Source organism: Mucilaginibacter sp. McL0603 (genome assembly GCF_049992945.1).
Taxonomy (GTDB): domain Bacteria; phylum Bacteroidota; class Bacteroidia; order Sphingobacteriales; family Sphingobacteriaceae; genus Mucilaginibacter.
On the sequence record NZ_CP188251.1, the window covers coordinates 2,591,027 to 2,648,697 of the forward strand.

The following is a 57,671-nucleotide window of genomic DNA, read 5'->3' on the forward strand; positions in this document are numbered from 1 at the left end:
CGGTCGGGTCCGTGTCCGCAAGAGGTTTTGAATTTGTTTTTGATCTGTACACAAAAAGTGTAGCGTCTGTGATTTTAAAATGCTGGTGTTTCATGATCTTTTTTTTATGAAACTTATGGTGAAAACCGGTGTTACAAAATGATGTTATTCAGAACGGTAGCTTTTCTACTTGTAAGAGGTTTTTTTCATGAAACGGATAATTGAGAATTGGCTGAGAAAATACAGATTGCACCTGTTGATATGGGTACTGTTTATCCTGTATGAATCTGTCGTTATCGGCCTGGTTTCCGGCACATTTGGTCATCCGCTGACTTACGCCGTTCACTATACAACTATTTTCATCCTTTTTTACACACACGCCGGGCTCTTCCTGCCCTGGTCCTTAAAGGATAAACGGGCAGCGTTCTGGAGGCTGCCTCTGATTCTGGCGCTTGAGATCGCCGTATATATTGTGATTTCTTATTGGATAGACAAAGCATTAATGGCGGTCCATATTGTAGCCTATCAAAAAGGTTACAGGCTTTCTTATTTGTACAACTTGAAAATGCTTTACAGGGCCATCTATTTTTTAGGATTCGCAACCGGCTATTATTTCCTGATGACCTATATTAAAGAGAAAAAAAAGACGAATGAACTCGAAAAGCAGCGCTTAAAGGACATTATCTATCGTCAAAAATCTGAGCAGGAACTGACCAAGGCCCAGAATGCTTTTTTAAAGGCGCAGATCAACCCGCATCTTCTTTTTAATACCCTGGACTTTATATACCACAACATAGATGCGACATCACCTGTCGCCGCTGATGCCGTCATCAAACTATCCGAAATGATGCGCTTTGCGATAGATTCCGACAAAATGGGTGACTTTATCTGTTTTGGCGAGGAAATAGACCAGGTGGAAAACCTGCTGTATTTAAACCAGATGCGGAGAAATTATGAACTGGCATTCCGGCTGTACTATGAAGAAGAGGCGCGGCAACTTTATTTAATTCCGCTGGTACTTTTGACTCTGGTAGAAAATATCTTTAAGCATGGCAGTCTCGACCAGCCGGGAAATGAGGCGTCGGTGAGCATATACACGGAGAACGGTATCTTTCATATTGAAACCGATAACCTGACCGATAATCAATGGTCAAAGCCGGGAAGTCGTACAGGCCTGATCAATATAGAAAAAAGATTGCGGTATGCTTATGGCAATGAAGCTAAGCTTGATTATCATACGGATGAGGCCCGTCATTTCAAATTACATCTGGCAATTCCGCTGGAACTATTGAAAACGCACGACGGGCCAACAGTATCTTTAAAAGATAATGGTACAGAATCCCTTCCCGGCTACGCTGATCCGAGTTAAACAGGCGATTGATGTGCATATGGAGCAGATCGGCCAGTAATTTCTGACATTCATCCTGGCTGTTACATGTGCTAAAAACTTCGACAAATACCTTTTCCAATCCTATAGGCGGCTTAACGGCCGGGGAATTGATGTCAAGGTTTGCATTGCCTTTGAAGTACTGGAGATTCTGGTTAAGCTTTTTAAATGTTTCCTGTGTCATGGCTAGTTCCACGCTGAAGTGACCGGCCATATTTTTAACGAAACTGATCTGATCGCTGATATCCGGCAAGGCCAATGTGATCAGCCTTTGCATAATAACCAGGGTTGTTGCATAAAGCTGATCTTTAGCTATTTTCCTGGCGAGCATACCCAACACATACTTACTGTCTGCAAAAAATAGTTGTTCAACGAGTTCCATACGATTGGCCCCATAACGTTCGGTTTCTCGGTAATAGGTTTTAATTTGAATATCAGAGATCAGGCTATTTGTACAATCAGGCTCCAGCAATGATTTCAACCTTCCGATGATCTGGTAAGCTTCAGACGACTCTTTCAAATGCAGCCTTAGCCGGATATGTGACTTAGGGTCATCATAGCGGATAAAGAACCATTTCCGGATATGTTTTTTGATTTCCTTTAAAAAGAGGGAAACTGGGTTACAGAGGATCTGGTCTGTCCGGGCCGGGTGACAATAAATCTCAAAGTACAGCCAATCCCCACCTGGGAAAATGGCATGACCATTTGGTTGGTAATGTGCTTCACCTGGCTCTGTAAGTTTATAAGGTTTATAAACTAAGCTTTCATGACTGTAGCTGGCAATGAATTGTGCCGCATACTTTTTACCGTTATGATCCTGTACAACATCATCGTTTGATATTAAGGCTTCAGAGATGTAAATTTCCCTATGGGTATTTTGATTATAGTATAATAAAAACGCCTCTACATCTGCGTTAACACCCGGATCAAAGCATAACGTTTGGTCGGCATGCCCGGCTTTAAATGGAAAATTGATACTTTTCTCCTTTAGCCACCCAAGCAGCTTTGCCTTCCTTTCTCCCTCGTTACCGGATTTTCCGGCCACCAAAAGATCCTGCGGCAATCGCCACATCGCGGCTGAAATGATCACGTCCTTATAAACAACGCGGGGATAAAAATTCAGATCAGGGAAGAAATACGGCATTTTGAAGTTCAGGTCGGATTTAACCTGCTGATGTTGCAGGTCGCAAAGGAAACGATATACGGCCAGGTCGGAACGTACATAATTGTATGCCGAGGGAATCCGCGGCACCATTCGTTTTTGGTGCTTTTTTGACCATAAGATAATTTCTGCACCCCGGACTGAAACCAGTATGTCCTCAAAGGTTAGTGGAGACGGATCGCATGACCAGGTTAGAACAGGCAGTTCATATTTATAGAGTTGCTTTCTACGGTTCACATTATCAACCGATGCCTCAGCCTGGTAAGCAATATCGAAAAAAAGCACATCCGGGTTCGCTTGCTCCTCTACGGATACGATCTTCCGGCCAAATTCTTCCAGGTCGGGACTGGCTATAGTAAAACGGCCCTGCAAGGCATTTGCCGTGCAGCCGCCCGCGTTTTCAATTACAGGATGCCCATTCCAGAAATGAAACATGACGCTTAGGGTGTTAGGCAATGGCATAACAGATTTAGCGGTATGATCTTCAAATTCCTCCAGCCGGATGGCGTTGCCCCCCATTAATTTATCCAATAAAAACCGGTGCAACGCCGTATAGGGTATATGTAAATCGGACTGTTTTTTTTGACCTAACTCCCCTAAAATATCTGAGATTTCCTGATCGACAGGAGTTTGCGCCAGACTTCCATAACCCACACCGGTTTCCGGGTCCATAGCCACAGCAAGCGGTACAACTCTGTGTTCAAATTTTTTCAGGAATGCCTCGCGAAAAGTGGTTAACGTGCTGTTTGTTGTTTCCGGTAAGTACTTTGCCAGAAAAACGATCACGGGGGAAATATCCTTTAGATTCCCGTTGCTCACCCCGCCGGATATTAATTTTCGTTCTGCTATGGTATACCTGCTTGCTGAATTTAAGTCTTCAATGTGTAACCTCCTGAAATAATCTTCGCCGGTAATGTTCGGACATTGTTCAGTCTCCAGCAATTGAAGAGACAGCATTTGCTCAAGCAAGCCGTAGACCTGCCGCCTTTCCATCCCGAATCCGGCTGCCATTGAGCGTTGTATTTCGGCTTTTACAACCTTTCCACGGCAAAGTTTTAAGATGGCGCTGAGCTGCGGAAAGCTATTAACCGAAGCGATCTCAAAACACCCGTTTTTTACACGGATATAACGGTATTCCTGTCCAAAAGCATAAACGGAGGAATTGGTTTGAAACCAGGCTGATGCTTCCGCAAGCGAAGGCATGTCAGCCAAATAAGTGTCCTTTTGTTTCCAATCCGTAAATTGATGGCATATCATGTCGCGGTTTAACACGATTGGCGAGCCGTTTTCTTTTAAAAATGGTACCGGTGTAAAGGCTGCAAAGCCACCGTATGGTGTAGCCCTGTATTTACCCCTGTTAAAATACTTCCAGATGGAAAAGCATATTTTTTTATCGGCAGCTTTTAATTCTTCTGCCGTTAAATCTGCAATGACCTGGTAAAAAGAAGGAGAAGCGTCCCTGATCTGTAACTTTAAGTCATGCCACCTTTCGCCCAAATCGTCTTCGAGGCTAAATGCAGGTGTCCGGCAAAGAATAATGTCCAATATGTTCAGCTTCATGTTTAATCATTGATCAGGTCCTGCCTGGTTTTCCTTTGTTTTCTGATCAAATGAATAGCTTCCCCGTTGTTTTTCTGTTCGTTTTTTATACAATGGTGGATTTTCGGGACAGAGCGGTCAAAATTCGGGATACAATCCGGATGCCTTTAACGGAAGCTGTTTTATTTTTATCTTTCGAAGTCAGGGCATTGCGCTATCTCAGATTTCAAGGTTTTATACACTATAAACTGGGTATATCAGGGAGAGCAATTATTGGGCTGCGGTTATTTTATACATCTACTTATTTTATGATCAAAGCAGAATCAGCCGATAAGGAACTAGCACTGGATGTGCTAAGCCGGTCCTTTGCGGACAATCAAAGTGTGAACTTTATCGTCCGGCAGGATAAGAAAAAAGCACAGCGTATCCGGGCCTTAATGGATTATTCCTTTGAACTATGCCATGAGTTTGGGGAAGCCTGGTTATCTGATGACAGGAAGGCATGTGCATTGGTGCTGTACCCGCAGAAAAAACGTATGTCCCTGTTTGCGATATGGCTTGACGTCAAACTGATCTTCAGTGCTATCGGATTAAGCAGTATCCGGAAAACACTGAACCGAGAAACGCAGGTCAAAAAACTACGGCCCCAGGAAGAAATGGCCTACCTCTGGTTTATTGGTGTCGACCCCGAACACCAGCACCGGGGTACCGGAAGCAAATTAATGAAAGATGTTATCGCAAATGCAAACAGGAATGACCTCCCCATATACCTGGAAACATCCACGCTAAAAAACCTGCCCTGGTATGAGGGACTTGAGTTCCAGATCTATGGGCAGTTGGATCTCGGATATATCATATATTTCCTGAAACGGGAACCAGATAAACAATGATATTATGCTGGTCTTCGGAACCCAAATCCATATTGTCACCTTTATTTTCATTGCGCTTGAATTTTGCATGCTGATCTTCCAGGCAGCAAGGTACTTCTACCTGCCGCAGGATAAGTACAGCGGATGGTTCATGACCCTGATGATCCTCTACCTCCTGTATAACATCACGGGCGGCCTGTTCCCTGATCCCAAAATTCAAATATCGGTGCCAATACAGGAAATGATCGCCTATGGCACGGGTTTCCTGCTCGCTTCCTATTTCCCTTTCTATTTTTATAAGGCCTTTGATCTGAGATCGCTACGCTGGCACGCCCTGTTCGGCGTACCGCTTTTCCTCATGTCACCCTACCTGATATTTTTTGTAATTGTATATGCGGTAAATGGCAATTTAGATGTGGACATTAAATATGGCATGATCGTGCCATTTATCTATGCCATAATCTTGTTATGGGTTATTTTCCGGGCCATATACCGGAAATACCAGGAAAGCCGCGACAGGAACAAATATCTCGAAGAGATCGCCATGTATTGCACCGTCACGCCCTGGCTGGCAATGACCCTCTTTGGCCTGGTTGAAGAAAGCCAGCTGGTTGAGGTGCTTTGTACGAATACCGGGTTCATCATTATTACGGTCATCTATTTCTGGAAATCAGCGCACCAGGCAAGGCTGGATTATGAGCGGCAGCGCCGTGCAAATATGGCAAGGACGCACACTGAATTATTTCAGGCCAATTGCCTGCATTTCGGGTTGACCAGGACTGAAATCCTGATCGTCAGGATGCTGTACACAGGTTTACGCAATAAAGAGGCCGCTGAGAAAATGTTTGTTTCCGAAGAAACCATCAAAAAACATATCCAAAATATCTTCCGGAAAACAAACGTAAATAACCGCTCCGCTTTGATCCACAAACTACAGAACCCACAACATTGAGTGGCTAAAAGTGGCTTTTGTCATTAAATATACCACTATTTAGTAATGTCAAATCCCCTTTCGGGGTATTTACGCCTCCCGGTTAGCCTGGTAGTTTTGCCTTTATTTTTAAGTTTATGGTACCACACAGTTTATACGATGTGCTTTGGGGGCTGGGCCCCCTGCCATTGGAATTGAGATTGGCGGAAAACCGCCGTTCGCTTACTCAATTTATGGAATCGCGGGTTGGCTACAGCTACCATGCTCACCGCCAGCTCTTATTAAGCGCTGGCCAGGCAGCTGATTATATCTATTACGTGGAAAATGGTTTGGTCAGGGGATATTACTATGATAAGGAGAAAAACACGCAGTATACGGTAAGTCTATGGGATGAACATTCCTTTATCACGGAGCCCAATAGTTTTTTCAATAAACAGCCATCCGAATTGAGCATCGAGGTTATGCCGGAAAGCACATTATTGTTTCTTTCCGGCCAGCATTTGTCTGAAATATTTAAGGCGTTTCCCTACACCGAAGTATTTAGCCGGTGCCTGATGCTTCAATATATAGCCTACCATTCCCAAAAGACACGCGACCTGATCAGTCTTTCGGCCTGGGAAAGATACCTTGCCTTGCTTCGGAAGCAACCCCAAATAGAACAAAAAATATCCAAAGAGATCATCGCCTCTTATCTCAGCATTACACCGCAGACCCTTAGCCGCCTGATCAAATTGAACGGGCACCCTTAATGGCACCCTGATGGCGGGATAAATCTTATCATTTGGTAACTCATTTCTGAATATAGGGTAAGTAACTTCTGAACTTAAGCCTTCCGCTTTTAAAAATGTTCGCCTGTACCTTTAGGTTACATTTTTACCGATGAAAAACTTATCATCTATAATGCATGAGATCACCCTGGAACCGGCAATGTTTGTTGTTATCGCGACACTCATCATTCGCGTCATGGTTAACTGCATAAGTTCCTGTTTGCAATATTTCGCATTTAGCGCAGTATTATTACCGGCTCACACACCCATATCCTATAGAACTAAAAACCAAATTATTCATGACCGAAAATTTGCGTTGTTTCCGGGTGGCTCCAGGCAGTTATTACAAAAAGAGCAAAAGGATCTGTAGCAGGTAATTTTGCCTGGGACGCTCACCAAAGAAGCAGGCTCAAATAGCCCTGTAATCAGGCTATTGAGCGATCAAAACCGATGGACCAAATGATACATCATGGAAAGTATGATCTTAAGAATGGAAGCATTTCAGTTTTCAGAACCTGCAAGGGAAAGGTTAATTACAGGCATTCGCTTGGGTTGCATGTTCTTATTCCTATATACGGCTTACGCCAAAATAGTTGATCACGACCGCTTTTTAAGGGGCCTGACAAGAGTGCATTTCGTACATGGCGCGGCTATGTATATTTCCTGGCTGGTGCCTTTCGCTGAAATCCTGGCGTCTGTTTTCATACTCATTCCGCAGACTGCCAAATGGGGCCTTTATGCTTTTATAAGCCTGATGACCTTGTTTACCGGATATATCATCAGCGCATTAATCTGGGAGGAAAAACTTCCCTGTCACTGCGGCGGCGCCATCGAAAAATTAAGCTGGACACAGCATTTATGGTTCAATCTCGCATTTATATTACTGGCCATTTTTGCCCTCCGGCTCATCAATTCAAAATATATCTTCAAAAAACATAAAAAATGAAAAACTTAAAACAAATAGCCTTTGGCCTTATGGTAGGCGCTTTGGCGATTGGAACCAGTGCATTTACAAATGCAAAAAACACAAAGAGCGGATTTGCATCTTATACCTTCGTTCATCCGGCTCTTTCCGCCTCTAATTTAAGGACGGATTATATATTCAGGGCCGATCCGGACGACTGTACACAATCTGTAAATAACTGTAAAGCGGTCTGGACACAATCTGTGGCTCCCGCAGAAGGTGCTAACCCTGCTTCAAATGCCGTAGAAGGCACTATTACGCCTGGCAACTATCAGGGCCAATAATGTTTACCCGGGGCAATTTACTGTTGTGAATTGCCCCGGTAATTTACTTATCTGTTATTACCAGAACGTCCGCTTTTCTTTCGCCGTCAACAAATTTCAGGTTGTACTTAGCCAGTTCCTTGTTTACCGCATCAATATCGGCCATCTTGCAATTAATTTGAATATCGACATTGCCTTTAAAATTCGTTTCGTCGATAATTGGACGCTCGGAAAATTGCCAGAAATAGCTTTCCAACTGCGTGATGAAGCGACTTAGGGGCATATTCTGCATCTGAAATGAATAAGCATCATGCCTTTCGAAAGGGGTCCCGCCGTTTGTTTTCACTTTATCCACTTTATCCATCACTAAAATATCCGCGGGAACAAGCCTTTTTTCCAGGTGTACGTCAATTTTTAAAGGCTTGCCAAAGTAGCGATCCAAATCCTGGTTTAACAGATCATATTTGTCCTTCCATTTCTTCGCACTTTTCCAGATCAGTTCATAATTATAGCCGTTTGTTTTTAACCATTCGCCGAAAGCATCTCCGACCAGATCGGAGGTAATTTTATTATATAGGACGGTATCCTTTATTTCGACCTTACACCTGCTTTTACTCCAGAAAAATGTCGGCAATTTCCCGGACGAGAGAGCGAAACACAACCGGTATAGGTTGATTATCGGGGCATTGACGGTATAAAAATGCGTGGAGTCAAAACGCAAGACAGCCCGTAAATGGGGGTTATATCTGCTGACTATCGATTGATACAAGATATCGGTGTCATTAACCGGATTTAGCCTGGTCAAACTATCTTTTGCATTTTCTATTATAGGAAAACCGGCCACAAAAAGTGGCATTTTAGGGTCTAACTCGCTTAATTTTGTTCCTGTTACCTTTTTGATTTTACCAGCATCTCCGTTTAAAGCATTCCGGATGTTTTTTTCATTTACTTCCTTTGCTTCAGTGGTGGCGATAATCTTTCCATTTGGATCGATCCAAACATAATAGGGTAAATAATGGTGAACGAATAAGGAATTTAAAAGCGTGTCATTGCAGGCCGATGCTATTGTTATATGCTTCTCTTTATTCATTTTTGCCAGAAATCCTTCTACAAGATTTTTGCCTTCCTTGCTGACGGGCAGGAATTGCACGCGCCCGTTGAATTGTTTTTGCAGGGAATCGGTTTTAGGCATCATGGCCACGCATGGGCTGCACCATGTCGCCCAGAAATCTATTATTAAAAGTTTCCCTTTGAAATCCGATAACTTAAGCGAAGACGTTTTGTAATTCAGTACCTGGGCAATCGTAACATCGGAAACCTGGTCTCCAATGTTTAAAGGTTTGGTTTGCGCATGGGTTTGGAAACCGGTTAAAATGATAAGAAGCAGAACGGGGAATATTTTTTTCATGATATAATTATTTCAATTGGATTTGATTGGATACTATCGCGGGTTTTGAGGTAAGCCGCTTAACTGGACCTCCGCAGGAGGAATCGGAAATACATATAAATTGCTGTTGGGCGCTAAGCTGTAACTTTTGCTGTTCAGGGTACGGGTAAGCGTGACTGCCGTTTGGGTGTCTTTGTTCAGCCGCTTCAGGTCAGACCATCTAAGCCCTCGGTATACAAGTTCCTTTCGGCGCTCGGCCAGGATCTGTAACAGTGCCTCGGTACTGTTTGCGGCTGTGTATGGGACAAAGGTGCCGGTCAGCCATCTGGTAAAAAGCAAGGTATTTAAATCCTTCATCGCTGAGGCCATATCGTTTTTACGGGCGTAACATTCAGCCCGGATCAGGTAGATTTCATCTGTGGCGATGCCGCCGAAAGGGATGCTGGCACCGCCGTAGGATGCCTTGCGCGTTTTGAACCCGGACACATCCTTAAAAAAGATCCTTTTCCGCAGGTCGTTTGCAGAATAGGAATTATACAATACGGAGTCAACAATCAGGTTGGGCGAAGCATTGGTGAATGCGGAGTAATATTCAAGGGTATGGTGATAAATCACTTCTTTGTTAAATCGTGCAATGGGTTTAGAGGAAGTCGTCGACAATGAATTATAATTCAATAATTGGCTGGACAATTGCAGGCAGGAATCCGCATATAAAAATGCTTTGTCATAGCTACTCATTGACATATAAGCCCGGCTTAACATACCGTAAACGGCTGCCTTACCGGGCCGTGTAGGGAATAAGGCTGCATCGGGCAAAAGTGTTTTCGCCAGCAATAGGTCATTAACGATCAGGTCATAGGTTTGCTGCACTGTTGCCCTAACGGATTTAACGGTAATGTCAGGATTGGTGCGTATGGGTATTCCTAAATCCGAGGAAGCGGTATTCGGGTCATAAGCCTTCGCAAATTCCTGGGCCAGGCTCCAGAAATCGTATGCCCGGTAAAATAATGCGGTTCCTTTTACATTGTTCCAGCCGGCGATACTGGTCTGATCGGAAGGAACTTTGGCAATGCCATCCAGTACGATGTTTTCATTGAGTATTCTGTTATAGGTATCATTCCAGTCATAAGCTGTCTCCCCGGCATAGATATCCGGATTCCATAAATAGGCATTTCGTTCCTGGGTATTATCCAATGCCTGCCATGTCGGATAAAGTAAATAAAGATCACCTGCGCCAACTTCGCTTAAAGCGGGCTGGTTATTATTGAACAGTGTAGTGCCGGTGTTATTATCCAGAATAGCCTGGTAGTCTTTGACGGTTGATGGAACGACCAATGCTAAATTCGGTTTGGCATCAAGCCATTCCTTTTTACAGGAAGATACCAGCAAGGTCATGAACAACAATGTGACTATGTATATATTTTTTGAAAGGTTATATCGCGTTTTCATGATTGATTATCCGTTAAAAATTCGTTTTTAAACCAATGGAGATCGTCTTTGGCGAAGGCGTGCCTGTGGGGTAATCCGGGTCAAGTTTCAGTTTATTGGCCCGCCATATTATCCCTAAATTGTTGGCATAGGCATAGACTTGCAGGCTATTGAAGGGCAAGCCTTTAAACCGGAGCTTATCAAAGCTGTAACTCAGGCTGATATCCTGTAGGCGGATATGGTCACCTTTCTCAACTGTTGCCTGGGAATATTGATAAAAGCCATCTCGGGTTTGATCTGCCGGGTAAACCATGGACGGCACGTTGGTGTGTTTTTCGTCACCCGGCACTTGCCACCTCGCGGCAAATTCCCGGTTGCCGCCAAGCCAGTTATTATACAAACTTGAATAATTAAGGGCGCTTCGTCTGAAGTAATATCCCAGCTTATAACTGATATTGGCCGACAGTTCGAAGCCCTTATAAGTAAAGCGGTTGTTTAATCCGCCAAACCAGGTCGGCCTGGCAGGGCCGCTGTACACCATATCGTTAGCCGATGCGGGGTTGATCAATGATGCATAATCCTTACTGACCGTTCCGTTCAGATATCCCTGCGGGTCACCGGTTGCGGGATCTAATCCCGCCCAGCGATAGCTCCAGATGCCATAAACCGGTTTATCTACCACAGGATAAATATTTCCACTGGCTCCGTCAGCGGTGGTTAACGCCGAAGGTATAACCGGGGCGGTATACCTGGTCACTTTATCAATCGCATGACTCAATAAAAAAACGCTGAACCATTTGAATTGCTGATCTATATTTTTGCTGGCCAACTGAACATCCAGGCCATTGCCTTTGATATGGGCGAAGTTCCCGGTAAACGTTGTTGCGCCAACGCTCGGGGCTACCGACTCATTACCGATAATGTCAACGCCATTCTTGATATAAAACTCAAGGCTTCCGGTGATCACATTATTTTTCAATCCGAAATCGGCACCGAAATTGGCAATCGCTGTTTTCTCCCATCTTAATTCCGGGTTACCGATATTGGATATGGATGCCTGCGGAAGATTGGTATAGGTGCTCACACTTGAATTATAAAGGAAGGTTGTAATGCCAGTAATGTTCCGGTTCAAATTGCCATTGTAACCATAAGTAGCCCGTAACTTCAGTTCCGGCAGCCATCCTAAATGGTAAAAACTTTCCCTGCTGATGTCCCATTTACCGCCGACAGACCATAAGGGCACCGATTTTAGATTGGTCGCTACGCCGAAATAATTAGAACCATCGGTACGCCCGCTTGCCGACAGCGTATATTTATTATTGTAGGTATAGGAGGCATTGGCAAAATAGGAACGGACACGATCCAGCAAGCCGGTAATATTTGCACTATTGGGGATGGTAGCATAAGCCGATTGCGGATTCAGGAGGTAGTAATCTACGTAATTGACATTGGCGTAGGTGCCGGTATTGTTATCGTAGCCATACAACGTTGAATTGACGGTGCCATCCGTTTTCGTTTGATTTTGTTCAATGCCTGCTATGGCATTAACGGCGCTTTTGGCCCATGCCTTTGAATAGCTGATCTGGCCACGGATATTGTAAGCCTTTACGGTGGTCAGGGATTCATTGAGAATGCCGCCCAAAGGAATGTTGTAGCCGGTGACCACACCTGTATTATCAATTACCGAATACTGGTTAATGACATTCCTGGTATAAAAGGTTTGCTGGCTTTGATAATTCCGGTAATTGGTGCTGTACTGCTCATATTGATATTTGGCTTCAATGCTCAGGCCGTCGATAATGCTGTATTTAATGTTAGGGGATATTCGGATGTCATTGCCTTTGGTGCTTATCCCGGCTAAGCCCAGTTCCTTTAGGGGGGCGTAAGTCCAGTCCAGGTAGCCGAGAGACGGGGCCGACTGCACAAAGCCAGCCCCGTACAGGTGGGTAATGTTAAAGGGGGCACCATGGCTGTCGGCTAATTGGGCATAGGGGTAAATAGTACCTGAAAGTGTATTGGAAGCCGTATTGTCTGAATTCGTGACGGATTGAATATAATTCAGTGTCGTTCCAATCTCCAGGTCTTTGAGGGGTCGGAAGGTAAGATTGGAATTGAGTGTCATCCGGCTAAAGTCATTGTCCTTTTGACTCTGGAGATTTTTGTCGTACCCGGCAGAAAGGTAGTAGGATGTTTTATCATCGCCTCCGTTCAGGCTTAGGGCGTATTGCTGCTTTACGGAATTTTGATAGAGGTATTTCGATACGTCAGTTAACACGCTCTTATTTCGCAGTGCATTGATCCGGGTTTGCGCATCGGCCGTTGAAAGGGCGGCGGATCTTTCCTGGTTCAGAATCTCGACTACAGGGGAAATGAAAGGATAGGTAGCGGTATTGTTCAGATCATTATCGTACCTGCCGTTTTTAAACAGGTATTGTTCCACATCGATGTAGTCAGATGTGCCCATGTAATTGGGGTTGTATTTCAGGTCAGGCTTTTGGCCGACCGTAATATTGGAGTTCAGGGAAACTTGCAAGGGCCTGTTTAATCTCCCCTTTTTGGTGGTGATGACAATGACCCCGTTACCGGCCCGTACGCCCCAGATGGAAGCCGCCGCCGCATCCTTTAAAACGGTGATACTTTGCACGTCATTCGGGTTAATGTTATTGATGTCGCCGCTGTAGGGAAAATTGTCGATGACGATCAAAGGCTGGTCGTTCCCAAAAATGGTGCTCCGGCCACGGATATTGATATCAAGCTGCCCGTTTTGTGTTGCGGTTGTATTGCCGTTAAAAAGCAAGCCGCTGGTAATACCGTTTAACCGGGTGATCACATCGGTCGATACCCTGGCATCATACATTTCCTTGACCGGTTGTGCAAAAGAGCCGGTTGCTCTTTCTTTGGGCAGGGTCTGATAGCCGGTTGAAACAATACTCACTGTATTTAAACTGGATTTATCTTCTTCTAAAACAATGGTTAGATAATCCTGATTGGCTGCTATTTTGAGTTCCCGGGTTTTATAGCCGATAAAGGAAACCTGTAAAACGGAATTAAGGGGAACGTCATCAAATGCAAATTCGCCTTTTTCATTGGTAATGGTTAGTGCCTTTTCGTCTTTGATCCTGACAGTAGCGCCCTGAAGTGCTGAACCGTTATGATCGGTTACCTTTCCTTTTACCGGGTGTGGAGATGCTTTGACCTTTTCAGGGGCCGGGCGGTTTAGTTTTGAACCGTCATAAACGATCACAATTTTATCGTCGATCAGTTTGTAGGCTAAGGGATAGGGCGCCAGTAATTTGTCCAGCACCTGTTTTAGGGGTTCGTTTTTAACGTGCAGGCTGACCGTGCTGTTGATCAGTTCCTTTGAATTGCTGTAAATGATCGCCACGGAAGCTTTGGCGGCGATCTGGTCAAGGGCTTCCTTCAGCGTTTTTTTCTCAATGCTGATACTGATCTTTTTTTCCAGGCCCTGGGATTCGGCCTGCGCAACGGTAAAAGAAAGAATACCGCAGAGTACAGGAAAGAGCATTATGAGCAGCCTGGTCTTTCTTAGGTTTCGTAAACGTTTTGGCATAGTGTTATTTGATTGGGGGTTAAAGAATAAATTAGATTAAGTAGCGCATTAGGGCTTGGCTAGTCAAAACTGTTCGGAATGGGCAATAGCATGGCCGTAAAGCAATTTTTTGTCTTCATTGCAGTGTTTTTTTGTTAAAAAATTCAAGGTAGTTCCGCCCGCTTTTCGGGCTGATCCGCTTATCGGTTAATTCCTAAGCTGTCATCGTTCATCACATCCTCCTTTCAATATGTATCTGTCCTTTTCGAAGATCACTTTCCCATTTATTGCCGCAGCCAGTTGTTCGAGCACGATATTTACCGGTCTGTTGGTATTGAATTCGCCGTAACATAGACAACTGGTTGAACTGTTTTGTATTTCAATAGAGAGGTTATAAAACAGGCGAAAGTCCGCTACTACTTTTTGTATCGGTGTTCCGTTATAGCTTAAAATGCCATCCTTCCGTTTCAGCATTTGCTGTGCATCAGGGTAGTTCTCTCCGGTTAACGATCCTGTCCGTGGATTAAATAAGGCCCGTTGATTGGGTTTGAGCATTACTTGCGCTGCAGGTGATCCGGACGCACTGGCGGTGACTTTGACAATGCCGGTAACAACGGTCACCGATAATTTATCCTGCTTTTTGTAAGCTTGGATATTAAACGAGGTGCCGACAACCTGTGTTTGCATCCTACCGCTATGAATAATAAAAGGGTGTACCTTATCTTTTGCTACTTCAAAAAAAGCTTCGCCTTCCAGTTTTACCTCGCGATAATTACCTGTTAACTGATCCGGATATTGTAGCGAACTGGAGGGACAAAGCCATATTTTTGTGCCGTCAAATAGTTGAAGTAGTTTGCGCTTCCCAGGTTGGGTAACTGCTTGTTTTAGCTGTTGCTTTTGATATGCTTTTTGACCAATATGCCAGTACACAAGGGCTGAACATCCAAATATCAGCAAGGCCGCACAAGCTTTTAACCAGGTATTCATAGTGAATGATTTAGCTGGCTTAGTATACTGCGGCTCTTGTTCCTGATTGTCCTTTATTTCCTGAAGTATAATTGATCTTACCTTTGCGATGGCGGCTTCGGTTCTTTTTGTGGTTTCTTTGCTTTGGTCTGTAAATCCTAATTCGGCCTGTATAAGCGCCCTGAGTACTTCTTCGTTTTCGCCGCTGTCAAAGTACTTCAACAACTGCCTGACCTCATCGGCAGTACAATTGTTTTCGAGATACCTTACAAAAAGGTCTGCTATGGGTAATTGGTTGTTCAAGTCGTTCTTTTTACCCTATCATGGAGTAAAATGAATAATGGTCTATTGATTAGGATTTTTTTATTAAAGGCATAGTAAATTATTTCAAGTGTCTAAGAATTTGTGAGGCCAGAAGGACTATAACCATGTCCTGGTTTAGGGTGAAATATTGCTTGATAGATTTATTGGCTTTGACGATCTGATTTCTGACAGTAGATGTCGAAATCCCTAATTCGTTACTCACTTCCTCGTAACTCTTACCTTCCAATTTACATAAGGTGTAGATCTGTTTTCTTTGGGGAGAAAGGTTTTCAATAGCTTTTTTTAAGAGATCATGATTTTCTCTGGATATAATAGTTTCCTCTACGTTAGTTTCAAAATCATCATAGGATATAATTAATTTAGCAATAAGGCGATTGTCCTTAGCGATTTTGCGGAAATGGGCATAAACAAGATTTTCAGCTACCTTATATAGGAATGATTTGAATGAGCCTTCAATTTTAATGTATTGTCTGCTTTCCCAAATTTTCAAGAACAGATCCTGCAACAACTCCTGCGCGATGTCATCATCTTTAACTAAGCGGAGGATATTTCTATAAAGTTGCGTACTATACTTATCGTACAATGCAGTGAACGCTTTTTCACTTCCAGTTTGAAGTTGTTGAATTAGAAGTTTAAGGTTTTCGTTATCTGAAGCCATCCCATTGCCTCCTTTTATTGAAAATTCAATAACGGGCCTTAGAAAACAGGAAACGGTTTATCATAAAATACAATAGGGCCGGTAACCCGCAAAGTCTAATGTCACAAGGCTCTGGTAAGCCTACTATTCCTTTCGGAGTAGCTCCACACATTAAACATAAGCGAGCACCAGCCCTATAGTAATATAGGGAATGGATGCTTCACTTACGCTCGCGTGGATAAATTTACCAGATTTAGTGGCGAGGCTCGTAGCAGTCCTACTGATAGATCGTAAGTACTGCGAAATTAAAAATTTTCTGTTCTACTTTTTATTGGCTATTAAGACAAAAAGAGAATGCTGTTATAATCAACAGTGTTACCTCATTCTCTTTAACAAATATAACTTTTTCAAAATAACTATCAAAATATAGTAGTATTTACTTCCTTAATATAGTAGTCTTATTACATGAGCCTATAAATCACTTTTGTGAGATTTGTATATGGGGGTTATTATAGGTGAAATCATTCATGAACTCATTAAAAAAAGTGGACTGAAAGCCAAGATTGTTGCTGAATATGTTAACGTTAGTGAATCAACACTCTTCGGTATCTATAAAAGAGAAACAGTAGACATTGATAAGCTGATTTTATTTTCTCGGCTACTAAATAAGAATTTGTTTCTATATTATTTGAATGAGGAACCATTGAAAAGCATGTTCAGTAAAGACATGGTGGCACTTCAGAATCGCATTCTTGACCTTGAAAGCGAATTGAGTTTGAAGGGCGAAAAATTAAAAGATTTAACAGATATTATCGAAACCCAGAAAAAGGTCATCTCCCTGCATGAAGCCAATGTTTCTAATAAAACAGTGAAGGCTAAAAGAACAAAGTAACTTAAACATTATCCTTAATGTTTTGACCCTTATTTAATTATCAAATCTGTAAGCCGGATCAGTCGTATATCTTGCTCTTTCGGCGATATAGCTTGATTTAGGCTCCTTTGTCATGAAAATTACCACTTTTTAGGGATACCAATTCCCTGATTTGAGTATTTACCACCGCTTACCCTTCCTGTAATTTAGCTCTGTTTTTAATCCATTTAAACAGATCATTATGGCAAAATCTCTACGCATCTCCTGTATGGTTGGGGTAGCCGGATAACCGGTAGACAGCAGGAATCATTTAACCTATTTTTTATGTTAGTGAAATTTAGCGAAAAGCTGTTAATACAGCTTAGGGGTGAGATCGAAAAAATCAGCGTAGAGGAAACGGGTCCCTTCAAGATACTGGCTGCGATCTTAAGAGCCATCCGTTCAGCCCTGAAAGAACTAAAGGATCATCTCAAACAAAATCCTTTTAAGGATAAGGCCGAACAGATCCATTTTTTCAAGCATATTAAACCGCTCTTCTACTCCCTGCGGATCTATTACTTGGAAAAGTATAACATTGAAACGAGCATCCCTGCGGGGGATTCTCAAACACTGAAGAACTTTTACACGGACGAACTGAAATCGGTGCAGCGCTTTTTTCAGCACATCTATTTCCATTACCAGTATTACCGCTTAGGCGCGACCGAACTTGACGAACTCTATTTTGTCCGGGGTGTGGAGGTGCAAAGTGTGCTGATACCGGAAGTACCGGAACCTGATCCTGAATTTTCAACCAGTTGCGATTACCTGTTTTCTAAAATCATAGCCTATGAACTTCTACAGGACTATTTACTTAAAGCGCTTGCAAAGCTAGACCCATCGCTAAGCAACATGCCTTCTGAGGAAAAAGTAACGCCGGAACTGAAATGGACCGGTGACAAGATCAACCTCGTCGAGGTGATTTACGGGCTGTATTTTACAGGGCAGCTCAATAATGGCAATGCCGATATTTCGGCGATCATCCGCTTTATGGAAAGGCATTTGCAGATCGACCTGTCCAGGACATACCGTGATTTTCTGGACATCAGGAATAGGAAATCAACCAGCCCTACCCGTTACATCGAACAGATGCGGGAATCTATTCACAAGCGTGTTGACGATGACCTGGCATTGAAAAAGCCCCGGAAAACAAACTATAAATCAGGCATTTAAAATAAATCGTTCGCATGTACCGAAAGCCTTGCGAGCCAAAAATTGCGGACATGACAAACTTTGCCTTTGTAAATCCTGCCGTAATGGAGCGGCAGGGCTAAAGCGAAATATTATGTTACAGCATTTCACCTGGCAGCAGTTTTTAGTGGCTGCGCTGATCCTCAGCCTGATTTGGTACGGGGCCATTATCCTGCTTTTTTACAGGAAGCAGGTAAAGGAATTTCTAAGCGGCAAGCCTAAGCCGGAAAGACCAGCGGAACCTTTGGCGCATGCCTGGGACGAAGATTGGGATGAGGAGTTTTCAACGGAAGAAGAAGACCTGATGGGCAAACCTGCATTGCCCGAAGGTATGTCAAGGTTAAGCATGGCGCAGTTTGGTTTCGCTCCACCGGCAGGTGATGAAGAAGAGCGCCAGCAGAGCGACGGGAAAAACCGGAACGAGCATTTTGAAAACGAGAACACTGACGAAGGGCGACAGCGACAGCAAAGCGTAGTACCTGATGTGCTGGAGGAATTGAAAAGTATCTTTCATATTCTGGAAACAGAGCAAGGCAACAAACAGGATTTTATTTCCCTATTTGGCCTGGTTAGCTCGAAATATCCGGATATCAAAGGCACATCCAGCCAGCAGGCACTAAACGACTTCATCCGGGACAATCTGCTTTTCCCGATATCAGATGAAGAACTCGACAATTTGTGGAACTAATTATTAATCGCAAAAACGCTTTCAATCATGTTAAAATCTCTGAAATCTAAACTCAAATCAGTGAAATCCCTTTTCATAAGCCATATTCCCTATACGCCAAAACAACAGGCCCTGCTCAAAACCTTAATGTTCGCGGCCTTATTGGTGACGATCAATTATTGCTTCGGTCAGGACGGCAACTCTGGTATCAATTCAGCCACTACCCAGGTTAAAGGATATTTCGATTCCGGCTGTAACCTGATGTATGCCATTGGTGCGGTTGTCGGGATCATAGGCGCCATTAAAGTTTTCAATAAGTGGAACGCCGGGGAACCGGACACCAACAAGGTAGCTGCCGCCTGGTTCGGTTCCTGCGTGTTCTTAGTCGTTGTCGCCACAGTACTCAAATCATTTTTCGGACTGTAAATCGATTAGGTTATGAGCGTATATCACATCAATAAAGGCGTATCGAAACCGATAGTTTTCAAGGGGTTAAAAGCGCAATACATCGCTTACCTGGCCGTAGGGTTAGTGGTTTTGCTGATCGGTTTCGCGGTATTATATATCTGCGGACTAAGCCTGTGGATCATACTGCCCACCATATTCGGAACAGGAACCGCTTTATTTATAGGCGTATTCCGCTTAAGCCACCGCTTTGGTGAGCACGGGCTGGCTAAATACCTGGCCAAAAAACAATTGCCGGTATACCTCAAATTCCGGTCGAGGAAATTATTCATCAATCTGAAGCAAGCATAACATGGGAATAGACATCGAAAAAATATTGCCCTTAACCAAAGTCGAAAACGGCACGATCCTGTCCGCGTATGGTGACATTAGCTTCGCCTACCAAGTGACCCTGCCGGAAATCTTTACGCTGTCTGACCGGGATTACGAGGCTTACCACCAGGCCTGGGTGAAGGCGATCCGCTTATTGCCGCAAGGCACCATTTTTCATAAACAGGATTGGTTTACAGAAGGCAGCTTTAAAGCCGATTTTGAAAAGGCTGGTAAAAGTTTCCTCTCCCGTTCCAGCGAACAGTTCTTTAATGAACGGGAATACCTGGAGCATCATTGCTATATCTTCCTATCCCAAAAACCGAAAGACAGAAAATTGGGTAGTTCAGCTTACAGCAATATCCTGCGTAAGAGTATTGTACCACAGCAAACCATTAACCCGGTTTTGGTTAAGGATTTTATGGACAGCGCTGGACAATTCGCGAGGATATTGAAGGACAGCGGCTTCGTGACGTTAAACCGTCTGAACGATGATGAACTGGCCGGAACCGCGGAACAGGCCGGTATTATTGAGCGCTACTGCTTTTTAAGTACTCCCGGGCAAAGGCCTGTGCTACAGGATATCCACATTAAAGACCAGATCAGGGTTGGTAAAAATCATTGTGAACTGTATACGTTAGCCGATGCGGAAGATCTGCCCGCCCTTTGCGGCAGCCGTATCAATTATGACAGGTACAGTACCGACCGCAGCAAATTCAGTATTGGCTTCGCCTCGCCTTTGGGCCAATTGTTACCCTGCAATCATATTCTAAACCAGTATATCTTTATTGAAGACGGGCAACAAACCATCAAGCGCCTGGAAGCTAAAAAGCTAAGGTTGCAGTCGCTATCCGGCTATTCGAGGGAAAACGCGATCAGCCGTGACGCTGTCAACGATTTTTTAAACGAGGCTATCGGGCAGCAGCGCTTACCCGTTAAGGCACATGTAAACGTACTGGCCTGGTCGGATGATGAAAACAAGATTAAAGACCTGAAAAACCTGGTGTCCTCTGCGATGGCGCAAATGGATGCCACTGCCAGGCAGGAAACAGACGGCGCAGCGCAGATCTGGTTCGCCGGAATGCCTGGCAATGAAGCCGATTTTCCCATGAATGATACGTTTGATACCTTCATTGAACAGGCCGCCTGCTTTTTTAATCTCGAAGCCAATTACCGCAGCAGTATCAGTCCTTTCGGAATGCGGATGGGCGACCGGCTGACCGGCAAGCCGGTTCATGTGGATATATCCGATGAACCGATGAAGTTAGGTTACACCACCAACCGTAACAAATTCATCTTAGGGCCGAGCGGCTCGGGTAAATCCTTTTTCACCAACCATATGATCCGTAGCTACTACGAACAAGGCGCACATGTGGTATTGGTGGATGTGGGCCATAGCTATAAAGGCCTATGCGACCTGGTGGGCGGCTATTATTTTACCTATTCGGAAAGCGACCCGATCAAATTCAATCCTTTCTATTTATCCGACGGCGATGCACTGGATACCGAAAAGAAGGAAAGTATCAAAACGCTGCTTTTAGCCCTTTGGAAAAAAGATGATGAAAGCTTTAAGCGCAGCGAGTACGTGGCTCTATCCAATGCATTAACCGGGTATTTTGATCAATTGGCCAAACGGCCCGATCTGTTTCCCTGCTTTAATACTTTTTACGAGTACCTGATGGAAGAATATATGCAGGTGCTGGAAGACGGAAAAGTTAAGGAGAAAGATTTTGACATCGGGAATTTTCTGTATGTACTCAATCCTTATTACCGCGGCGGCGAATTTGACTACCTGCTGAATGCCAGCGAGAACCTTGACCTGCTGAACCAGCCCTTTATTGTCATAGAGTTAGACAACATCAAGGACCATCCTATTTTATTCCCGGTCGTTACGCTGGTTTTAATGGAAATGTTCATCAGCAAGATGCGCAAGCTAAAAGGCATTAGAAAAGTTTTGCTTATTGAAGAATGCTGGAAAGCTATTGCCAAAGATGGTATGGCCGAGTACATCAAATACCTGTTTAAGACGGTCAGGAAATTCTTCGGCGAGGCTATTGTTGTTACCCAGGAGGTCGAGGACATTATCAGCAGCCCGGTAGTAAAACAGGCGATCATCAATAACAGCGATTGCAAGATACTGCTTGACCAAAGCAAGTACCAAAACAAGTTCGACGCAATTCAGGAATTGTTGGGCTTGACTGAAAAGGAAAAGGCATTGATACTTTCCATGAACCGGGCCAATGATCCCAGGCGCAAATACAAGGAAGTATTCATTTCCCTGGGGCAACTCTCCAAAGTCTACCGCACAGAGGTCAGCCTGGAAGAATACCTGGCCTATACGACCGAAGAAAGCGAAAAAGTAAAAGTACAACAATACGCTAAGAAATATGGCAGCATCCGGAAAGGCATCGCGATACTGGCGACGGAACTGCGCAACAAATCATGAGGGCTTTAACCATAAAAACTACCGAATAAAAATGAAATAACAATTAAAACTATGAAAGCAACATTTAAACTGATGGTTGGTGCCATTTTACTGGTGGCAGCCTGCAAGAGTAACAGCGGCAGTGATTTCATACCCGGCACCTATGTGAACCAGTCGCAAAGCGAGTTCAGTGTGGCGAATGACACGTTGGTCATCACCAAAGCCGTGAACACGGATTATATCTATCTGATCACACGCAAAACCGGTTACCGCAGGATCGGGGACGGCAAGCTATACCCGGCGAAACACAACATTAAACATTTAACAGGTAACTGGGACCCGGTTAAACAGGTCATGCAGCTCATGCAAAATGAGACGACGCTCATCTTCCAGCCCGATCAGAACAAGCTTTTTATCGGCAGCAATACCTACTGGAAGCTGTAGGCGGATCAATTAACAAAACCATTCACCAATAAGCATTAAACATTGTCGATGATAGTGTAAAGGATGCTATTGTGTCAAAAACCAGGCATTAACGAACTCATGAGCACCAATAAAACAATGATAACACGAATAATCAAAGACATTATGAAAAAGTATATGGTCATTTTACCAATGTCTGCGGTTACGATCTTTGTATCCTTACCCAAAGATGCGGACGCGCAGATCGTGGTCAACCAGGTATTGCAGGAAACGGTTGGCCGGGTGATCCGGGCCATCGACCTGGAAGTACAGCGGATGCAGAATAAAACGATCTGGCTGCAGAATGCGCAAAAGGCGCTGGAAAACCAGCTATCCAAGCTAAAGCTTAACGAAATTTCAGACTGGTCGCAAAAGCAAAAGGATCTGTACAGCGGCTATTACAATGAGTTGTGGCAGGTCAAATCCGTGATCGCCTACTACGAGCGCATTAAGGACATGACCGAAAAGCAGGCTGCTTTGGTCAGCCAATACAACCACGCCTGGGGCCTGTTAAAATCGGACAAGCACTTCTCCGCCGATGAGCTGAAGTATATGGCTTCGGTCTATTCGGGCATTTTACAGGAGAGCGTCAAAAATCTGGATGAAATTTTAGTCGTCATCAATTCCTTTAAAACCCAGATGAGCGATGCCAAACGGCTGGAACTGGTTAATCAGGCTGCCGACCGGGTGGATACCAATTGCAGCGACCTGAAGCAATTCAATAACCAGAATTATGTGCTCAGTATCCAGCGGGCCAAAGATGCGAACGAGGTAGAAACTTTAAAACGCTATTATGGAATCGAATAAGTTAAAAGGTCAATCGCGAAAACTGAAAGGTCTTTTGATCTTTTGTCTTGGTTCCTGTCTTTTGCTTCTCGGCTCTGCGGAGCGCAGCGAAGCCCAGACACTTGGCGAGTGGTTTAACCAGAAGGAAACGCTGATGAAATACCTGTTACAGCAAATCGCGGCTGTAGCGCAATATAGCACCTACGTCAAACAGGGTTATCAAATCTCGCGGAATGGCCTGGGCAATATTGGCGCATACATCAAAAACGAACACGGCCTGCATTCGGCTTATTACAGTTCATTAAGAACCGTCAACCCGGAGATCAAGAACAATCCCAAAGCAGATACCATCATCAGCTATGCGGCGCAGATTCCTGGGCAATTTGACCACCTGAACAGCCTGACCGACCTGGATGAGGGTAACCGGAAATATTTCGCACAGGTCGAAGCTAAAGTACTGGCTGAATGCGATAAGGACTTAACCGAACTGCAGTTAGTCCTCACCAGCGGCGAGGCCCAAATGAGCGATGATGAGCGCATTAACCGGTTGGATCACATCTATATTAGGGTGAAAGACAAATATGCCTTTACACAATCTTTCTGTAATAACGTCAGGATGCTATTGCTCCAGCGCAACCAGGAATTACAGGGCGTACAATCATTAGGGAGGTATTATGAGATCAATTAAAGGACTTTTAAAGTGCTACCTGCCGGGGAGGGTTTGGGTGGGGCTTATTTGCTTTATGCTTTGCGCCTTTAGCTTTCAGCCTTCAAAGGCACAGGACCAGGATATGATGCAACTGATCTTCGATATTGAAAAACTAACGCAATTCAAAGCCATCTTATCAGATATGCAGCAGGGATATTCCATCCTTACGCAAGGTTACCAGCAGGTCAAAAACCTGTCGCAGGGTAATTTCAACCTGCATTCCGTCTTTTTGGACGGCTTGTTACAGGTCAATCCCGAAGTCGCGAAATACGCACGGGTAGCGGATATTATTGCAGACGAGGCCAGCATCCTGTCTGAATACAAAAAAGCCCACCGCCAGTTTCAAAGCAGCGGAAGTTTTAATGCCGGAGAACTGGATTATTTGGCCAGGGTTTATGCACAGCTGACCAGCGCTGCTTTGAATGATGTGAACGACCTGGCCAATATCCTGACCGCTTCCAAATTGCGAATGTCGGATGATGAACGCCTGTCGGCTATCGACCGCATTTATGCCTCCAGCAATGACAAGCTAAGTTTTCTGCGGGATTTTAACAGGCACGCCCATGTCCTGCTTTTACAGCGGCAACAGGAACAGAACGAGGTCAATAACTTAAAAAGCTTATACCCATGAAAAAATTAAAAACACGATTCAAAAGCTTCCCCTTCAGGGGGCTGAGGGGCTTAATGGTTTTGCTGCTTTTGCCCTATTTAAGCCAGGCACAGGATATTACCAGCAGCTTAAAAGGAATGCAGCCGGTACTGGATAATGTGTATAACCAAATGATCCCGATGTGCAGTAATCTCATAGATGCCGCGCGGGGCATAGCGGGGTTTGCGGCCTTGTGGTATATCGCCTCGCGGGTATGGCGGCAGATCGCGCAGGCGGAGCCGCTCGATTTCTATCCGCTGTTGCGCCCATTCGCCCTGGGCATGGCGATCATGCTGTTTCCAATGGTCATCTCGCTGATGAACGGGGTGATGCAGCCCATCGTATCGGCAACCGGCGCGATGGTCACCAATTCGGATAACTCGATAGCGCTTTTACTCAACCAAAAGCAGGACGCGATCAAAAATAGTTCGAGCTACCAGATGTATGTGGGCGATGATGGCAACGGCGACCGGGACAAGTGGTATAAATATACGCACCCCGACGATCCCAACGACCAGAACGAGGGCACATTTTCCGGTTTAGGGAACGATGTAAAATTCTGGATGGATAAAATGCAGTACAATTTCAAGAACAACATTAAGCAATGGATGTCTGAAATTTTGCAGGTGGTTTATGCGGCGGCTATTCTTTGCATCAATACTTTACGTACTTTTTACCTGATCGTTTTGGCCATATTGGGACCGCTGGTATTCGGCTTTGCTGTCTTCGACGGCTTACAGCATTCCCTGCAGCAATGGATAGCGAGGTACATTAATATCTTTTTATGGCTGCCTATCGCCAATATATTCGGCAGTATCATCGGGCAGGTACAGCAGCAAATGATCAAACTGGATATTAGCCAGATACAGAGCGCAGGCGATACTTTCTTCAGCCCGACCGATACCTGTTACCTGATCTTTCTCTGTATTGGCATCGTAGGTTATTTCTCGGTGCCGAGCGTAGCCAATTATGTGATCCATGCGCATGGCGGTAATGGCCTGCTAAATAAAGTAACAAGCGTGGCCGCCAGTACGGTCAGCATGGCACCAGGTGCGGCGGCGGCAATAGGCGACCGTGCGGAACAGGCCCGCAGCAATATCCTGAACATGCCGCGCGACTTTATGGATGGCTGGAACAGTGCGGGAAACAATAGTCATCAAAAGGATCGTCTTTCTGGTAAATCATAATTAACTCAATTAATCACTATTAACATAAGTCTCCCCTACCGGGGAGATTTAGAGGGGGCCGCCTTATGTTTCAACAATTCAAAAATATAGACACCGCGTTTAAGCACATCAAGCTTTTCAGCATTTTTCTGTTGCTGGCAAATATGGTAACCCTATGCTTTTGTATCTATAAAAGCTATGATATCGTCAATAAAGCGCAGAACCGCGTACATATCCTGTACAATGGTAAAGTGCTGGAAGCTATCGCGTCCGACCGTAAAACGAACCTCCCGGTAGAATTGCGCGACCATATCAGGACTTTTCACGAGGACTTTTTTACCCTGGTGCCGGATGATAAACAGATCGACGCTACGGTTACCAAAGCTTTGTATTTGGCTGATGGGAGTGCCAAGAGCGCTTATGATAATTTAAAAGAGGCGGGGTATTTTAATAACCTGATCTCCGGCAATATCAACCAACAGGTAAACATAGATAGTATTCGCTTAGACCTGGACACATATCCCTACGGCTTTACCTGTTACGCTACTGAAAAATTGGTCAGGGCCAGCAGTACGGTAACCCGTAAACTCATCACAAAAGGAAAAGTCAGCGACCTGAAAACCGAAACTGATAATAACCCGCACGGCTTTCTGATACAGGGTTGGGAAATACTGCAAAACAATGATGAACAGGAAAAAAAGAACACGCCATGAGCTTATTCAGAAAAAGAAAAACAGGCAACCGCGTGGAAAGCGCCTTTAGCGTACAGCTCAGGTGGTCTGTCGAGCGGAAGCAAAGAAAAGCGGCAGCTTACCTGAGTAGGAAGACACAATACTGGAACCGCAGCTCGAAGATCATTGCTTTAGCCCTGTTCTGCCTGCTATTCGGCGGTTGCTGTTTGCTACTGCTCCTGAACGCTATTATTCACTTTTAACCAACAAGATATGACAACACAAGAAGAACGGAAACGAAAAATGCTGCTCTTTCTGCCGCTATTAGTCCTGCCATTTATGGCATTAGGCTTCTACGCGCTCGGCGGCGGCAAGGGCGAAACAAATGCCCAAGCGGAATTAATTAATAAAGGGATCAATACCCAGTTACCTGGCCCTCAATTGCAAAAAGACGATGCCAAAAACAAAATGACGGTGTATGACAAGGCGCAACGTGATTCCGCATCGGCAAAATCAAAATCCGCCGCGGGCGCATTTGCCGCTTTAGGATGGGATACGACCAAATATTCGCGCCATCCAACAACTCCCGCTAATAGTGCATTGGATAACGAAGTAAAGATCAAAGAACGCCTGGCTCAAATCAATAAACAGATCAGCCAACCTTCAACGGTACCCAGGCCGTCAGCTGTGGATGCCGATAGCAGATCAGCTGACCTGGAACGCCTTGAAAAATTGCTGAAGCAAAAACAGCAGGCAAATGAACCCGATCCGCAGATGCAGCAGCTCAGCACTATGCTCGATAAGATCATGGCCATTCAGAACCCGGCCATAGTAAAGGAACAACAGCCAATTAATAAGCCGATGGAAAAAGACAGCGCATTTAAAGCCTTGCCCGCCATAATTGATGGCAGCCAGAAAGTCGCGCCGGGCGGCGTGGTCAAATTGCGTTTACAGGATACGATCAGGATCAACGGCATTATTATTCCGAAGGGCCAAACGGTGTTCGGTTCGTGCACAATCACCAATCAGCGCTTGTTACTGGATATTAGGAATATCCGCTTAGGCACCGCGATTATCCCAGTCAATCTCACCATGTTTTCGCTGGACGGGATGGCGGGCATTGCGGCCCCGGAAGCGGAATTGGGCGAGGCGGCGGGCAGTGGGGCAAACGGGGCATTGGAAAGCATGCAGTTTTTGAGCATGGACAACAGTTTGAGCACACAGGCAGCGACAGCGGGCATTTCGGCAGCCAAAGGTTTACTCGGCAAAAAGGTCAGGAAAATACGGGTAAAGCTCAAAGGCGGTGAAATCGTGCTGCTTCGCATTAATAAGTCTTGATATGCAGCTGGAAACCAAACATGCACAGATCATTATCGGAATGCTCGAAGATGCCCAGGATGTCGGGCTAAATCACGTTGTGTTTGAACTGCGGCCCACAGATATGGATCTTCAACCGCATCAACTGGATTTATTTGACACCATCGGTGAAGCCCTCGACTATTTGGATGCAAAGTCAGGTTTAGGGTACCTGCCTGGTGGGGGCGATGAATATCCCGTTTACTACCGGCACGTCGACCAATTACTGGAAGAATTAAAACAAGCGAATTCATTAACTAATCATCAGGATATGAACAGAAACAATTTAGAAAACCTCAAAGAGGAATTGAAAAAGCTGGGCTTTAAGGATAAAGTGGCAGCCGAAATGGAAAAACAGATCGAGAAAGGCTTACCGGAATTTACGCTGAACGATAAGGTCAACGGCGCCAGGGGGCAGGTTGACCTCACACTTCATTTCCGGCAATCGGGCCAGTCCGAAAATTATTTTTTTAACAAGTACGAAGTGGCCCTGAATACAGGCAAGGGTTTGGAAGAGGGGCAAAAATACATGGTCATCACACCCAATGCGCAGGCACCGGGCAAGAACCTGGTCAAGTCCTTTGAAAATGTAACCGAGGCCATCAGCTTCTTTAAAGAACAAAAAGGCAACAGTGAGTTGGCTGTAGGCAAGGATGCAGCCAATAAAGTGGAACTGGCCAAAATGGAAAAAGGCAAGGTTAATTATGTAGCCAAGGATTTCCAGCGCACATTCCGTACACCCGCCCAAACACAAACATTTTTTGTTGAGCGAGGCAGGGGCTTTACCGCAGAGCAGGCCGCTAACCTGATACAGGGCCGGTCTGTTTTTCGCAATGACCTGCTGAACCTGGGAGGACAGGGTTATGCTGCCTGGATCAAGCTGGATATGGACAGTCCGAAAGACCGGTATCAGAATTACCAGACCAACCAATACCATGTACCGACTTATGGTTTTGAACTGGAAAAAGTATTGGATAAATACCAGATCAAAGAACTAAACGACCCGCAAAAGAAGGAAGCTTTAATTCAAACCCTGGAGAATGGTAACCGTCCATTAGTAACAACTGTTAAAGAGGGACAGGATACTAAGCTGTTTATGGAAGCCGTGCCGCGTTACAGCCAGTTAAATTTCTTCAAAGAAGATGGCAAGCCCGAAAAGCGGGAACAGTTCTTAAAGGAGCCGAAATTGGATCAAACCTTACAGATAGGAAAAGGCAAAGAAAAAGAACAGGAACACGGTTTGAGTGTATAGACCGGAAACTTATCTTTGCGGCTTTTTAAAAACGAACAAATATTTATTATTCACTTTTTAAATCATTATTTTATTATGGAGCAGATCGCAAAATTAAAGGAACTAATCGCCTCCGCAGAAGCTGACGCGGAAAAATTTTACAACAACGGTAATAACGCCGCCGGAACCAGGCTGCGTAACGCGATGCAGCAATTGAAGGTAACTGCGCAGGAAATACGCACAGCGGTAACCGACAAGAAAAAGTCTTAACACTCCAATTTATTTTCATAAGGCCCGGTCATTGATCGGGCTTTTTTTATTCCATGTCACCTCTGGCGATGTTCACTCTGCCGGCAAATATTACAAACTCAGCAAAATTATCTAAAATCAAATGCTGTAACTCGGCATTTTGTTCATCATTAGCTTGATGGATTGTATTGTGCTCCAAACTGCGAAGTTGATTTCCTTTATCACCAGACCCAGGATAATGTAAATAGGCTAAATACGTCGGTGATAGTGGAAAGTATATCTCACTATCTTTTCCAAAAAATTCAAATTTAGCCGTTCGGTTGTGCACTACCACTGGATTCGTACTGGTCCACCACGGTTTGACATCTTGGGACTGAATTATGACAATTTCAAAATGCCACAGCCTTTCCATTAAATGATCTAAAAAAAATAATAATGCCTTATTTATTATATCATTGACCGGTGAATGTAGCATGACTTGAAAAAAATCCTGCTTTTTAAATTCCATCAGTTCGTCATACCTTTTGGTATGATGAGCTATAATCACCGTAAGAAAAGTCTCTCGTGCATCTGTATTCAACAAATCCGAAATTGTTTCGCGCCAATAGTCTGACCGGACGATAAGGTTCCCTATCAATTGAAGTAAGTAGGCATATGAATTATCGCTTAACGTTCCCGCGTTTTGCAATTCGGCTATAATTGTATTATATTCATTTTCAAGCTCCCCGTTCAGCTTTTCAAACATTCTTATGATACGAGGGTCATCGCTGTCAATATCAAAAACATTCGCCGCGATGGTAAAGCTTCCTATACTTTTTTCCCGGCTGAAATTCTCGGTTCGACTTAATACAGACACTTTCCACTGGTTGTTATCATTCAAATAACCAAACTTTTTTAAATACACTTGGGGTATTTTATGTTGGTCTTGATTATGTGGCTCCATAAATCAAAGATTAGAAATTGTATTTGTCATTATTTTCATAATTAAATATTAAAAGGATGGTAACCAACGAGGTGTTGACTTAATTCGTCAATGTGGTTATAATACCAGCTAAGTGCAGTTGTGAAATTTGCGCCCCGCCTCGTAATTTTAGCTAATGGTATTTCAATTATTTGATGCGATTTATGAGTAATGCCCACAATTGAAAAGAATTCGGCTCGTGGCCAGAAATTATAGTCTCGGATTGAACTGATTAAAATATCATAGCTGCCATTATTATCGTAAAACTTTTTAAAGTTAATGATGATATCAGGAGTATCTGTCGCAGTATTAATGATCACTCTTACTGCTTTACCATTTTTATCAAATCCCTCAAGTACAGCAGAAAAATCTTTAAAGATCGGGGGCACTTTCCCTAAAATATCGACAAAGCCTTTGCCCAAGAGATATCTTGTTAGCCTATAAATGCCTTCACTTTTACCAACGTTTTGTGCGCCTCCAAATAATAAACAATCCATAATATAATTAATAAGGTTTTTGATAAAGCTAAGGGTTTATTTTATACAATTAATTAAAGCCTTATCAAGCCAGCAGTTCCAGCCGCTTCGTTCCTCAGCCGCTTCACTGCGTTTTAAAACACCTGGTGATTTGGGCTTCGCTAGCGCATCGCCCAAATCACCAGGATTTTTTTGCGGCTATTTCTCACCTTTCTTTAACTCCTTCCATTTTCTCCACTGGCTTTTTCGCAAGCAAATTTCTGAACGCCGGGCCTGCATGTCAAGACCGGGCCCTGCGGGTTTGCTGGAAAAAAATCTCCACCCTCTCCGCTGCGCTCCGGGGTCGTATTTTTTTCCGCAAAGTCTTGCCCTTCAGCCCGCCGTGTTCAGGTCAGGGTGCTTACAAAAAGCCACCGGAGGCTTCAGCCGACGGTGACCTTGAAAAGCATAACGGATATGGACACACAAAAAAGCAGGGCGCCCCCGGCACAGCGAAAACAGCATACCGGAGACCATCACAGCAAGGAGTAAAATTTAGTAACCATTTAATATTAAAAATCATGAAAACCACAGAAGTTAAAACAAACGGTATAATTAACAAAGCTGACAATAATGCCGCAACCAACAAGACAGATAATGCAGGTAACGGGCAAAAAATCAATACCCTGCCTGTAAGCACAGCTTTTAACGATAAAAAGGACGAGCCGAAAAAGGAAGAACCCAAAGCCGAAACACCTGCACCACAGGCAGAGGAAGCCAAACCACAGGCAGAGCCGACCAAAAAGGAAATTAAAGAACAGTTGAGGGAGCAACAGGAACGCAAGTTGGCCGATACCGTGAAAGTGGTGGAAGCATTGAGCAAGAAAATCGCTCAAAAAAACAAATTGCAAAACACCATCGGCAACCTTGACAGCTTTACAATCGCCCAAAACGATGATAAAGACGACATGGCAAGCGACAGCCGTTTTCAGCGTTGCGAACTGGTGATTTCCGATGATGACGGCAACGAATTCGTTACCAAGAACCCATATATTATTGCCTATGTCGCCCACGAGGTAAAACAGCTTTGTATCGACAAATTGGCCGAAGTTGAAGCCAGTATCATTATCCCTTTTTGAGTATGTATATGGAAATGCCCTATGTATTAGGAGTACATAGGGCATATTTCAAAATGGTTGAACCATTCCAAATTCTAAAGCAATGTTAGAAATTTTCATCGAATTAACCAATCAGATTTATTGGGTTGGTTATGCGCAGGAGTTGGCAAAAGACAATCCCACTTTATTTCAATTTGAGTTTAACGAATTTTTAAACGCTTATAAATATCAGGCATGAAAGAAAGCATTTTTTTATTGATAAAGGTTGGCATCAGAACAAAACATAAAAGCATCCACGATGCTATCGCAGAACTCCAAACCAAAACCAAGTTGAGCGTAAGCAGTACGCCAAACGTCGAAGTTTTGGAAACTAAAATCATTCCATTAAACACTAAAAAGTAAAGTCATGACAAATTACAGTAATAACATAGTAAAGCCTAAAGTATGGCACATTTTAGGAACGACAATTGCCAAAAACGCTACAAGCGCCGAAGCCATGATACAGGCGGGTTTAGATTTCGAGGTGATGAAACGCCCCAATCTGCACACCTTGCCAAGTGGCAACAACATCATATCCGATAACAGTTTTTACACGTTCCGAACTGATACCGAAGCCATATTAGGCGATAAGATAGGCAGGGATTACGAAGTGATTCAAAACACAGAAGCTTTTAGTTTTTTTGACAGCATTGTAGGCGGTAAAGGTGGCATTCGCTATGAAACCGCCGGTGCATTGGGCTACGGTGAAACCATCTTTATAACGGCCAAACTGCCCGATTATATTAAGGTGGGACGTAACGACCTGATTGACCAGTATCTTTTTTTAACATCAACCCATGACGGTTTAGGTAGCATAACCATTGCCTTTACACCAGTGAGAATTTGGTGTTCAAACACTTTAAATGCCGCACTGAACAATTGCAGTAACTGCATTAAAATACGACATACCGCCAGTGCCGCAGAAAAACTGAAAACAGCGCATAAAATGTTAGGTATATCCGACCAATTATCAATAGAATTAGAAGCCATCTTTAACCGATGGGCAAGGGTCAGAATAACAGACCCGCAGGTAAAACGGCTGATACAATTAGCAATGATACCGAACAAGGAAACTTACGAGAAGCTAAAAGCGGGCAAGGATGAAGAATTATCGAGCCATTACAACAACATGGTATCGAGTGTGTTCGACTATGCCATGACCGCAGACAGTCAGCAGGAAAGCACCGTGAAAGGTACTTTATTTGGGACATATAATGCAGTGACAGGGTACTACCAAAATGTCCGTAGCTATCGTGATGATGAATGTAAATTTAAATCCATCATGTACGGAACGGGACAAGACCGCTCACAGACGGCCTTTAATCTTTGTACAGAGTTTGCCAAACATGGCGGTAGTGCCTTAATGCTTAATTAATCCGGACAGGGGGAGAATATCCCCCTTGTTATTTTATCATTTATTTAAGAGTAAACATTATGAAAACCATAGATCAGCTTACTAATGTAGATAAAGCGAAAATTATTTTTGACCTGTTTAAAAATGAAATACCTGCATTTTTAGAATATACCCAAACCATAGCCGATAAGGTTACCAATGAGCAAGAAGCATTAAAAGCCAATTGGAGCAATCCTTTTCTTAGTTATCACCAATGGCTAACCCTTTCGGAACAGGCTAATAGTATTATCAAAAGACAGGGCAAGAGTTTGGTTAAAAGTAGTAATCTATTTTCCGAACAACTTTTTGGTGGTTATTTAGCTTTGTTTACCAATCATTGTTTGGAGCAATACGGTACTAATAAAGCACAATCACCAAAATTCACCTATGCGATAAGCCTGTTTTACTTGCCAGTTCAGGCTACTGACGATACAAGTTATAACTACCTTGTATTGGAATTGCATGGTGGGCCTGAATATGCGACCATTGTTACGGACGAAGATGGTAATAACCGTCTATTTGAAAACCGCTACGATGCCGAAGCAGAAGCCGCAGATTGCCAAGATGGGTTAATCGTCGAAATAAGATGAAATCCAAAATCGCCCGCTGTTGCTCCGCAACAGACGGGCGTTGCTGCCGCAAGTAAACTCCGTTTAATTTTTCTTACTAACGTAGAAATTGCCTATCAGAAATTTAGACTACCACAAATGATAGCCAGAGTAAAATATTATTTCAATATTGTATAATAACCACCTTGTTTTAAGTGCATTAGGTGAGCTAAATACTTATCACAATGAAATCATTCAACTACGTCCGGTTACTCTAATAGCCGGTGCAACAATTTTTCAAAAAACCGTAATAGTATTTAAAGAGGATATTTCGTTTCTCGTTATTTATTCCATGACTGGATTACCCAATATTGATAGCTTTGCAATTTTCATTACCTCTAAACTCGGAAAGCCAAAGTCTTCAACAACTTTCCCCATGATCAGGTAGCAACCGGCCCCCCTGAAGGGATAGCCTGTTGTAGTGTTCGGAAAATGAGTAGTATCGAAGAAATTGCCATCTGCGTCCAGGAAAGTGCCGAACCACATGATTTTATTGTTTTTGGTCGGCACAGTCTTTTCACAAACAAATAGGCCTACCATCCGGACAGTTTGCCCGATATGGTTAACCAAATCACCGGCATTTATTTCACCCCTGTATTCCGTTTCCAGCAGGTCAAACAGCGACATGCTCACAGGAAATCCCAGGATCTCCAACTCATGATAGGCATTTTCCAATTGGGTATTCACCAGTTCAGGCAACTGATAGTTTTTGGCTTCCACATTAAAAAGCACTAACTCATTCGTCGGCTTCGCATCGGTATCAAACAGCCGGTGCACTTTCCAAAGCAACTCCTTTTTGCTTTGCCCGGTAAACCGTAAAGCACCGACACGGATCAGGATGATCGTTTGTTCCAATCCAAGTCCTGTACGTTTGATCAAATCCTCCATGTTTTGAAAGGGCCCGTTTTGCCTGCGTTCGTCAGGAATACGGTCGATAAAAGCCTGCTCCAACGCATGTACACCAACAAAACCGAGATAGGCATCAACGCAGGTAATGTTTACCGTACTGTCACTATGATTTACACAAGGGAGGTGAACCATAGCACCCGATTTTCGCAGTTCCAGGACATACAGGAACCTGCTGTAAAATCCCCCATAATTATTCAGCACTGCCACCATGAATTCCCTCGGGTAATACGTTTTTAAAAACAGGCTTTGGTAGCTTTCAACGGCAAAACTGGCAGAGTGCGCCTTGGAAAAACTATAACCTGCAAAAGACGAAACCTGCCGCCAGGCTTCTTTAACTATTTCTTCAGGCCGCCCTAGCTTTACAGCTTCTACATGAAACCTCTCCACCAGCCGGTCAAATTCTATTTTTGAGCGGTATTTACCGCTCATTCCCCTGCGCAAAATATCGGCATCTGTGCCATCCATCCCGGCAAAATGAATACAAACCTTGATTACATCTTCCTGGTAGACCATTACCCCGTAGGTTTCCTTCAATTGTTCTTCCATTACGGGATGCAAATATTTTACCTGTTCGGGCGCATGGTGATACTTGATATAGGTTCCCATCATACCTGAACTGGCGACACCAGGACGGATGATAGAGCTTGCGGCAACCAAGGTCAGGTAATTATCGCAATCCAATTTTCTGATGAGTTGCCGCATGGCCGGGGACTCGATATAGAAACAGCCAATGGTATTTCCGGACTTGAGTTGCGCATTTACAACAGGGTCTTTCATGAAAGCTTTGACCTGGTGAATATCGATCTTCTGCTGCTGGTTTTCTTCGATCAGCTTTACGGCCTGTTTAATATGCCCAATTCCCCGCTGGCTTAAAATATCATATTTATCATAACCGATCTTTTCGGCTTCATACATATCCCATTGCACCGTTGCCATACCTTTTGGCGGCAGATCCAGCGCAGTATAGTAAGTAATGGGTTCTTCAGAAATGAGTACGCCACCCGCGTGGATGGAGCGCTGGTTGGGCATATTCGCCATCATTTGATGAATAGCCGTGATCTTTTTAAAAACAGCATTGTCCCGGTTGAAAGCAGCCCGCCGCTGGTCAGTAAATCCGTCAATTTCAGATTTGGGCAGGCCCATTACTTTGCCAATTTCCCGGATGATACTCCTATCCTTAAATGTGGACATAGTGCCGAGCAAAGCCGTATGTTGGCTGCCATAGCGCTTAAAAATATAATCCTGTACATCTTCCCGTTCATCCCAGGAGTAATCAATATCAAAATCAGGGGGTGAAGTTCTTTGCGCATTTAAAAAGCGCTCAAAGTATAAGTTCAACTCAATAGGATCAACATCGGTGATCCGCAGACAATAGGCAACAATGCTGTTAGCGCCGGAACCGCGGCCCACATGGTAATAACCCTGTAAAGTTGAATAACGGATAATATCCCAGGTGATCAGGAAATAAGCGCAAAAGTCCAGTTCATAGATGACTTTTAGTTCGTGCTTAACTTTCTTTAATGCCTCTTTATTGTTCTTTCCATACCGGTATTCCATACCGCTGAGCGCCAGTTTTTCCAGCAGTTCCCGGTCATTCTTTTTATTGCCCGAGAAGGTTTTACGGTTCAGGTTGATCCTTCCCTTTGGATAATCCATGACGCAGCGGTTCATCAGGTTGCGGGTGTTGTCCAAAATAAAAGCAAATTTGGCATAGTTGGCTTCGAGTTTACCAGGTGCAAGGAACATATCAGTTGGTTTGCACTTATCCTCCGGCGTCACCATAGTAAGCAGCGCATTGAGGTCAATACCTCTCAAATATTCATGCAATCTGTACTCTAGTTTATCCGCGACAAACACCGGTTGCAGAGCCACCAACTTTTCTTTAATGCTCAATAAGTCTTTTTTATAAAGCAGGTGTAGTTCATCAAAGCGTATGCCCAGGTATTCATTCTCCTTTAAATCCCCGGCATAGCTATATGGATATATGGTAAAGGCATATCTGAATACAGGGGCCGTTCCTGGCAGTTGCTTTTGTTCCAGATTATGCTCCGAAAGGAATTCATTCAATTCCCGCATACCTTCCTTGTTTTTGGCAATGCCGATATACAGTAACTTTTTATCCTTACGAAATTCAAGCCCGGCAATTGGTTTAATTCCTTTATCGTCACATTCCCGCATGAATTCCATAATTCCTGTAGAGTTATTGATATCTGTCAGTACCATTTGGGTGATACCTCGTGACAGGGCTTCCTCTACCAGTTTTGGTATCGGCATCGTGCCATAGCGGAGGCTATATTGGGAATGGACATTCAGGTACATATTTTTAAAGGTTTAAATCAATGCCTGATGCCAGCTTAATAGATTGCGGGCCAAACCGTCTGCGGATTTTGTCAAGCGCCTGGCATAAACTGTATTGTTCCTCTGATTCGGTATAAAGGTCGATTTGCTCAAAGCCATTGACAAGGTTGGATAACCTGACACCTACCAAACGCAATAAAATCCTTTTCTGGTAAACTTCCCGGAATAGTTCTTTTGTTTTTTTGATCAGCACACTGTCCAATGACGTATAGGGGATTGTAGCCTGTTTGGTCACATCTTCAAATGTGGAATACCGGATAGTCACGGTCAAACAAGCACAAAGCTTTTGTTTTTGCCGGAGTTCAAAAGCAAGGTCCATTACCATCGAGGTCAGCAGGTGATTGATGGTTTCGACATCAATACTATCTGCTTTAAAAGTACATTGTGTGCCAATGCTTTTTTGTTCCTGATACGGAATAACAGGTGAGTTATCGATACCTTTTGCTTTTTGTAGCAACCATAAACCATTCTTGCCGAGGATACTTTTCATATAATCCGGGTGAACCATTGTCAGGGCATGGATGCGTTTGATGCCCATATCGCTCAGTTTGATAAATGTTTTTTCACCAAGACCAGGTATCTTACGAATAGACAGTGGGTTCAAAAAGGGTTGTACGCCTGGCTGCTCAATATTTAACTCCCCGTTTGGTTTGCATTCATTCGTAGCCATTTTGGAAACCGTTTTATTGACGGACAATCCAAAAGAGATAGGCAGTCCGGTTTCAGTAATTACTTTTTGCCGCAATTCATGGGCATATTTTAAGGTGCCATGAAAACGGTCCATCCCGGTCATATCAATATAGTGTTCGTCAATGCTGGCTTTTTCAATAAGCGGTACCCGCTCTTTTAAAATTGCAGTGATTTCATGTGATGCCTTGGAATATTCGTCCATATTGCCCCGTATCCATACCGCATGAGGGCAGAGCATTCGCGCCATCCGCGAGGACATTGCGGAGTGAACCCCAAATTTCCTGGCCTCATAGCTACAGGACGCAACTACTCCACGATCTGAAGGACTGCCGATGATGACAGGCTTTCCGATTAATCGTGGGTCTTTCCGTACCTCAACCGATACAAAAAAGGCATCCTGATCCATGTGGATGATGTGGCGGTTAGTTTCCATGCTGTACGTTAAATTGTGGGCTACAAAATTATGCTAAAAATATTAGCAATTACCAAATGAATACAAAATAATTTTCACAGCTGTTTTTGTTTGCGTGTTTATCAGTAAATTAGATACACAAATGGAAGATGTTTTTGAAATAAGTCTGGGGCACGGCGAGGACTTACAAACCTTCATGGTAAAGGATTTAGTGCATCACGAAGATGGTAAATGTAAGTTTGAAGTGTATCGGCTTGGTCAATTGATCCTAAGCCTGGAACCTGACGGTGATACTTTTCGCACCTGTCAAAATCCAGGTGAAGTGAAAAAAGAAATGATCAACCAAATTATCGATCAAATCGAGTCATACTATTTGTAAAAATGTTGCTCATGCCTAAATTGCAAATTCCAAAGCAGGCAGATCTTCGTAGCTAAAAGGCGTTGAAGGCTCTAAAGTAGCCAGGAATTCTTTGGCAATGGTACAGGCATCCATCTTTTTGGCCGGGTATTGGGTCAGGGCGATTTCAGTAATTCTATCATCACTTAAATCGCCGAACATCCACTCGTAAGCCAGGTCATCGCTTAAAATAGTAGGCATTCTTTTTTTGGAATTATGCACTTGCTGCATTAGTGAATTGGCTTCCGCAGTTGTAACGGCCACTGTTTCTACAGTTTCACCCGTATCCTTATCAGTCCATTCCTGCCAGATTCCGGCCATATAAAAATATTCCTCTTCCTTCAAGGAGATATAATAAGGATATTTGATTGCTGTTTTTAGCGGCTGACCGGTTTTCTTATTGAGAGGAAATACGTGCCGCCATTCATAAAAGCCTGTAGAAAGTACCAGGCATCTGCGTTTTCTCGCAGCATCGGCATATATAGAAGCATTTCCTTTTTCATTCAGGAAAAGGTTTTCGGCTTTGGCATTGAGTGTAGTATAGCCGATATGCCATTTACCGCTTTCATCTTTATAACCATTCCTGAACTGAGCTACCTTTTCCCGGTTTTTCAAATAGGACGGTAAAAATCCCCATTCCATTTGAACGATATCAAAGTTGGTTTCTTCAGCATTCCTTTTAAGAACCGCAATCGGGCTATAAGCAAAACCGTTATGTACCGCCCGGTTTAAAAAATCATAATTCTTCACCGCTTTTTCCAATTGCAGTAGTTTGATAAACTCCGCTCTTGATACCTTTTGCCCGTTGTAGTAACACATAGCTAATTGTTTTTTAAATACTCAGCAATTCTTGCACCAAAAAATTCCACTTCCTTCAGCCGGTGCTGCGCCTGTGGTAAAGATGTCCAAAAGGGTCTGCCTCCGGATATGGCCTCGTGCAAAACCAGCTCGGGGCGGCCATCTGAAAAAACAATATGAAATACTTCATCATTGTTAATGATATGATAACCTATGTGCATAGTCAGGTCATTTAGTTTAATCTCGAATTGGTCACCAGCTTCCATCGTCAGCTAAAATTAAAAAATATTTTTAAATTCAACATAGTGGTTTCCAGCATACATACATCGATTAATTGTGCCCCAAAAAAGATAGTGGTTTTCGTGCTTTTATTTTCTTAATTGAACATTGATGGGTAAGATAGACGATGTGAATGATTGCTTAATTGTAACTTCTTTCTCTGGCTGAAAAAAACTGAGGTGTCCGGGATTGACATTGTTATTCATTTTTAATCTTTTAATTCCTCATAAAATCAGGTTAATTTTAATTAAGAAATATTTCTTTATTCCGGGAAATTTTAGTATATTTAAGTATAAAAACGGCGGTTTTTTAATTCCGAGGGAAAAAAATATGGCTTTAAAATGAGGTTTAGTACTTTAAAAAATTGTGGAATTTAACTGTCATTATTTAATAGATTTGAAAATGGATATTACTTTAATCCCCAGCAAACCCGGCCAGATATGTAAAATAATATCTGCAATACCGGACATGGAAGAAGAAGAAGTTTTTATTGTTTCGGAAGACCCCGCTGATTTTGGTGATGATGACAAAATTCTGGTAGTCGGCCTGAAGGAACTTCAGCGCAATTTAAAGAACCCGGATGACGCAGAACGAATTGAAATCCGGAAAGATCAACTGGTAGTCATTGGAGATGACCTAGAGACATATGTTCAATCATGGAATAAACCGGGATGATATCCGCTAAATATTATGTTATGAGTTTTTGGAAAAAGTCAAATTATACTTATCAGTCGGTTGTAGAAATCAATGAAGCCGAATTACTGATACTCCTTAATGCCTTAACGAGAGAAGATATTATTGAGTGGCTGATGTGGAATGATCCTAATGGAATTTACAGTGATGAGCAATCGATTAAAGAATTAAGAAATATCATGTCAAGAGAAGAAGGCCTTGAAATCATGCTTCGCCAGGCTGAAGAAAACAGAGTAGTAAATTAAAATTGTATTTATGTTAACGGAAGTAAGATCGCTTGAAGATGTAACTGAATTTGTTGTTCAGTTGGTTGCAGAAGGATTGAATTATCACCCGGATGATGATTTTGAAAATTATATAAACATCGAAACGGGCGAACAGACATATACACATGATGAAGCATTTTTAAGGAACCGGCTGAACGCTCAGTGCTTCGAAGTATGCGAATTGGCCGGCGCGGATATTTACGACATTTCAATGGAGATATTTTTGAAGGAAACCGGACTCGATAAATTTATTCCGCTGCCATCCCAGGTATTGCCTAAATAATGGCATTTTCGTTGTTATAATTTTCAGATGGCTGATGTTCATTCAAAGGAAACCAGAAGTTTCAATATGTCCCGCATCCGCAGCAAGGATACAAAACCGGAAATGCTTGTAAGAAAATTTCTTTTTTCGCAAGGCTTCCGGTACAAACTCCATGATAAATCCCTTCCCGGCAAACCGGATATTGTACTTCCCAAGTATAAGACAGTAATTTTAATACACGGTTGCTTCTGGCATGGCCATGAAGGCTGCAAATACTATGTTGTGCCAAAAACCCGTACAGTATGGTGGACCGACAAAATCAGGCGGAATTCGGTAAACGATTTAAAGTCCTTTTATGGCTTACAGGCACTTGGATGGAAAGTAATCACTATATGGGAATGCAAACTCAAAACAAAGCAACTCCTCGCCACACTGAACTCCCTTGTAGAAAACATCAAGATGCGGTAACTGCATCGTTAACTGCCCGGACGCACTTACATCTCATTTTTTCTTTATTCACTGAACTAATTGTTTACTTTCATGCCCGGTAACATTTATTTTTACTTTTTTATATAAACTAGTAACCGGTCACAATGATCTATTTAAAAAAATTTACAAGGCAGGATCTCCGCGCAGGTGGCGGAGGTAGCAATACGCTGATAGGCAAAGTTGCTTTAGAAACAGGCTTTTTTCCTGCCCCGCTTCGCCCGCCGGGAGTTAAGTTTGATATTTATCACGGTTCGGCAATAACTCCGGTTTATTACGGATACTCTGGTTCAGTATTGGCCAATACTGAGGTTCGCCTGAAAAATTTTTCGCAGGTAATGACTGCTGAAAATGTTGCCATAAATGATATAGGTATTTTTAAAAAACATGTGGGAGTAACAGATGCCTATGATGTCACATTTGTAAAACAGTCTGATCCAGATTTTGCATTTTACAATGACCTGATGACCAGTAACCATGTCACTGAAGAAATCATAGTTGATGAGGACGATGCATCTGCAGCTACTGTCGGGGTTAAGAGTGATTTCCCATATAACTGGCTGATATACGGTGCCCCTGGTACCGGCAAAAGTAAATACCTGGAAACAGAATCGGCTGCTTTCGGAAAAAATATACTGCGGGTAACTTTCTATCCCGATTATAGCTACGCGAAATTTGTCGGCAGCTATAAACCATCCACTTATTACAGGAGCGCAGCGCCCGGAATTACATTCCGGACAACACGTTCCGGCACCGTGGCGGACGCAGGCCTCGTCAACGAACCCGTGATTGATTACCGGTTTGTGCCGGGGCCGTTTCTTGCCATGCTGGTAAAAGCGTGGAAAAGCCAGACAGGCGAAAACTTTGTACTGATCATTGAGGAACTGAACCGTTCAGCTGCAGCAGCTGTTTTCGGTGAGGTGTTCCAGCTTCTGGACCGGAAAAAAGGTGTGAGCGAATACAGGGTCCGGCTTTCTGATGAGGCAATGGCCTGGGTCTGTGAAGCACTTGCTGATGCCGCATATGATGATATCCGCAGCGATATAGAGGAAAACGGCATATTCATCCCGGCTAACCTGTTCCTGTGGGCAACCATGAACAGTGCTGATCAGGGCGTATTCCCGCTTGATGCAGCATTCAAAAGAAGATGGCAGGTTAAATATCTGCCACTCAATGCCAACGAAGATAAACTTGCAGGAATTGCCCTTGATTTTGGGGGTACCGTTTACCAGTGGAATTACCTCAGAAAAGCCATTAATAATTATCTTACCAATACAGCAGGTGTCGCGGAAGACAGGCTAATCGCACCGTTTTTCCTCTCGTTGGAAGAACTTTCTGACCCGGATACGGCCAGGGAAGTATTTAAAAATAAACTATTGCTTTACCTGAAGGACGATGTGCTGCGACATAAAAAGGGATTCTTTAACCAGGATAACCTTACCATATCCGCAATCAGTGATAATTTCAGGGAGAAAGCCAATGGCGCGGAAAGCTGGAATTTTTTCTCTGTTCTCAGCGAGGAAGCTGCTGCAATGATCAAAAACAGTTATGACGCATTTAATGCTGCATTGGTTCAGATTCAGGAGGCAGCAGTTCCTGATTCTGGAGAAGCACAGGCGGCAGCAGAACCGGCAGCTGAAACTTCAGTGACGGAAGATACAATTCCCGGAACCTGATAAAAGATTTATGAGCGAGCCGGAAGATATTTTACTGTTTGAATTCGCAGAGGAGGAATTTCCGGGGCAGATTATAGCTGCCCTCGGAGAACTGTTCCCGGTATTTGATGAGAGAAAACTGGTAAATAAAAATCCGCTTAGCGGAAAGATGTCGCTTGATTATTGTGGTTTCGCAACCTCGGGAAGCAGATTGGTGACCGTACTTCCTAAATACCTGAGAAAACAGTTTGCCGGAATTCATGCCCCCGGAGAAAAAGCAAAAATACAGAAAGTTGCAGCGGGCAAACTGTTCAGACTGCTCAAAAGAAATCAATACGGCGCCCGCAATCAAAAAAATATAGAAGTTGCTGCGGCCGATTTTATGAATGAAAACACAGCAGGCTTTACCAATGAATTAGCTATAGCTGAGTTTATCCTCTTGGATTATCAGGATAACGGTCTCTGGTTTTATAACGAGAAGATAGTGATGGTTGATGCCGGTGGTGATACTGACTGGGAACTCACAATAAATAATATTGACCCGATAATTTCCGGCGGCATGCCTTATTATTTCAGTACTTACAGTTCCACTGATGAACTTGTTACCGACAGCCTGATTACCAGGATTCATAAATACGCGATAAACTATTGTAACCGGCGTTATGCCTTTTTGCTCGACCTGGAAATGGCTGATGAACCTGATGCGGTATCCGACCCGGAGGACCTCGGGGATTTATATTCACTTCTTTATGCAATTGAAAAACAGCTTCGGATTACTTTCAGAGAACGCGAAATTCTGCTCCTTAAAGCACTGGGTGAACTGATTGAAATTGGTTTTTCGCGGTCGGGCGAAGCGATGTCTCTTTATGGAAGACGTGACTTTGAACAGGTATGGGAGGCCGCCCTTCAATATACTTTCAGGCACAACAGCGATTTAAGAGGCGAACTTTTTTCGCTGCCTCAGTGGTTTAACGCACTGACAGGCAAGTACCTGGCTGTAAATATCAATGATACACTCAAACCTGATGTACTGAGAAAAATAAAAATGGGCGACCGGGAGCTGCTGTTAATCCTTGATGCCAAATATTACCTGCTTAACTATGAATGGAAAGGCAGCTTTCCGCCAATCGGCGACATCATCAAACAGTATTTTTACGAAGCAGGGGTAACCCGGAAAGAAATCGGTTACCGGTCTGCCGATGTGATCAATGCATTCATTTTTCCGGCTATAAATCCGCCAGCCTCCGGTTGGTTTGAGAATGGCGGACATGTATGGCTCGATAACGATATGTTTACCCTTATTAACGTTTCCGGAAAAATAAAAAAGCCGGTTCTCACTTTTAACCTGAGCCCGGATATTATTTTTGAAAGGTACACCCGGCTTTCCGCATTTTCTGAAGCAGAAGTTTATGACTTTATTGATTCCGCATTCAGTTACCTGGATAAATTGCCGTCTGTATAAAATCAGGCCATTTCAGGCTCACTCAGGTTTACAGCAGAATAATTTTTGTACAGATCCCATGCGATTTCTGCAACCTGCCTGGCAAATAACGGTGGTACAGCGTTGCCGATCATTTTGTACTGGTCTCCCTGCGATCCCAGGAATTCAAAGTCATCATCAAAGGACTGAATCCTGGCAGCTTCCCTTACCGTAATAGAACGGGCCTGTTTCGGATCCGGGTGAATATGACGGAGGCCGTCCTTGTAAAGATGAGCAGGTATCGTGTTGCCCGGTCTGTCTCTGCGGATAACATGGTATTTATGGAAATTGGATTTTTTGCCTGTTGATTCCTCGTAAAGCCGGATGAGCGAAGCAGTGCTTGAATATTTGAATGTGCCGGATTCGATGTCCGCGGCAAGTATGCCGAAAATACCGATATCCCGTTCACTGTGAACTCTCGGTACGTGATTAGGCGGTAGCGGGACACCGTTCATGTGAACCTGGTGCGATTGTTTGCGTGTTGCCTCTTTTAGCGGAAATATTTTCGGAAGATTTCTGAACGCTGTTTCTGCAGGCGTGGGCTCCTGGCTCTGCAGTTTCCTCATACGCGAATAAAAATCAGTAATTTCCTGATCACTGGTGTCACTATTTTGTACGCCGTAAATGATTACCCGTTTTCTTTTCTGTGGAACACCGAAAAGGGAAGTGTCAAACAATGCATCCCTGCGCAGGTCGCCGGCTATGTCGTAGCCAATTGCGCTGAATGCCTCCCGGATACGCTGTGTGATAGGAATATCACCAGGTGCTGCTGACAGTATTCCCTCGACATTCTCGAAGACAAAAGAATGTGGCCGGAAATGATCAACCATTTTGACATAGCTTTCAAAAAGAAAATTGCGGTAGTCTTCTTTCATTCCGTTTTTATCCTGCACCCTGCCGGCAATCGAATAGGCCTGGCATGGCGGACCTCCGACGATCATATTCACTGCTTTTTTTCCCGCAAGCCTGACAAGGCCGTCGCTTTCTCCGAACCTCGGATCCGAAAAACCATGCAGCAATTCTTCGGTACGCTGAATATCAAAATGAAGAACATTGTTTTTCTTCAGATCGTAACCCCATTTTGTTTTCAAACGATTCCTGAGCGTATTGATCATCGGAAGCTCCCATTCAACAGCAGCTATAGTATGGTACTTACCGGTCTGAAGAAAACCGTCTGTAAGCCCGCCGCACCCGGCGAATAAGTCGATTACGTTAATTTTCATGGTTTTAAAAATTTAAGGAGCTGTTCGGCCAGTACTTTTCCAAGCAGAGGAGGTACGGCATTGCCGACCTGCCTGTTCTGTTCGGTTTTATTTCCAAGGAATACAAAGTGATCGGGAAATGACTGCAGGCGTGCGTTTTCCCTTACCGTAGGGACCCGGTTCCATTTATAATGAAAATGGTTCCTGTGGCCCGTATCAATTGTCTTTGATGGTTTTTTACTGTGGTATCTTGTCCATGCCTCGTTGAATTTCCTGGAATCACCGACACCTGGCGGAAGGTCTTTGTGATTCCCGCCTTCGGGTACCAGTGAAATTACGCTGATAACGTGCTCCGTATGGGTGGTTCCGACATGATTGGTTATAAATTTATTGCCATTACGCATTACTTTCTGATAACGGGTGAAGGGTGCCTTGTCGTAAGGCATCTTTTCTTCACCAAGGCCGTGCTCAAGATCCGGAAGATCACCGATTGCTTGTTCGCAGGTAATGTAGCTGGCTTCATCATGCAGTTTCTCCGGGAATTCAAAAGTTCCCAGGTCCTTTTTCAGGGCGACAAAAAATACCCTTTTCCTGATCTGCGGAACGCCGTATTCAGGTGCAAACAGGATCTTGGGATTGCAGGTATAACCCATTTCATCACATAGACGGATAATTTCGGTTTTAGCTTTACCGTTATACATATTCAGAAGGCCTGGTACGTTTTCAATGATGATGGCCTGCGGATCAAGTCTCGCTGCAACCCTGAACACGGCATTAAACAGTGTATTCCGGCTATCATTCTCGTTCCTGGTCCCGGTAAGTGAAAAGCCCTGGCAGGGCGGCCCGGCTATAATTACGTCAATTTTCTGACCCTTCACACTCTCTTCAATTTCATCAATTGCACTGTCCAGGTGAAGGTCAAGATTAAGCGTTTTTGAATTTTCATGGTTTTTTGCGAATGTTTTCAGTGCTACCTCGGTATTGTCGACACCTAAAGCAACTTTGAAGCCGGCCTCCTGAAAGCCGAATGAGAAACCTCCGCACCCGGAGAAAAGATCAATAGCGGTAAGTTTATTGTTAGTCATGATCGAAATCCAATTGTCCCTGTTGTGTATATCTGTTTTTAAAATATTCTACATTGTTTTTTGCGGCTTCGAGTATCTCGCCGCAGTTTTCTTCTCTGAAAATTATCTTTGCAACCTGCTCACCATAAAAGTTTGCAAGCAGTTCTTTTTTGTCCAGAGAGAAAAATTCCGCTGCCTTTATTACAGTTTCCTTGCCAGGAAGCCGTTCACCCCGCTCAATTTTACTGAGCACCGAAGTGTCAAGGTCCAGAAAAGCGGCTACCTTTCGGAGCGGAAGCTCACCTTTGAGTCGCAAGTCTTTGATGATCTCACCAAATAATTTCATTTGGAATAAACAATTTGGACAATAATAGACATTTGCCAGCATTTTTAGTATAATGTTTAAAAATAATGTGGATGTTAAATACTTTATGCTTAATTAAACGCTGGGGAAAGTTTCAGACTATTGTATGGGCTATTAATAATTGATGTAATAAATACTATTTTTGGGGATGGCAAGATATTACATAAAGAAATTGGGCACTCAGGAATTGGGGGTATCTGGTGGCGGTAAACCGGCAAGGGGCCGTTATTTCTATATATCTAAATCCTGTCTGGAATTCTTTCCACACTTGTCAAAGACAGTCACCAATGACAATGTGCTCATTCCGGTTATACCGCCATTTTCCGATTCTAAAATATACTCCGCATATGTTTATCACAATGATAAATTTACCTTGCCGGACGGGACGAGGGATGAATACCGCATTTACCTGAACCGCTCACTTGATCCGGACCGTGATTATTACCACCCGGACGACATTGTAGTTTTCGAAAAAATAGAAACACAGGGCGTTATCCCACAGTACCTGCTGTCGGTTTACAGACCAGGTGAAGAAAATCATGCAGCACTTGATATTCTTATAGAAACATCTGACATCCGCGGCGGTCATGCCCTCATTTCCGATGAGCTAACATTCCTCCCGAAAAGAGATGTTGATGTGGCAGATGAGGACATTGTTATTCCACCAGAAATATTGGACAACGTAATACAGCAGCAGGAAGAGGCTCTTGCCGCTGAAGAAGCTGACGTGGAAGAAACCAGAGGGGCCAGCCTGTTCGGGCCGGATAGCTTCAGGGATTTTGTGCTTCTTGCCTATGGCTATAAATGCGCCATTACCGGTACCTCAATCAGGTATAAAAAACTAAGCAATCTCGAAGCTGCCCATATCCAGCCACGGGCACATGCAGGTACGTTCCTGCCATGCAACGGCATTGCACTTTCAAGAGATATGCACTGGGCGTTTGACAAAGGCATGATTACAATCGGCGATGACTTTAAAATTATCGTTCATGAAAAATTGGGTGGAACACCGCTGGACGATTACCATGGGAAAGATTTGATTCTGCCGGCAGAGCCTTATTTTCAACCGGAAAAGAAATTCCTTAAACATCACCGAGATAATATTTTCGGACTGTTTCTTTATTCAGGCAGCATCCGGATACTGAAAACAGATAGGTAGATCGAGTATTATCATTTTACAGTTCTTTCCTCCCCCTTTCTGAAAACGTGCACAGTTTGAATTAATGTGTCGGTCATCAAAGTAGTTATTAACTTTTTTAACCACTTAGCATATATTGGTAACAGCGGGGAACGCAAATACTCCATAGCGCAAAATCTAATTCAATTACACTTTTTAGTACCTTTATCTTTCTAATAAATAACACATTAAGTAATTGTGATAGATACCCTTTCAACAGACAGGCGGCCAGTCAAACTATCTGAATTGACGAAGGAGATTGCCGGAGTAATCAACCAGCATTTCGCTGATCGGTTTTATTGGGTAATTGCTGAAATTACCAGTCATAAATTTATTGCTAAGAGTGGATACCATTATTTCGATCTGAGTGAAAAACATGGTTCCGCAAATTCTTCGATAACCAAAATATCATGTACCGCATTTTCTACCGGGGCTGAAGTCATCCGGAATTTTGAGAGTTATACGCACCAGAAGTTTGGAAGCAATATCGAAGTTCTTGTGAAGATAAAAGTAGATTACAGTATTGAATATGGTTTGCGAACTATTCTTTATGATGTGGACGTAGCTTTTACCATTGGCAACCTGGAAAAGGTAAAACAACAAACTTTAGCGCGCCTGCTGAAGGACGAACCAAAACACATTCAGTTAATTGGTGAAACCATCTATACCAGTAATAAAAAATTAACTTATCCGGCGGCTATTAAAGGTGTGGCTTTAATTACTTCAAAGGAATCAGAGGGGTACAACGATTTTCTTCATACGCTGAATGCTAATGATTACGGCTACAAGTTTCATCTGTTTCCTTTTCTTTCAAAAGTGCAATCGGACACTGCGGCTGAAGAAATGGTCGACAATTTAAAACGGATTTTTACCCAATATTTGTCTTACATCGATGCAGTGGTTATTTGCCGTGGTGGCGGCGCTCAAACAGATTTTCTTGTGTTTAACGATTATAACCTATGTCGGGCGGTCGCACGTTTTCCTATACCTATAATAACTGGTATTGGTCATCATAGTAACCAGAGCTTAGTTGATATGCTTGTACAAACAGAAACAAAAACTCCTACTAAGGCCGCCGAGTTTATTGTAAATCGTTGCCACAGCTTCGAGAACAATATTTTAAATATTGAAAAAGGCATTATGGTGAACAGCCAGCGTATAATTGCATTGAAAAAATCGGCGCTTTCTGATGTGAATTCGCAAATTATTAATTTAACCAGGGACCTGTTGGTTCAAAAAAATGAAAATCTGAATCAAGCTAAAACTAGCGTAATAAATTCTACGAACAGGTTGATTTCTAAACGCAAGGAAGAAGCTGTTCAATATCATCATTCTGTAGTAGCAAACAGTTTTCGCATTTTAGGTGATCATCGCCATGAGTTGACAAAAATGAGTAGTTTACTCATCAGTAAACCAACGTCTATTATTGCTATTAAAAAGAATAACCTGAATAATGAAGTCGAGAAAATCAGTAATTCGACTAAGAAATATATCGTTTCCCAGCGCAGTTATGTAAATCACTATGACACGCTGTTCCGGCATTTTAATGTCGATAAAATATTGCAAAAAGGATTTGCGATAATTCGGAAAAATGGTGATGTCATTTCAGACCCCTCAAAAATTAATATAAATGATCAAATCAGTGTCCAGCTAAAAGATACGTTGATTGAAACCAAAGTAAGCAGTAAAAAGAATGGAACAGGAACTAACTTATGATAAAGCCTATACTGAGCTTAAATCAATTGCCCAGCAAATTGACAGTGAATCTATAACTGTAGATGTGCTAGCCCAAAAAGTGAAACGAGCAGCAGATTTGATTAAATTTTGCCAGGAAAAATTAAGGGCCACGGAAACCGAGGTGGATAACATAATTAAGCAAATGGAAACTTCGGCAAAATAGATTGAAGGGTGCGATGGATATTAATCATATGTCAATGAAAGTTTTTTTATTTCGTTAAACGAGGCGTTATTGTTTTGGGTTAAAAAAAACAGTTTAAAGGACCTTTCCCTTGCCGAAAGGGAAATTTAGAAGCTTTGGAGAATTATAACTCTGTGTTTTTTATAGTTATCAACGTAGTTTATTATTATTTCAATAGGTTGTTGCTTGATATTTAGATTTTTTTGTTATATGTCGTCTAAAATATGGATATTGGGACTTTTAGACCATGCCTATAAATGCCTGTAAATCAAGTCAAAAATACAAATAATCAAGAAAAAACAATTCCTACATTTAAATTAGTAGATTTTTTCTGTGGAGCCGGTGGGATGTCGTGTGGTTTTTCTCAGGCCGGAGTAAAGATTTTAGGCGGAATTGATATTGAAAAACAATTCGAAAAAACCTATTTGAAAAATCATAAGGGTGCCAAATTTATAAACAAGGATATTACTAAGTACCAGCCGGAAGATCTTCAAAACAAACTTAAAATAAAGAAATTTGATAACGAGTTAATCTTTATTGGTTGTAGCCCGTGCCAGTACTGGAGCAAAATTAATACGCTAAAACATAAGTCTTCCTATTCAAGTAACCTTATTGGAGATTTTCAACGCTTTATAAAATATTTTATGCCCGGATATGTTGTTGTAGAAAATGTTCCGGGATTACTAAACGCAAAAAATAACCATACCCTATTGGGTTTTCTTGATTTCCTCGTATTTAACGGATATAAGTACGAGTATAAGATAATCAGAACCGATCAGTACGGAGTTCCTCAGAGGAGAAAAAGATTCGTGTTAATCGCTTCCAGAATATCGGACAAAATTTCCTTCCCTGAACCTCTGGACGACGAAAATTTAACTGTAAGAAACTATATTGGCGAACACAATGGTTTCTCAAAAATTCCGGATGGTCATATTGACCTTACAGATTTCAATCATTCAACCTCACATTTAAGTCCCTTAAACAAACGCAGGATTGAGATTACGCCTAAGGATGGTGGCACCAGAAAAGCTTGGAAAGACGATGAGGAACTGCAGATTGATGCTTACAGAGGGAAAGGGAAAGACGATATATTTAAAACTATTTACGGCAGACTTTATTGGGATAAACCAGCCTCTACTATAACAACCCGTTTTATAGCCACATCCTGCGGAAGATTTGCCCATCCCGAAGAAGATAGAGGCCTCTCTTTACGCGAAGGCGCAACTTTACAAACTTTTCCCGTCACTTATAAATTCATTGGCGGACTGGTTTCTGTAGCCAAGCAAATTGGTAACGCAGTTCCACCTGAGATGGCCAGAAGAATTGCAGTAAGTATAATTAATTCATAAATGGCAAAATTTAAAGCGAGGGCACGGACACTTGATTTACTCGGCAGGCAACAAATCGCAGGGATTCCTACGGCTATTAATGAATTATTTAAAAATGCACATGATGCCTACGCAGATAATGTGGAGGTAGATTACTTCCGAAAGGAAAAGGTATTTGTGCTGAGAGATGACGGGTTAGGAATGACAAAAAATGATTTTGAAACCCGTTGGTTGACCTTAGGAACAGAGAGTAAATTTACAAACAGAAAAACCCCTCCGCCACCGGTAGATCCTGATAAGAATATACGCCCAATAATGGGTGAAAAAGGTATCGGCAGATTAGCGATTGCCTCAATCGGAAGCCAGATGCTGATTTTAACCCGTGCCAAAAGAACGGGTGAATCCCATCCAATTGTTGCGGCCTTTATTAACTGGAATATATTTGAGCTACCCGGCCTCAATCTTGATGATATTATTATACCGGTCAGGGAATTTGATGAACTTCCTTCCTATGAGCAAATTAAGTTAATGCAGGATGAGATAGCAGATTCTTTAAGACCTTTGGTTAAGAATGATGACCTAACTGATAAGGAGTATGACGCATTAATTGAGGGTATTTATTCATTCAGATGTTCTCCCAAAGACCTTGAAGCGGCTACCGTTGGCGTAACAACACTAAAGGACGGCAAATGCGGTACCCATTTCTTTATTTCACCAATTAACGACTCAATAAATTACGATATTGATGGTGACAGGGAAGACAAGTCATCTTCGAAAATAGAAAAGATGCTCGTAGGGTTTACGAATACAATGACTCCCCAGCATCCCAAACCTCAAATAGAAGCTATTTTTCGTGATTACAAGGGGACTGACGGTACCTATACAAGCATAATCGATAAAGACCAATTTTTCACACCCGAAGATTTTCAGTTAGCCGACCATCACTTTAGTGGTGACTTTGATGAATTTGGCCAGTTCAGTGGCAAGGTACAGGTTTATCGTGGAAGCGATGAACTTCATAAAATCAACTGGGCTGGTAATAATTATAAACCTACCTTTTGCGGGCCATTTCATATTAATGTAGCCTATTTTCAGGGTACTCAGCGACAGTCCATTATAGACAAAGAGAATCATGCAAGGCTTTATGCAAAAGCTGAAAAATTTGGTGGTTTATATATTTACAAAGATAACATCAGAATACTTCCCTATGGAAACCCCGATATTGACTGGCTTGACATTGAAAAAAACAGGTCAAAAAGCGCGTCCTTTTACTTTTTCAATTCGAGGCGGATGTTCGGCGTTTTAGATATATCCAAGTCACAGAATTCCAATTTAAAAGAAAAGGCAGGTAGGGAAGGTTTTATAGAGAATAAAGCATATAATCAGATCAGAGATATTCTAAAAAACTTTTTCACCCAGTTGGCGGCTGATTTTTTTCGTGAAGGATCAGGCGCAGGACCGAAAGCTGAAATATGGGTTAAAAAGAGGGCGGAAAGAGAGGCATTTTTCAGGGCACTGGAAAAAAGAGACCAACAGTCAAAAGCTAGGAAAGAGAAATTCCAAAGTGATCTGAATAAGTTTTTTGAAAACAGGGACAAGGATCAGTACACGAATGATATTAATGAAATTTTTCACACTGCCAAACGGCGGTTTGAAAATGTGGCGTATATAGAAGATCCTGAAGAAGCTGCTCAGGCATTGATAGATGCGGAGTCTAAAGCACGCCAAGATATTTCGGACTATCGCAACAAATTAAGGATATCCACGCCGCGGGGATTTACCATTTCAAAGGAAACGCGCCAAGATTATGAAGCATATACTGAGGAATATGCAAAAATAGAGTCGAATTTAATTACGAAGACAGGCGATGAAATAGATGTGCTGGTTGATGACTTTACAAATCGGCTTCACATCGAAATCAGTAAAAGAAAGCGTCTGGAACAAGCTGTTGACTTCATTTCCATTGAGGCCAAAAAAGCGACTTCTAAAAAGCAAAAAGAGGCTAAAGATGCCGTCTCTGAAATAACAGCAAAGGTCAAGGACCTGGCGTCGGATCTGATGATTGGCCTTGAAAATAAAATACGAGATGTTAAAGACCAGTTCAAAAACCTTAATATGATTGAATCTGCAGATTTTAACCTCGTTAATGAACGGAAGCGTGTTGAGGACGAAATCAGTGATGAAAGAGATAAGGCTACAAAGGTACTTGAAAGTGTGATACAGCAGTTGCACGGAATATACTGGAGTACAGATCCTGATAACAATATTATCACCAGCGATCAGATTAATGATGCCATGTCCGAAGAACTAGAGGATTTAAGGGACAGGATTCATGCAGATATTGAACTGAGTCAACTTGGACTTGCAGTCGGTGTAATACATCATGAATTCAACAGTAGCATTAATTCAATCCGGGGAAGCCTAAAGGATTTGAAAGCTTGGGCCGATGTAAATGACAAGCTGGATGGTGTATATAATAATATTCGCATAAATTTTGAACATCTTGATGGCTATCTGAACTTGTTTACGCCGTTGAACAGGAGACTAAACCGGAATAAGGAAGAAATTCCCTCCATGGACATTAAAATTTTTTTACTGGATCTGTTTAAACCACGGTTTGAGCGGCATAATATCCAGTTGTTACATACAAAGGGCTTCACGAACAGAAAATTGTTCGGATTCAGGTCAACCTTCTATCCGGTCTTTGTAAATGTAATTGATAATGCGATTTACTGGTTAAAACAAAAAAGCGATGAGGGAGAAAGAATAATAAGACTTCATGCCGATGATACAGGGTTCTATATATCCAACAATGGACCGGCGATTTCTTTAACTGATGCGGAACGAATATTTGATCTTGGATTCACAAGAAAGCAAAATGGCCGCGGGATGGGACTGCATATCAGTAAGGAGGTTTTAGAGGTTGAAAACTACCGTATTTTTGTAGATACCCCGAGGGATGGCAGTTCAGTTACATTTAAAATTGAAAAAATAAAGGGAATCGATGAAAACTGACAATTTCGTTCTGCAGTCAAAAAAAATCTCCAATGATTTTATCCAAAATGTCATTTTCATTGATGATGAAGCTTTTAAAAAAGCTGATAACAGTGGTGCAAATGATCTTGATCCAACAGCACTGACACATGCATTCGCCAGACACCGCAAAATATGTGCAGTATACAATCCCCAGGCAGAGGCAGAAATATCTGATTTGGCATTTGTGGCAAAAAAAGCTGATATCGCCGTACTGGATTGGAGAATTAATCTGAAGGATGTTAATATTCAGCCGGAAAATGAAGAAGACGACGAAGATAATATTGACCCTAGAGGTCAGCATACTATTAAAATCCTCAAAGAGGTTCTATCAGTCGGCGATATTGGTCATGACGGACTAAAGCTGGTTCTTATTTACACCGGTGAAATTGATCTTGCAGCAATCACAACGGAAATATTTAATGAGCTTAATAATCCTAAATATAAGAAGGATACTGATTTTAAAATCAGTTCCGACTACACATCGATCCTTGTTATTGGGAAACCGGCACTCGAAAAACAGTTTAAACATAATCCAGAACTTCTAAAGCAAATTGTTTCATACGAGCTTCTGCCTGACTTTATCACTCAGGAATTTTCAAAAATGACATCAGGACTCGTTTCTAATATGGCTTTGAATGCAATAAGTACTATTAGGAAAAGTACTGCCCGCATATTGAAAATTTACAATAAGCAAATTGACCCTGCATTTTTGGCTCACCGGTCTTTACTTCCTACTCCTGAGGATGCCGGTGATCTTTTAAAAGATTCAATAATCAGCAGTTTTTCATCTATCCTGGATTATCACAACGTTATCGATAACTGTTCTTTTAAACAGATAAAAGACTGGATCGGTCAATTTACTTTCTCAGCCAAGGAAATCAAACTTCAAAAACAGCAGGTTAAAATTTCCGAAGCCGAATTAAAAAACTGGCAATTGAAAGGCTATCTCAACTTTCTGAAGGAAGCAATGCAAAAACAATTCCCTGCCGTTGTTATAACAGACGAGGCGATTTTGAAGTTGTTCAGGAGTACTAAAGATACATTGCCATTTTTTACACCAGATGATTATATAAGCTTAAACTCTAACGAAAAATTCTCTATTCTCACTCACCATAAAAGCAATTATACTGATTCTTCATACAGACCAAAATTAACTTTAGGAACAGTACTGAAAGGAACAAAAAACAATCAGTACTGGATATGTATTCAGCAGAAATGCGATAGTGTAAGAATTCAGGCGAATGAATCCAGAAAGTTTTTATTCCTACCGCTGGATGTAATTACAGATGATAAATCTTTTCATTTCTTGGAGCAAACAGAGGGTTCTTTTGTAAAACTTAAGGTAGATTACAACACCCATAAGATCAGAACAATCAGGTTTCAGGCAAATCTTAATGAAATGGTTTATGCCCGTAAATATGGCAAGAACCCAAATTACTTGTTCAAACCGTTATACTCAAAGGGACACAAAAAGTTTGATGCCAAATCAGATGAAATGTTTCAGTGGGCTTTCGACCTCAAAGACGCGCATGCTCAAAAAGTTGCCAACCATTATGCAGCGCAATTATCAAGAGTAGGATTAGACGAGTCTGAATGGCTAAGAAGAAATAGCAATTAGAATTTTAAGAGGTGGATGACAAACTGCAAAATATTGTTAACTCACTTGTGAGTATAAAAAAAGCTGATCAGTTTGTAAAGTATATAGATTTCATTCAGTTCCCATTTTATAGAAATCTTGAAGTCAATTCTAAAATTAATTTTGATTTCCCGCTAACAGTATTTATTGGGCAGAATGGGTGTGGTAAAAGCTCTGCATTACATGCCGTCTACGGTACTGTTTATGGTAAAACTCCCTATGAATTCTGGTTTGACACAGAAGTGGATCCCATCCAATATTATGATGATGAAAAACGAAGACATTCATTTTGGTACCAATTTAAAAATGAGAAAGGAGATATAGTTGAGGTCGTCAAAGCAAGAATAAGACGGGAAAATGACCCTAATTACTGGGAGACAAGCAGGCCACTTACTTGGGCTGGGATGAAAAAAGGTGACGGTAATTCAAGGGGTAAGCCGATCAAAAAAAATGTAATCTATCTTGACTTTAGAGAGGAGCTTAGTGCTTTTGATAAATTTTTTTATTTCGGAAATAATTTAAAGGATAAAGCACGAAATAGACAAGAGTTTATCAGAGAGAAATCCATTATTTTAAAAGATGTATTCAGTGGGAATAAAAAGTTTATTATAGAGGGGAAAAAGAAACTTAATGACCCTTTACATATTTTTAATAAAGCTGAACTGGATGCGATTTCATTTATATTAGGCCGCGAATATACTTCCGGTAAGTCGATTAAACATTCCATATTTTCAAATGAAGGATATTCAGTTTTATTTACTACTAATTTTGCTGTTTATTCCGAGGCATTTGCTGGAAGTGGTGAGATGGCAGTTGTCCGACTTGTTCAAATGGTACTTAATGCTTCAGAGTATTCATTGATTTTGTTGGACGAACCAGAAGTTTCGCTACACCCCGGAGCTCAAGCACGGTTAAAATTATTCTTGTTAGAACAAATCAAGTTAAAAAAACATCAGATCGTTATAACAAGTCATTCCCCTTCAATCATTAAAGGATTGCCAGCAAGTTCAATTAAGGTATTTCACCAGAATCCGTTAACAGGGCGATTTTTAATTCAGGAGGGCCTTTCTCCAGAGGAAGCTTTTTTTCATATAGAATTCCCTTTAGAAAACCGGAAAAATCTAATTGTAGAAGATAAACTGGCTTCCGAAATTATCAAATCGGTACTCCGAAATTTAGGTGAAGCTACTGAAAATCTGTTTAACGTTAATTATAACGCGGGCGGACAGTCTGTAATAAAAAAGGAATTCATAAGCGTTTTTTGTAGGAGCTTGGAATTGAAAGATTATGT

General features: G+C 42.6%; 56 protein-coding genes (1 of these 56 cut by a window edge). 41 read left to right on the forward strand and 15 right to left on the reverse strand.

Annotated features, from left to right (window positions below; all coding sequences use genetic code 11):
• Positions 1–187: 187 nt before the first annotated feature.
• Complete coding sequence (locus ACPPVU_RS12225) at positions 188–1,348, forward strand: sensor histidine kinase (protein ID WP_426671992.1); 1,161 nt, start codon at positions 188–190, stop codon at positions 1,346–1,348.
• Here the strand turns inward: ACPPVU_RS12225 and ACPPVU_RS12230 are convergent.
• Positions 1,236–4,088: a thiopeptide-type bacteriocin biosynthesis protein gene (locus ACPPVU_RS12230; protein WP_426671993.1), complete on the reverse strand. Its 2,853-nt coding sequence runs from the start codon at positions 4,086–4,088 to the stop codon at positions 1,236–1,238. The genes ACPPVU_RS12225 and ACPPVU_RS12230 overlap by 113 nt on opposite strands.
• A 287-nt stretch (positions 4,089–4,375) precedes the next feature.
• Here ACPPVU_RS12230 and ACPPVU_RS12235 point away from each other — a divergent pair, with 287 nt between their 5' ends.
• The 6 genes from ACPPVU_RS12235 (at position 4,376) to ACPPVU_RS12260 (ending at position 7,882) form a co-directional block, all read left to right on the forward strand.
• Positions 4,376–4,957 carry a GNAT family N-acetyltransferase gene (locus ACPPVU_RS12235; protein WP_426671994.1) on the forward strand — a complete coding sequence of 194 codons (582 nt, stop codon included), beginning with the start codon at positions 4,376–4,378 and terminating at the stop codon, positions 4,955–4,957.
• 4 nt (positions 4,958–4,961) lie between these two features.
• Positions 4,962–5,888, forward strand: coding sequence for a response regulator transcription factor (locus tag ACPPVU_RS12240; protein WP_426671995.1), 927 nt, complete (start codon positions 4,962–4,964; stop codon positions 5,886–5,888).
• Between the two features lie 116 nt (positions 5,889–6,004).
• Positions 6,005–6,616 (forward strand): Crp/Fnr family transcriptional regulator, encoded by a 612-nt coding sequence (locus ACPPVU_RS12245; RefSeq protein WP_426671996.1) that lies wholly within the window; start codon positions 6,005–6,007, stop codon positions 6,614–6,616.
• Positions 6,617–6,746: 130 nt separating this feature from the next.
• The gene (locus ACPPVU_RS12250; RefSeq protein ID WP_426671997.1) at positions 6,747–7,004 is read left to right on the forward strand and encodes a hypothetical protein; all 258 of its coding nucleotides are present in this window, start codon (positions 6,747–6,749) and stop codon (positions 7,002–7,004) included.
• A 99-nt stretch (positions 7,005–7,103) separates the two neighbouring features.
• Positions 7,104–7,580, forward strand: coding sequence for a MauE/DoxX family redox-associated membrane protein (locus ACPPVU_RS12255; protein ID WP_426671998.1), 477 nt, complete (start codon positions 7,104–7,106; stop codon positions 7,578–7,580).
• On the forward strand, positions 7,577–7,882 hold the full coding sequence (locus tag ACPPVU_RS12260; protein WP_426671999.1) for a hypothetical protein: 306 nt from the start codon (positions 7,577–7,579) through the stop codon (positions 7,880–7,882). Before ACPPVU_RS12255 ends, ACPPVU_RS12260 begins: the two co-directional genes overlap by 4 nt.
• A gap of 43 nt (positions 7,883–7,925) precedes the next feature.
• Here ACPPVU_RS12260 and ACPPVU_RS12265 read toward each other — a convergent pair whose 3' ends face one another.
• From ACPPVU_RS12265 to ACPPVU_RS12285, 5 genes are all read right to left on the reverse strand, one after another.
• Positions 7,926–9,269 carry a redoxin family protein gene (locus ACPPVU_RS12265; RefSeq protein WP_426672000.1) on the reverse strand — a complete coding sequence of 448 codons (1,344 nt, stop codon included), beginning with the start codon at positions 9,267–9,269 and terminating at the stop codon, positions 7,926–7,928.
• A gap of 33 nt (positions 9,270–9,302) precedes the next feature.
• Positions 9,303–10,697 carry a RagB/SusD family nutrient uptake outer membrane protein gene (locus ACPPVU_RS12270; protein WP_426672001.1) on the reverse strand — a complete coding sequence of 465 codons (1,395 nt, stop codon included), beginning with the start codon at positions 10,695–10,697 and terminating at the stop codon, positions 9,303–9,305.
• A 13-nt stretch (positions 10,698–10,710) separates the two neighbouring features.
• Complete coding sequence (locus tag ACPPVU_RS12275) at positions 10,711–14,247, reverse strand: SusC/RagA family TonB-linked outer membrane protein (RefSeq protein ID WP_426672002.1); 3,537 nt, start codon at positions 14,245–14,247, stop codon at positions 10,711–10,713.
• A 201-nt stretch (positions 14,248–14,448) separates the two neighbouring features.
• Complete coding sequence (locus ACPPVU_RS12280) at positions 14,449–15,495, reverse strand: FecR family protein (RefSeq protein ID WP_426672003.1); 1,047 nt, start codon at positions 15,493–15,495, stop codon at positions 14,449–14,451.
• A 79-nt stretch (positions 15,496–15,574) separates the two neighbouring features.
• Positions 15,575–16,174, reverse strand: coding sequence for an RNA polymerase sigma factor (locus ACPPVU_RS12285; protein WP_426672004.1), 600 nt, complete (start codon positions 16,172–16,174; stop codon positions 15,575–15,577).
• 478 nt (positions 16,175–16,652) lie between these two features.
• Here ACPPVU_RS12285 and ACPPVU_RS12290 point away from each other — a divergent pair, with 478 nt between their 5' ends.
• The 16 genes from ACPPVU_RS12290 to ACPPVU_RS12365 all read left to right on the forward strand — a co-directional run bounded on the left by ACPPVU_RS12290 (position 16,653) and on the right by ACPPVU_RS12365 (position 29,417).
• A complete protein-coding gene (locus tag ACPPVU_RS12290) occupies positions 16,653–17,045 on the forward strand; it encodes a hypothetical protein (protein WP_426672005.1) in 393 nt (130 codons plus the stop codon).
• A gap of 303 nt (positions 17,046–17,348) precedes the next feature.
• A complete protein-coding gene (locus ACPPVU_RS12295) occupies positions 17,349–18,233 on the forward strand; it encodes an RteC domain-containing protein (RefSeq protein ID WP_426672006.1) in 885 nt (294 codons plus the stop codon).
• Positions 18,234–18,345: 112 nt separating this feature from the next.
• Entirely contained in the window at positions 18,346–18,939 is a 594-nt protein-coding gene (locus ACPPVU_RS12300; RefSeq protein WP_426672007.1) for a hypothetical protein, read from the forward strand.
• Between the two features lie 126 nt (positions 18,940–19,065).
• On the forward strand, positions 19,066–19,344 hold the full coding sequence (locus tag ACPPVU_RS12305; protein WP_373011566.1) for a DUF4134 domain-containing protein: 279 nt from the start codon (positions 19,066–19,068) through the stop codon (positions 19,342–19,344).
• 12 nt (positions 19,345–19,356) lie between these two features.
• Positions 19,357–19,674 (forward strand): DUF4133 domain-containing protein, encoded by a 318-nt coding sequence (locus ACPPVU_RS12310; protein ID WP_426672008.1) that lies wholly within the window; start codon positions 19,357–19,359, stop codon positions 19,672–19,674.
• A gap of 1 nt (position 19,675) precedes the next feature.
• Complete coding sequence (locus ACPPVU_RS12315) at positions 19,676–22,138, forward strand: TraG family conjugative transposon ATPase (RefSeq protein ID WP_426672009.1); 2,463 nt, start codon at positions 19,676–19,678, stop codon at positions 22,136–22,138.
• A gap of 51 nt (positions 22,139–22,189) precedes the next feature.
• Positions 22,190–22,561, forward strand: coding sequence for a hypothetical protein (locus tag ACPPVU_RS12320; RefSeq protein ID WP_373011334.1), 372 nt, complete (start codon positions 22,190–22,192; stop codon positions 22,559–22,561).
• A gap of 117 nt (positions 22,562–22,678) precedes the next feature.
• The gene (locus ACPPVU_RS12325; protein WP_426672010.1) at positions 22,679–23,386 is read left to right on the forward strand and encodes a conjugal transfer protein TraI; all 708 of its coding nucleotides are present in this window, start codon (positions 22,679–22,681) and stop codon (positions 23,384–23,386) included.
• Positions 23,373–24,053 (forward strand): hypothetical protein, encoded by a 681-nt coding sequence (locus ACPPVU_RS12330; protein WP_426672011.1) that lies wholly within the window; start codon positions 23,373–23,375, stop codon positions 24,051–24,053. The genes ACPPVU_RS12325 and ACPPVU_RS12330 overlap by 14 nt, the downstream gene beginning before the upstream one ends.
• On the forward strand, positions 24,040–24,705 hold the full coding sequence (locus ACPPVU_RS12335; protein WP_426672012.1) for a TerB family tellurite resistance protein: 666 nt from the start codon (positions 24,040–24,042) through the stop codon (positions 24,703–24,705). Before ACPPVU_RS12330 ends, ACPPVU_RS12335 begins: the two co-directional genes overlap by 14 nt.
• Positions 24,702–25,910 (forward strand): conjugative transposon protein TraJ, encoded by a 1,209-nt coding sequence (traJ, locus tag ACPPVU_RS12340; protein ID WP_426672013.1) that lies wholly within the window; start codon positions 24,702–24,704, stop codon positions 25,908–25,910. The genes ACPPVU_RS12335 and traJ overlap by 4 nt, the downstream gene beginning before the upstream one ends.
• 65 nt (positions 25,911–25,975) lie before the next feature.
• Positions 25,976–26,602 carry a conjugative transposon protein TraK gene (traK, locus tag ACPPVU_RS12345; RefSeq protein WP_426672014.1) on the forward strand — a complete coding sequence of 209 codons (627 nt, stop codon included), beginning with the start codon at positions 25,976–25,978 and terminating at the stop codon, positions 26,600–26,602.
• Positions 26,599–26,823, forward strand: coding sequence for a hypothetical protein (locus ACPPVU_RS12350; RefSeq protein ID WP_426672015.1), 225 nt, complete (start codon positions 26,599–26,601; stop codon positions 26,821–26,823). Before traK ends, ACPPVU_RS12350 begins: the two co-directional genes overlap by 4 nt.
• A gap of 76 nt (positions 26,824–26,899) precedes the next feature.
• Positions 26,900–27,898, forward strand: a complete 999-nt coding sequence (locus ACPPVU_RS12355) for a conjugative transposon protein TraM (RefSeq protein WP_426672016.1) — start codon at positions 26,900–26,902, stop codon at positions 27,896–27,898.
• 1 nt (position 27,899) lies between these two features.
• Positions 27,900–29,168: a hypothetical protein gene (locus tag ACPPVU_RS12360; RefSeq protein ID WP_426672017.1), complete on the forward strand. Its 1,269-nt coding sequence runs from the start codon at positions 27,900–27,902 to the stop codon at positions 29,166–29,168.
• 75 nt (positions 29,169–29,243) lie between these two features.
• The gene (locus ACPPVU_RS12365; protein WP_426672018.1) at positions 29,244–29,417 is read left to right on the forward strand and encodes a histone H1; all 174 of its coding nucleotides are present in this window, start codon (positions 29,244–29,246) and stop codon (positions 29,415–29,417) included.
• A 46-nt stretch (positions 29,418–29,463) separates the two neighbouring features.
• Here the strand turns inward: ACPPVU_RS12365 and ACPPVU_RS12370 are convergent, their stop codons facing one another.
• Positions 29,464–30,339, reverse strand: a complete 876-nt coding sequence (locus ACPPVU_RS12370; protein WP_426672019.1) for a DUF4238 domain-containing protein — start codon at positions 30,337–30,339, stop codon at positions 29,464–29,466.
• Between the two features lie 41 nt (positions 30,340–30,380).
• Positions 30,381–30,854, reverse strand: coding sequence for a hypothetical protein (locus ACPPVU_RS12375; RefSeq protein ID WP_426672020.1), 474 nt, complete (start codon positions 30,852–30,854; stop codon positions 30,381–30,383).
• Between the two features lie 539 nt (positions 30,855–31,393).
• On the opposite strand from ACPPVU_RS12375, the gene ACPPVU_RS12380 reads away from it, so the two are divergent.
• The 4 genes from ACPPVU_RS12380 (at position 31,394) to ACPPVU_RS12395 (ending at position 33,952) form a co-directional block, all read left to right on the forward strand.
• Positions 31,394–31,951, forward strand: a complete 558-nt coding sequence (locus ACPPVU_RS12380; protein WP_426672021.1) for a hypothetical protein — start codon at positions 31,394–31,396, stop codon at positions 31,949–31,951.
• 213 nt (positions 31,952–32,164) lie between these two features.
• Positions 32,165–32,332 carry a hypothetical protein gene (locus tag ACPPVU_RS12385; protein ID WP_426672022.1) on the forward strand — a complete coding sequence of 56 codons (168 nt, stop codon included), beginning with the start codon at positions 32,165–32,167 and terminating at the stop codon, positions 32,330–32,332.
• A 4-nt stretch (positions 32,333–32,336) separates the two neighbouring features.
• A complete protein-coding gene (locus ACPPVU_RS12390) occupies positions 32,337–33,344 on the forward strand; it encodes a DUF932 domain-containing protein (protein ID WP_426672023.1) in 1,008 nt (335 codons plus the stop codon).
• 59 nt (positions 33,345–33,403) lie between these two features.
• A complete protein-coding gene (locus ACPPVU_RS12395) occupies positions 33,404–33,952 on the forward strand; it encodes a hypothetical protein (protein WP_426672024.1) in 549 nt (182 codons plus the stop codon).
• A 303-nt stretch (positions 33,953–34,255) separates the two neighbouring features.
• On the opposite strand, the gene dnaE is transcribed toward ACPPVU_RS12395, so the two are convergent.
• Together dnaE and dinB are read right to left on the reverse strand one after the other, a co-directional pair.
• The gene (gene dnaE, locus ACPPVU_RS12400) at positions 34,256–37,198 is read right to left on the reverse strand and encodes a DNA polymerase III subunit alpha (RefSeq protein ID WP_426672025.1); all 2,943 of its coding nucleotides are present in this window, start codon (positions 37,196–37,198) and stop codon (positions 34,256–34,258) included.
• Positions 37,199–37,202: 4 nt separating this feature from the next.
• A complete protein-coding gene (dinB, locus tag ACPPVU_RS12405) occupies positions 37,203–38,360 on the reverse strand; it encodes a DNA polymerase IV (RefSeq protein ID WP_426672026.1) in 1,158 nt (385 codons plus the stop codon).
• A gap of 121 nt (positions 38,361–38,481) precedes the next feature.
• On the opposite strand from dinB, the gene ACPPVU_RS12410 reads away from it, so the two are divergent.
• Positions 38,482–38,718, forward strand: a complete 237-nt coding sequence (locus tag ACPPVU_RS12410; RefSeq protein WP_426672027.1) for a hypothetical protein — start codon at positions 38,482–38,484, stop codon at positions 38,716–38,718.
• A gap of 15 nt (positions 38,719–38,733) precedes the next feature.
• Here the strand turns inward: ACPPVU_RS12410 and ACPPVU_RS12415 are convergent, their stop codons facing one another.
• Together ACPPVU_RS12415 and ACPPVU_RS12420 are read right to left on the reverse strand one after the other, a co-directional pair.
• On the reverse strand, positions 38,734–39,555 hold the full coding sequence (locus ACPPVU_RS12415) for an SOS response-associated peptidase (protein WP_426672028.1): 822 nt from the start codon (positions 39,553–39,555) through the stop codon (positions 38,734–38,736).
• A 2-nt stretch (positions 39,556–39,557) separates the two neighbouring features.
• Positions 39,558–39,800: a hypothetical protein gene (locus tag ACPPVU_RS12420; RefSeq protein WP_426672029.1), complete on the reverse strand. Its 243-nt coding sequence runs from the start codon at positions 39,798–39,800 to the stop codon at positions 39,558–39,560.
• A gap of 415 nt (positions 39,801–40,215) precedes the next feature.
• Here ACPPVU_RS12420 and ACPPVU_RS12425 point away from each other — a divergent pair, with 415 nt between their 5' ends.
• The 6 genes from ACPPVU_RS12425 (at position 40,216) to ACPPVU_RS12450 (ending at position 44,637) form a co-directional block, all read left to right on the forward strand.
• On the forward strand, positions 40,216–40,488 hold the full coding sequence (locus ACPPVU_RS12425) for a hypothetical protein (RefSeq protein ID WP_426672030.1): 273 nt from the start codon (positions 40,216–40,218) through the stop codon (positions 40,486–40,488).
• A gap of 20 nt (positions 40,489–40,508) precedes the next feature.
• Positions 40,509–40,751: a hypothetical protein gene (locus ACPPVU_RS12430; RefSeq protein WP_426672031.1), complete on the forward strand. Its 243-nt coding sequence runs from the start codon at positions 40,509–40,511 to the stop codon at positions 40,749–40,751.
• A gap of 10 nt (positions 40,752–40,761) precedes the next feature.
• Positions 40,762–41,055 carry a hypothetical protein gene (locus ACPPVU_RS12435; protein ID WP_426672032.1) on the forward strand — a complete coding sequence of 98 codons (294 nt, stop codon included), beginning with the start codon at positions 40,762–40,764 and terminating at the stop codon, positions 41,053–41,055.
• 27 nt (positions 41,056–41,082) lie between these two features.
• Positions 41,083–41,502 carry a very short patch repair endonuclease gene (locus ACPPVU_RS12440; protein WP_426672033.1) on the forward strand — a complete coding sequence of 140 codons (420 nt, stop codon included), beginning with the start codon at positions 41,083–41,085 and terminating at the stop codon, positions 41,500–41,502.
• Positions 41,503–41,627: 125 nt separating this feature from the next.
• Positions 41,628–43,196: an AAA family ATPase gene (locus ACPPVU_RS12445; protein ID WP_426672034.1), complete on the forward strand. Its 1,569-nt coding sequence runs from the start codon at positions 41,628–41,630 to the stop codon at positions 43,194–43,196.
• A gap of 10 nt (positions 43,197–43,206) precedes the next feature.
• Entirely contained in the window at positions 43,207–44,637 is a 1,431-nt protein-coding gene (locus ACPPVU_RS12450; protein WP_426672035.1) for an LlaJI family restriction endonuclease, read from the forward strand.
• A 2-nt stretch (positions 44,638–44,639) separates the two neighbouring features.
• Here the strand turns inward: ACPPVU_RS12450 and ACPPVU_RS12455 are convergent, their stop codons facing one another.
• From ACPPVU_RS12455 to ACPPVU_RS12465, 3 genes are read right to left on the reverse strand one after another with little or no spacing between them, the layout of a single operon-like run.
• Positions 44,640–45,878, reverse strand: a complete 1,239-nt coding sequence (locus ACPPVU_RS12455) for a DNA cytosine methyltransferase (protein ID WP_426672036.1) — start codon at positions 45,876–45,878, stop codon at positions 44,640–44,642.
• A complete protein-coding gene (locus tag ACPPVU_RS12460) occupies positions 45,875–46,942 on the reverse strand; it encodes a DNA cytosine methyltransferase (RefSeq protein WP_426672037.1) in 1,068 nt (355 codons plus the stop codon). Before ACPPVU_RS12460 ends, ACPPVU_RS12455 begins: the two co-directional genes overlap by 4 nt.
• Entirely contained in the window at positions 46,935–47,267 is a 333-nt protein-coding gene (locus ACPPVU_RS12465; protein ID WP_426672038.1) for a helix-turn-helix domain-containing protein, read from the reverse strand. The genes ACPPVU_RS12460 and ACPPVU_RS12465 overlap by 8 nt, the downstream gene beginning before the upstream one ends.
• 166 nt (positions 47,268–47,433) lie before the next feature.
• Between ACPPVU_RS12465 and ACPPVU_RS12470 the strand changes: the two genes are divergently transcribed.
• The 7 genes from ACPPVU_RS12470 to ACPPVU_RS12500 form a co-directional block, all read left to right on the forward strand.
• Complete coding sequence (locus ACPPVU_RS12470; RefSeq protein ID WP_426672039.1) at positions 47,434–48,444, forward strand: HNH endonuclease; 1,011 nt, start codon at positions 47,434–47,436, stop codon at positions 48,442–48,444.
• A gap of 264 nt (positions 48,445–48,708) precedes the next feature.
• Positions 48,709–50,178, forward strand: coding sequence for an exodeoxyribonuclease VII large subunit (gene xseA / locus ACPPVU_RS12475; RefSeq protein WP_426672040.1), 1,470 nt, complete (start codon positions 48,709–48,711; stop codon positions 50,176–50,178).
• A complete protein-coding gene (gene xseB / locus ACPPVU_RS12480; RefSeq protein ID WP_426672041.1) occupies positions 50,156–50,362 on the forward strand; it encodes an exodeoxyribonuclease VII small subunit in 207 nt (68 codons plus the stop codon). The genes xseA and xseB overlap by 23 nt, the downstream gene beginning before the upstream one ends.
• A gap of 275 nt (positions 50,363–50,637) precedes the next feature.
• Complete coding sequence (locus tag ACPPVU_RS12485; protein WP_426672042.1) at positions 50,638–51,729, forward strand: DNA cytosine methyltransferase; 1,092 nt, start codon at positions 50,638–50,640, stop codon at positions 51,727–51,729.
• A complete protein-coding gene (locus ACPPVU_RS12490) occupies positions 51,730–54,723 on the forward strand; it encodes an ATP-binding protein (RefSeq protein ID WP_426672043.1) in 2,994 nt (997 codons plus the stop codon).
• Positions 54,713–56,362 carry a response regulator receiver domain gene (locus ACPPVU_RS12495; RefSeq protein WP_426672044.1) on the forward strand — a complete coding sequence of 550 codons (1,650 nt, stop codon included), beginning with the start codon at positions 54,713–54,715 and terminating at the stop codon, positions 56,360–56,362. The genes ACPPVU_RS12490 and ACPPVU_RS12495 overlap by 11 nt, the downstream gene beginning before the upstream one ends.
• Before the next feature lie 11 nt (positions 56,363–56,373).
• Positions 56,374–57,671: the 5' portion of an ATP-dependent nuclease gene (locus tag ACPPVU_RS12500; protein ID WP_426672045.1), read on the forward strand. It continues 505 nt past the right edge of the window; the window shows 1,298 of its 1,803 coding nt (coding positions 1–1,298); its start codon is at positions 56,374–56,376; its stop codon lies off the right edge, out of view.

Excerpts from the sequence above, each read along its gene's own strand:
- ACPPVU_RS12225 (WP_426671992.1), top strand. The coding sequence starts at position 188 with ATGAAACGGATAATTGAGAATTGGCTGAGAAAATACAGATTGCACCTG.
- ACPPVU_RS12230 (WP_426671993.1), bottom strand. The coding sequence starts at position 4,088 with ATGAAGCTGAACATATTGGACATTATTCTTTGCCGGACACCTGCATTT.
- ACPPVU_RS12235 (WP_426671994.1), top strand. The coding sequence starts at position 4,376 with ATGATCAAAGCAGAATCAGCCGATAAGGAACTAGCACTGGATGTGCTA.
- ACPPVU_RS12240 (WP_426671995.1), top strand. The coding sequence starts at position 4,962 with ATGCTGGTCTTCGGAACCCAAATCCATATTGTCACCTTTATTTTCATT.
- ACPPVU_RS12245 (WP_426671996.1), top strand. The coding sequence starts at position 6,005 with ATGGTACCACACAGTTTATACGATGTGCTTTGGGGGCTGGGCCCCCTG.
- ACPPVU_RS12250 (WP_426671997.1), top strand. The coding sequence starts at position 6,747 with ATGAAAAACTTATCATCTATAATGCATGAGATCACCCTGGAACCGGCA.
- ACPPVU_RS12255 (WP_426671998.1), top strand. The coding sequence starts at position 7,104 with ATGGAAAGTATGATCTTAAGAATGGAAGCATTTCAGTTTTCAGAACCT.
- ACPPVU_RS12260 (WP_426671999.1), top strand. The coding sequence starts at position 7,577 with ATGAAAAACTTAAAACAAATAGCCTTTGGCCTTATGGTAGGCGCTTTG.
- ACPPVU_RS12265 (WP_426672000.1), bottom strand. The coding sequence starts at position 9,269 with ATGAAAAAAATATTCCCCGTTCTGCTTCTTATCATTTTAACCGGTTTC.
- ACPPVU_RS12270 (WP_426672001.1), bottom strand. The coding sequence starts at position 10,697 with ATGAAAACGCGATATAACCTTTCAAAAAATATATACATAGTCACATTG.
- ACPPVU_RS12275 (WP_426672002.1), bottom strand. The coding sequence starts at position 14,247 with ATGCCAAAACGTTTACGAAACCTAAGAAAGACCAGGCTGCTCATAATG.
- ACPPVU_RS12285 (WP_426672004.1), bottom strand. The coding sequence starts at position 16,174 with ATGGCTTCAGATAACGAAAACCTTAAACTTCTAATTCAACAACTTCAA.
- ACPPVU_RS12290 (WP_426672005.1), top strand. The coding sequence starts at position 16,653 with ATGGGGGTTATTATAGGTGAAATCATTCATGAACTCATTAAAAAAAGT.
- ACPPVU_RS12295 (WP_426672006.1), top strand. The coding sequence starts at position 17,349 with ATGTTAGTGAAATTTAGCGAAAAGCTGTTAATACAGCTTAGGGGTGAG.
- ACPPVU_RS12300 (WP_426672007.1), top strand. The coding sequence starts at position 18,346 with ATGTTACAGCATTTCACCTGGCAGCAGTTTTTAGTGGCTGCGCTGATC.
- ACPPVU_RS12305 (WP_373011566.1), top strand. The coding sequence starts at position 19,066 with ATGTTCGCGGCCTTATTGGTGACGATCAATTATTGCTTCGGTCAGGAC.
- ACPPVU_RS12310 (WP_426672008.1), top strand. The coding sequence starts at position 19,357 with ATGAGCGTATATCACATCAATAAAGGCGTATCGAAACCGATAGTTTTC.
- ACPPVU_RS12315 (WP_426672009.1), top strand. The coding sequence starts at position 19,676 with ATGGGAATAGACATCGAAAAAATATTGCCCTTAACCAAAGTCGAAAAC.
- ACPPVU_RS12320 (WP_373011334.1), top strand. The coding sequence starts at position 22,190 with ATGAAAGCAACATTTAAACTGATGGTTGGTGCCATTTTACTGGTGGCA.
- ACPPVU_RS12325 (WP_426672010.1), top strand. The coding sequence starts at position 22,679 with ATGATAACACGAATAATCAAAGACATTATGAAAAAGTATATGGTCATT.
- ACPPVU_RS12330 (WP_426672011.1), top strand. The coding sequence starts at position 23,373 with ATGGAATCGAATAAGTTAAAAGGTCAATCGCGAAAACTGAAAGGTCTT.
- ACPPVU_RS12335 (WP_426672012.1), top strand. The coding sequence starts at position 24,040 with ATGAGATCAATTAAAGGACTTTTAAAGTGCTACCTGCCGGGGAGGGTT.
- traJ (WP_426672013.1), top strand. The coding sequence starts at position 24,702 with ATGAAAAAATTAAAAACACGATTCAAAAGCTTCCCCTTCAGGGGGCTG.
- traK (WP_426672014.1), top strand. The coding sequence starts at position 25,976 with ATGTTTCAACAATTCAAAAATATAGACACCGCGTTTAAGCACATCAAG.
- ACPPVU_RS12350 (WP_426672015.1), top strand. The coding sequence starts at position 26,599 with ATGAGCTTATTCAGAAAAAGAAAAACAGGCAACCGCGTGGAAAGCGCC.
- ACPPVU_RS12355 (WP_426672016.1), top strand. The coding sequence starts at position 26,900 with ATGGCATTAGGCTTCTACGCGCTCGGCGGCGGCAAGGGCGAAACAAAT.
- ACPPVU_RS12360 (WP_426672017.1), top strand. The coding sequence starts at position 27,900 with ATGCAGCTGGAAACCAAACATGCACAGATCATTATCGGAATGCTCGAA.
- ACPPVU_RS12365 (WP_426672018.1), top strand. The coding sequence starts at position 29,244 with ATGGAGCAGATCGCAAAATTAAAGGAACTAATCGCCTCCGCAGAAGCT.
- ACPPVU_RS12370 (WP_426672019.1), bottom strand. The coding sequence starts at position 30,339 with ATGGAGCCACATAATCAAGACCAACATAAAATACCCCAAGTGTATTTA.
- ACPPVU_RS12375 (WP_426672020.1), bottom strand. The coding sequence starts at position 30,854 with ATGGATTGTTTATTATTTGGAGGCGCACAAAACGTTGGTAAAAGTGAA.
- ACPPVU_RS12380 (WP_426672021.1), top strand. The coding sequence starts at position 31,394 with ATGAAAACCACAGAAGTTAAAACAAACGGTATAATTAACAAAGCTGAC.
- ACPPVU_RS12385 (WP_426672022.1), top strand. The coding sequence starts at position 32,165 with ATGAAAGAAAGCATTTTTTTATTGATAAAGGTTGGCATCAGAACAAAA.
- ACPPVU_RS12390 (WP_426672023.1), top strand. The coding sequence starts at position 32,337 with ATGACAAATTACAGTAATAACATAGTAAAGCCTAAAGTATGGCACATT.
- ACPPVU_RS12395 (WP_426672024.1), top strand. The coding sequence starts at position 33,404 with ATGAAAACCATAGATCAGCTTACTAATGTAGATAAAGCGAAAATTATT.
- dnaE (WP_426672025.1), bottom strand. The coding sequence starts at position 37,198 with ATGTACCTGAATGTCCATTCCCAATATAGCCTCCGCTATGGCACGATG.
- dinB (WP_426672026.1), bottom strand. The coding sequence starts at position 38,360 with ATGGAAACTAACCGCCACATCATCCACATGGATCAGGATGCCTTTTTT.
- ACPPVU_RS12410 (WP_426672027.1), top strand. The coding sequence starts at position 38,482 with ATGGAAGATGTTTTTGAAATAAGTCTGGGGCACGGCGAGGACTTACAA.
- ACPPVU_RS12415 (WP_426672028.1), bottom strand. The coding sequence starts at position 39,555 with ATGTGTTACTACAACGGGCAAAAGGTATCAAGAGCGGAGTTTATCAAA.
- ACPPVU_RS12420 (WP_426672029.1), bottom strand. The coding sequence starts at position 39,800 with ATGGAAGCTGGTGACCAATTCGAGATTAAACTAAATGACCTGACTATG.
- ACPPVU_RS12425 (WP_426672030.1), top strand. The coding sequence starts at position 40,216 with ATGGATATTACTTTAATCCCCAGCAAACCCGGCCAGATATGTAAAATA.
- ACPPVU_RS12430 (WP_426672031.1), top strand. The coding sequence starts at position 40,509 with ATGAGTTTTTGGAAAAAGTCAAATTATACTTATCAGTCGGTTGTAGAA.
- ACPPVU_RS12435 (WP_426672032.1), top strand. The coding sequence starts at position 40,762 with ATGTTAACGGAAGTAAGATCGCTTGAAGATGTAACTGAATTTGTTGTT.
- ACPPVU_RS12440 (WP_426672033.1), top strand. The coding sequence starts at position 41,083 with ATGGCTGATGTTCATTCAAAGGAAACCAGAAGTTTCAATATGTCCCGC.
- ACPPVU_RS12445 (WP_426672034.1), top strand. The coding sequence starts at position 41,628 with ATGATCTATTTAAAAAAATTTACAAGGCAGGATCTCCGCGCAGGTGGC.
- ACPPVU_RS12450 (WP_426672035.1), top strand. The coding sequence starts at position 43,207 with ATGAGCGAGCCGGAAGATATTTTACTGTTTGAATTCGCAGAGGAGGAA.
- ACPPVU_RS12455 (WP_426672036.1), bottom strand. The coding sequence starts at position 45,878 with ATGAAAATTAACGTAATCGACTTATTCGCCGGGTGCGGCGGGCTTACA.
- ACPPVU_RS12460 (WP_426672037.1), bottom strand. The coding sequence starts at position 46,942 with ATGACTAACAATAAACTTACCGCTATTGATCTTTTCTCCGGGTGCGGA.
- ACPPVU_RS12465 (WP_426672038.1), bottom strand. The coding sequence starts at position 47,267 with ATGAAATTATTTGGTGAGATCATCAAAGACTTGCGACTCAAAGGTGAG.
- ACPPVU_RS12470 (WP_426672039.1), top strand. The coding sequence starts at position 47,434 with ATGGCAAGATATTACATAAAGAAATTGGGCACTCAGGAATTGGGGGTA.
- xseB (WP_426672041.1), top strand. The coding sequence starts at position 50,156 with ATGGAACAGGAACTAACTTATGATAAAGCCTATACTGAGCTTAAATCA.
- ACPPVU_RS12485 (WP_426672042.1), top strand. The coding sequence starts at position 50,638 with ATGCCTGTAAATCAAGTCAAAAATACAAATAATCAAGAAAAAACAATT.
- ACPPVU_RS12490 (WP_426672043.1), top strand. The coding sequence starts at position 51,730 with ATGGCAAAATTTAAAGCGAGGGCACGGACACTTGATTTACTCGGCAGG.
- ACPPVU_RS12495 (WP_426672044.1), top strand. The coding sequence starts at position 54,713 with ATGAAAACTGACAATTTCGTTCTGCAGTCAAAAAAAATCTCCAATGAT.